Genomic DNA, 56,004 nt, shown 5'->3' with positions numbered 1-56,004 from the left:
CGAACGTTCGGCCGGGCGGGGCTGCATGTCGATGCCGACAGCCCGCCAGTAGCGCTGGATCATCTCGAGGGCATCCACCTGGATCGGGCTTCCAGTCAAGGCGTCGATCGCGAAGGTGATCCGCTTGCCGTCCTGACCGAGGCGATAGCCTTCGGCGTCATGTTTGGTAAGGCCGGCCTTGTCGAGATACTGATTGGCGAGATCGACATTATATTCCAGATACTGCGTCGCCATCTTCTCGTCGTAGAGCGCGGTGCCTTCACGCGGTGCCGCCTGATAAGGCTTGGCCTGTCCGGCATAGATCAGCTGGTTGAGCTCTTCGCGGTTGATGGCGTAGCTGAGGCCGATGCGGAAATCCTTGTTGGAAAAGACAGCACGCAAGGCCGGATTCTTGTGGGTCTGATTGAGGGTGATCAGCAGGGCGTTCGACCACGCCGGCCGGGCGATAAACAGGCCGTAGCCTCCTTTCTCCTGGTTCTGCACGATCACCGTACGGGCGTCCGTCGTCTCGATGAAGCGGTTCTGCATGTCGATTTCGCCGCTGATCGCCTTCAGGATGATGGCCTGTGTATCCTGCATCACATCGATGGTGATGCGATCGAAGTAAGGCAGCTGGTTTCCTGCGGTATCCACCTTGGCATAATATGGATTGCGTTCTCCAACGACCTGGGTGGTGCCGTTATAGGGCGCGGTCAACACCCAGGCATCGAGCGTTGGACGGCCGAGATCGCGCCAGCGGCCGGGAAACCCGATCTTGTTGTTGAAGAGCTGGACCCAGTCGGTTGCACCGGCTGCCTTCACCAGGGCATCGACGCCGTCGGGATTGAAATCCTTGTGGAATTGCTTGAGGTAATGGGCCGGTGCGGCTGCCAGAATATCGGAGCCGCGCACGGTGGCCATGTTCATCAGGAACAGGCCGTTCGGCGCGGCAAATTTGAAGACGACCTTGTCGGCGGCGAGCTTTTCGACCTTGACGGTCTCTCCGCCTGCGGTCAGCCAGTCGGGTGCCGCAGGCGTGATCTTGGTGTTGCGCAGCACGTTCTCGTTCCACCACACAAGATCGTCCGCGGTAAAGGGCTCGCCGTCCGACCAGCGTGTGCCTTCACGCAAGGTGAAGGTATATTCGGTGGCATTGGCATTGACCTCGACGCTCTTGGCGAGATCGGGGATCACTTCGGTCCATTCCGGATTCCAGCGGACCAGTCTCGTGTAGCCGATTGAACGTTCGATCTCGCTGTCGCCACCGCCAAAGGTGGCCGTGCGCCAGGTGCCGCCATAGGTCCCGACCGATTCAAGCGGAGTGAGTACCAGCGGCTCCTTGGGCAGCCGCTTTTCGACCGGCGGCAGCTTGCCGGCATCGACCAGCGCCTTCAGTTCCGGCGACTCCTCAAAGCCGAATGCGACACCGGCCCAGCCGGCACCCATGAGGATCGCCGCGGCAACGGTCGAGACAACCTGCCGTCTTAAGATTCTGACGTGTTGCATTCTTTCCTCCCAATATTTTGCTCTAGGTTATCGTTAACGTATTCTCCTCTTTCTCTAACGTTATCGTTACCGTTAAATCTTGTCAAAAAGATTCTCATGGCCTTATGCTTGGCTTGAGCAGACTTGGCTTTCCTGGAAATCATGCTAGTTATCGTTATCGTAGTTTCCTGCCCCTTCTGACGAGACAGTCCAATTGAGCCGCCCCAAAGAGCCAGAATCCAAAATAACCATCGCCGATGTCGCTCGCGCCGCAGGGGTATCGCCGATGACGGTATCGCGCGTGCTCAATGATCGGGGCGGAGCCAGCGCGGAGACCAGTCAGCGCATTATTTTAGCGGCGAGCGAACTCAATTACCGGCCCAATCCCTTTGCCCGCGGATTGCGGTCCGATCGATCGAGGGCCATCGGCCTTCTGGTTCCCGACATCACCAATCCGTTCTTTCCCGAAGTCATCAGGGGAGCCGAAGATGCCGCGAGCGCTGCCGGCTACAATCTGCTTCTGTCGAATGTCGTCGAAAACAGCAAGCGGGAGGAAGAACTCATCGAAACGCTGCTGCGGCATCGGGTCGACGGGATCATCGTCTGCAGCCCGCGGCTGCCCGATGCCGCGCTGCACAAGGCGCTTGCGCCCCACCGCGCCGTGGTGCTCATCAACCGCGAGGCGCCCAACGAAGTCGCCGGGACGATTGTCACCGACTACGAGACGGGAGCGTCGCGTGCCATCGACCATCTGGTCGAGCGCGGGCGCCGCAGGATCGCGATCATCGCCGGGCCGCGCAGTTCGTTTGGCGGCAAGAGCCGTCTTGTCGGCTTTCGCAAGACGCTGGCCGCCCACGGGCTCAAAGCGCAAGGCATCGTTTATTGCGATCCGACCGCGGCAGGCGGGCAAACAGCGGCCGCGCAATTGCTGGCGGAGACGCCCGGCATCGATGCCCTTGTCTGCTACAACGACCTCAATGCGATCGGCGCCATGAAGGCCTGCCGGGCAGCCGGCGTATCTATCCCCGGGGAAATCGCCCTGATCGGTTTCGACGACATTCCGACTGCCGAACTGCTGTCTCCGGCGCTCACCACCTTGCGGGTGCAAAAACGCGAAATGGGGGAGGAAGCCGTGCGTCTGCTGCTCAGCCGCATTGCCACCAGAAACCGCCAGCACGGCATCGTCATCGTGCCCGAACTCATCGTCCGCGAAACGACCTGAACGCCCCGGAGCATGATGCCGAAAAGTGTGAGCGGTTTTCGGACGACATCATGCTCCAACTCTTAAAGTTTGGAACAGGAGGAATATCCGATGGATATCAACAATCTGCAGTCATTGGCCCTGCCTGAGGAGAAGAAGGCTTGGTTCGTCCACGACCGGTTCGGCATGTTCGTACACTGGGGGCTTTATGCGCTGCCGGCACGCCATGAATGGGTCAAGAGCCGCGAAGAGCTGAACGACGCCGACTACCAGAAATATTTCGATCATTTCGATCCCGATCTCTACGACCCCCGCGAATGGGCCAGACGCGCGAAAGCGGCCGGTATGAAGTATGTGGTGCTGACCACCAAGCACCATGAAGGCTTCTGCCTCTGGGATACCAAGGCGACCGACTTCAAGGTGACCAACACGCCTTACGGGCGGGATCTGCTGGGTCCATTCGTCGACGCCTTCCGTGCGGAGGGCCTAAGGATCGGGTTCTACTATTCGCTGATCGACTGGCATCATCCGGACTTCACCGTCGATCCACGCCACCCGCAGCGCAATCATCCCGATGCGCTGAAAATCAATAAAGGCCGGGACATGCAGCGTTACGCCGCCTTCATGCGCGCGCAGGTCCGCGAACTGCTGACGGACTTCGGCCAGATCGACATCATGTGGTTCGATTTCAGCTATCCGCAATGGAAGCTCGGGGAGCTGGTAGGAAAGGGCCATCAGGATTGGGAAAGCGAGAAACTCGTGCGTCTGGTGCGCGAGCTTGCCCCCGACATCATCATCAACAATCGGCTCGATCTCGCCGGCTTGCAGCCGGACATCGTCACGCCGGAGCAATATATGCCGCGCGCCCGGCCGCTCCGCGAGGGCAGGCGCGTCGTCTGGGAAGCCTGCCATACACTCAGCGGTTCCTGGGGCTATCACCGCGACGAGGATACCTGGAAAAGCACGGAACAACTGGTGCAGATGCTGGTCGGTACCGTTGCCATGGGCGGCAATCTGCTGATGAATGTCGGGCCGACGGCGCGCGGCACGCTCGACCACCGCGCGATTGCAGCCCTTGTCGCTTATGAGGAGTGGATGGCACTGCACGAGCGCAGCATCGTCGGCTGCACCCAGTCCGACTTCACCGCTCCGGCCGACTGCCGCCTGACCCAGAATGGCGATCGTCTCTATATCCACCTCTTCAACTGGCCCTATCGCCATCTGCATTTCGATGCGCTGGCGGGGAAAGTCGAATATGCGCAATTCCTGCATGATGGCAGCGAGGTCACCTGGCTGCGCCCGTCCGCCAATACCTTGTGGGCGAACACCCAGTTCCCCGTCGGTGATGATCAAATGACATTCGTCCTGCCGGTGCGCCGACCTCAGATCGTCGTCCCGGTCATCGAAGTTAAGCTCAAGGCGGGGAGCACCTCCGGCATTCAGGATTAAAGGGCGGCGGATGATTGCGCAGCTGAGATAGATTGCCTGAGCGGGCGGGGCATATGCCCGCTCTGATAAACCCCGCCATATGCCGACAGTGACTTACGGATTGGCCTCGGTGGTTTCCACGAAGAGCTGGTTGAGTTGTTTCATCTCGAGTGCATGGGCGCGCCTTCTGAGGGCGGCTACCTGTTTGAGCGTTGCAAGATTGTCTGTTGTCTCGATGAGGTGAGCATCGGCGACGAGCACCTCCGCTTCAATCCTTCCCTGCTCTCTCAATTGCCAGACATCCCTGACGCGAAATTGAACCATTATCACGCCGAAAAGTGCCACGAGCGCGGAAGCTGTCATTGGCAGCCAATTGGGGACAACCGGGCCATAGGCGGAAAACAACGATGAGAGACCGCTCAAAACGATGATCCCCAATGTGAGAAAATTCCAGAGATATTGATTGACCTTGGAGGAGCGCGCATAGCCGTTTCGATGTGTTCGAAGGTCACGCAAAGCCTGCCTTTTGATCTCGGCTGCGTCCGACGGAAGCATGCTTTCGGCCGTCTCTTGCTCGATCTCCCGCCTTGCCGCCAAAATCACGTTGATGACGGCGATCGTGATCCCGAAGGTAATCATGAACCAGGCGATGTAGTGCAAAGGGACGTCATCGAGAATGACGTTTGACAAAAACGCAGGTTGAAAAAACTCAATTAAAGCGCCAATCGATATCAAGAATATAGACAGGGCAACCACTGCTATCGAAAGCATCGCCGCTATATTTCTATATCTGCCATTCAGTGTCATTTTCTTCAGTTGAGCGTGGTCATCCCCCTCCCTTCTGAACAAATCCATCATCCTATCCTCGAGACTATGGGGTTAACCATAGTCAACCTTTTACCACGCCAGAAAGCAAGTAACGTTTGTGAAGTAATACTTGACGGATCGAATTTCTGGCACCCCTCGCCAATGTGCGGGCCGGGGCAGCCTCCGCCTCTTCAATCCAGTCGCTTCAGGCTATGCTGATCGCCAGCGGCCGGCCGAGATCGCGGGCAATATAGTCCTGGTTCTGTCGGACGATCTGCGCGGCGTGAGCGATCGTCAGCCGGTTGGCCTGCTCGGCGTCGCCAGCCTTGATCGCGGCGATGATCTCCTCATGCTCGTCCAGCCTGACAGCCACTTGAAAACCGGCGCGGCCTGATCGGGCAGGAGATGGTGACCGCTCAGGAGAATGGCTCGGTCGGTCCCGCCGCCGGATTGGTCAGCCAGCATGGTCCCTCGGCGGTCATGTACATATGGTCTTCCAGCCGGATCCCGAATTTCCCGGGGAAGACGATCATCGGTTCGTTGGAAAAACACATGCCGGCGGCAAGCGGCGCGTCGTTGCTGCGAACGATGTAAGGTTCCTCATGAATCTCGAGCCCGAGGCCATGACCGGCGCGATGCGGCAAACCTGGCAAGCGATAGTCGGGGCCGAGGGAGTGTTTGGCAAGCACCTTTCGGGCCGCATCGTCGAGGCTCGAGCAGGCGGCGCCGATCCGGGCTGCGTCGAAGACGGCCTGTTGCGCCTCGCGCTCGATCCACCAGGCCCGTTCGAACGCGCTTTCGCCGCCCTCCAGCATATAGGTCCTGGTGATATCGGAATGATAACCGTCGATCCGGCAGCCGGTATCGATGAGAATGACGTCGTCGCGACCAAGGACCTGATCGCCGTCGGCGCCATGCGGAAGCGAGGTCGCCGCGCCGAAGGAGACGATGCAGAATGTCGAGCCGGCATCGGCGCCGGCCTGGCGATGCTGCTGGTCGATGAAATCGACCACCTCGGATGACTTGATGCCCGGCTTCAAAAGCCCATGCACTTGCTTGTGAACGTCAAGCGTCAGGTCCATCGCATACTGAATGAGGGCAATCTCCGCGGCCGATTTGATGCAACGCAGGTCGCGGATCAGCCGCCCGCCATCGGCAAGCCTCGCCGCGCCCATCTCCGCGGCCAATGCATGATAGAAGAAAAGCGGCAAACCATCGTCGAGGGCAAGTCTGCCGCCCTGAGCAACAAGGCGGGCGATGAGAGCGGCGCTGCTCTCCTCCTCTTCCCAGACCAGGATTTCCCCCGGCAGATGCGGCAGCGTTTCGACACGGCTGCGCTCGAACCCGGGAACGATGTAGGAAATGGTCGCGGGCGTGACGAGCGCGCCGAGGAACCTCTCGCTCGGATGCCAGACCAGCCCGGTGAAGTAATGCAGGCTTTCGGTCGGCCCAAGAAGCACGGCAGCCAATCCTTCGGCTTCGATCATTTTGCGAAGCCTGGCGAGGCGGTTCTGCCGTTCGTCCTCAGTTATGCGGGGTACCGTATGCTGCCATGACATGTTGTTTTCCTGCTTTTCCTGCGCTTCCAGATCGATGAAGCCCTCGCCTTGCAGCGGGGATCTTGAACCGACACTAATGCCGCTGTAGGCAATATGTCGACATGAAAAATGAGGAGATGGCGATGGCGGTCGAATACACCATACCGGGCATGCTAATACGCGATCATATGGTCGACGCTCCCCTGGATTGGTCGAAGCCGGAGGGGGAGACGATCCGGATTTTTGCACGTGAAGTGTGCGATCCCGCCCGCCGCCGCGAAACACTGCCGTTGCTGGCTTTCCTTCAAGGCGGTCCTGGCGGAAAATCGCCGCGGCCGAGCAACGGCGGGCCGCCATGGCTTGCCGAAGCCCTGAAGACGCACCGCGTTATCCTGATCGACCAGCGCGGCACCGGGCGCAGCAACCGGATCGAAAGTGCGACGATGGCGCGTTTTGCGGACGGCAGGGCCGCAGCCGATTATCTCAGCCTCTTTCGTGCCGACAGCATCGTTGCCGATTGCGAACATCTGAGGAAAACCGTCTTCGGCGGCGGGCGCTGGCAGACGCTGGGCCAGAGCTATGGCGGCTTCCTGACACTCACCTATCTCTCGAAGGCGCCGGAGGGACTTTCCGCCTGTTATGTCACCGGCGGCCTTGCCGGCCTTGGGGCGACGGTCGATGATGTCTATCGGCGCACCTACCCGCGCGTCACCGAAAAGAACGCCGCCTATTACCGCCGCTACCCCGGGGATGCCGAGCGCATCGGCCGGATCGCCGACTATATCGATACCAATGAGGTGCGGCTGCCCGATGGCGATCGCCTCTCCGTTCGCCGCTTTCAGACTATCGGCATCGATTTCGGCATGGCGCCGGGTTACGAGAACATCCATTGGTTGGTCGACGAGGCTTTCGCCGGTCCCAATGAAGACCGTCTCTCCGATCGCTTCCTCGCGTCGGTGATGTCGCTGACCTCCTATGACGACAATCCGCTCTTCGCCGTTCTGCAGGAAAGCATCTATGGCCAGGCCGGGACGCCGACTGCCTGGGCGGCCGAACGCATCCGCGCCGAGCATCCGGCCTTTGCCGGCGACCGGCGGCCGCTGCTGTTGACGGGGGAGATGATGTATCCCTGGATGTTCGAGGAAATTCGCTCGCTCAGGGCCTTCAGGGCGGGTGTCGAGGTATTGGCCACGCATGAGCGCTACGTGCCGCTCTATGCCCCGGCACGTCTCGCCGCAAACGAGGTGCCGGTCGCCGCCGTCATCTATCATGACGATATGTATGTCGATGCCGGGCTTTCGCTCGAAACAGCGCGCCACGTCGCCAACGTGCAGGCATGGGTGACCAACGAATTCGAGCACGACGGTGTTCGCCAATCAGCGGCTGTCCTGCGCAGGCTGATGACCTTGGTCAGGGAGCAGGGCGGCCCCCTCGCCTCCTGAGGCTCGAATGGTTCATTGCTCTCGTCGCATCAGGACATGCTGATCGCCACCGGCCGGTCCAGATCGCGGGCGATATATTCCTGGATCTGGCGAACGATCTGCCCGGCGTGGGCGATCGCCAGACGGTCGGCCCGCTCGACGTCACCGGCCTCGATCGCGGCGATGATCTCCTCGTGTTCGTCGACATACTGGCGCGGCAGACGGTCGTCGAATGTCGAGTAGTAAAGGCGCAGGATCCGGCGGCCCTCGTCGAGCAGCCTGGCGAAGAAGGCCGTGTAATAGGAATTGCCCGCAAGTTCGGCGATCGCGACGTGAAATTCGCGGTTCGCCTCGATCATCGCATAAGCATCGCGCGCGGCAACGGCATCGGCGAAGTCCTTCTGATGCCGGCGGACGGTCTTCATGATCTCGCCGTTGCGCCGTTGCGCCGCGCCGCGGGTCGTCACCCGGTACATCAGCGTCAGCGCTTCGAAATAGGTGGGCAGGCTTGCGAAATCGATGGTCGCGACGATCGTATTCCTGTTCGGCAGCGTCGTGACCAGCCCGTCGGCGGCGAGCCGCAACAGCGCCTCTCGAATGGGAGTCCGCGACATCCGGAAACGCTCCGACAGCCGCACTTCGTCGAGCGGACTGCCGGGTTCCAGCGCCATCGACAGGATTTCCTGCCTGAGCGTCACATAGACGCTCTGCGTGCCAGAGCCGCGCACCCGCACATTTTCCGTGTCGTTCCGCATCCGTCTGCCCTCTTTCGTTAGAGCCTTGTATTTCGTTTCGGCCGATTCTCGCAATGTCGGGTCTTCGGGCCTTCAAATTTGTAAAATCCCATCATTGAATCTTGTCGACAGTTTGTATATAAGGCAATTAATTTCAACGAGGCTCGATCGATGACCACAGGATGGAAGGGCGTATTTCCCGCCGTAACGACACAGTTCAACGATGATCTTTCCGTTGATTTGCCCTCGACCCAGCGAGTCCAGGACGCGCTTGTGAACGATGGCGTCAACGGACTGATCGTCATGGGCACATGTGGCGAGAACAATTCGCTGGACCCCGAGGAGAAGCGCACGATCTTGAAAGCTGCCGTCGAGGTCGTCAACGGCCGCGTTCCCGTGGTGACGGGCGTGTCCGAATTCGATACGCGCCGTGCCGTCGCCTATGCTCGCGACGCCGAAAAACTCGGCGCCGACGGCCTGATGCTGCTGCCGGCCATGGTTTATGTGCCGAAGCCCGAAGAGCTGATTGCACATTTCCGCACCGTCGCCGAAGCGACCTCGCTGCCGATCATGCTCTACAACAACCCGCCGGCCTACCGCGTCAACATCGGCGCCGACGTGCTGAAGGTGCTTGCCGACGTGCCGAACATCAAGGCGGTCAAGGAAAGTGCGCCGGATCCACGCCGCTTCACCGATCTCATCAATGAATTCGGCGATCGTTTCGATATCTTCGCCGGTCTCGACGACGTGGCGCTTGAAGGCCTGATGCTCGGCGCCAAGGGCTGGGTCTCCGGCCTGACCAGCGCCTTCCCGCAGGAATCGGTGCAGCTCGTTGCCGCCGCCGAACGCGGCGACTGGGAAGAAGCCCGCAAGATCTATCGCTGGTTCATGCCGCTTCTGCACCTCGATGCCGAGCACGACCTCGTCCAGTCGATCAAGCTCGCCGAGCAGATCATGGGCCGCGGCTCCGAGCGCGTTCGCATGCCGCGCCTGCCGCTTTCGGGCGCCCGCCGCGCCGAGGTCACCGCGATGGTCGAGAAGGCCGCCGCCACGCGTCCCTCGAAGATCCGCCACGCCGCCTGATACAACGAGGCCGGCGACCCCGCGGTTGCCGGCCTTTCCGTATTTGCTCTTCAGGCGAGCGCCAGCGACCAGCCGCTCGCCGGATCGAACAGATGCATCTGGTTCATGTTGAACGAGAGCGGCATCGTCGACATCGGCCTGGGTCCGCTCTCGGGATCGATGCAGGCGCAAAGGCTTGCCTCGCCGATGCCGAAATAAACCATGGTCTCCGGCCCGAGTGGTTCTACAAGATCGATCTTTGCTTCGATGTCGGCATAACCTGGACGGGCCTGGCGGTCGGTGATCGATTCCGGCCTGATCCCGAACACGACTGATTTGCCGGCATGGCTGGCATAGTCGCCGGCGCGCACCTCCGGCACTGGAAGCTCGCTGCCGTCGGTCAGTTTGACGACGAGGCCCTTGTCTCCTGATAACAGCGTCGCTGACAGGAAATTCATCGACGGTGAGCCGATGAAGCCGGCGACGAACTGGCTGACCGGCCGATGATAGAGCGCCTGCGGCGGCCCCGCCTGTTCGATGATGCCACCATTCATCACCACGACACGATCCGCCATGGTCATCGCCTCGACCTGGTCGTGCGTGACGTAGACGGTCGTCGTCGGCAACAGCTGGTGCAGCCGCTTGATCTCCGTGCGCATCTGCACGCGAAGCTTGGCATCAAGGTTGGACAACGGCTCGTCGAAGAGAAAGACTTTCGGATTCCGCACGATGGCGCGCCCCATCGCGACGCGCTGGCGCTGGCCGCCCGAAAGCTGGCCCGGACGCCGGCCGAGCAGCTCGCTGATATGCAGGGTTTCCGCCGCCCTGATGATACGGGCGTCAATCTCGCTCTTGGCGAGCTTCTGCTGCTCCAGGCAGAACGAAATATTCTCCCGCACCGTCATGTGTGGATAGAGCGCGTAGTTCTGAAAGACCATGGCGATATCGCGTTTGCCCGGGCCGAGCCGGTTGACGACCTGGTCGCCGATCACGATCTCACCTCCGGTAATGTGTTCGAGACCCGCAATCATGCGCAATGTCGTCGATTTTCCGCATCCCGACGGGCCCACGAAAACGACGAATTCATTGTCTTCGATGTCAAGGCTGATGCCGCGCACGGCCTCGTAGATGCCATAGGACTTGACGATGCTCTTGAGTTCCAGCCGTGCCATGGTTTTCTCCTAGACCTCCTGCAACCAGATCGCCATTGCTCCGGGCGCGCGATTGGCCCAGAGGTGATAGGGGATCGCCGTGAAGGGCCGCTCCTTCAGCGAGGGGCGCGCGGTGCGATAGAGCGCATTCTGCCAATCGGATATATCGGCTTCGAGCGCGGTGCCTTCGAGGACGGTCGCTCCGCCGAGAAGCGCGGCATCGTAACGGGCAGAAATTTCCTCAGATGCCGGCAGGCGGAGCCGCTGCGGCTCGCCGCCGAGGTCCGTCTCCTCGATGCAATAGACGACGGGGCCCCGCCGCAACGCGACGCGTCCGCCGTCTTCGGAGACGGCAGGATGCGCGTAGATGCGCTCGACCGGCATCGAGAAGCCGATGCGGACCTCGTCGCCACTGCGCCATTCCCTTGATATTGCGGCATAACCCTTCGTCAGGCATTGATCGAGATCGACGGCAACGCCGTTGACCGAGATCTGCGCCTGCCTGCACCATCCTGGGATGCGAAGACGAAGCTGAAACCGGCTTGGCCGCTCGACGGCGAACCGCAGGCTGATGTCGCCATCCCAGGGATACTGCGTCTCCTGGATCAGGCGCACGAAGCTGTCGCCGACTGTCAGCTCGGCGGAATTGGTGCCGTAGAGATGGACGGCGAGCTCATGATCATCAGTCGAATAGAAATATTGGCCCAGCGACGTGATGAAACGGGCAATGTTGGTCGGGCAGCAGGGGCAGTAGTGCCATTTCCACCGGCGGTGCTGCCCGTGGCTTTCAAGGACGTTCTCATAGAAATAATGCTCGCCGTCGCGCGAGATGCCGGAAAGCGCGCCGTTGTAGAGCACCGTTTCCAGTCTGTCGGTGAACTTGCTATCGAGATCGACCTGCGCCATGCGATGGCTCCAGAAGCCGAGCGCGACGGCTGCGCATGTCTCGGCATAGGCCGTCTCGTTCGGCAGGTCGAATTCCCGGGTGAACCCTTCATTGGATGCCGATGGGCCAAGGCCGCCGGTCACGTAGAGCTGGCGGCTGACCAGATTGTCGAAAAGCCGGTCGCAGGCCTCCTTCAAGGTCGAATCGTCGTTCTCACGGGAGAGATCCGCCATCGCAGAAAACAGGTACATGGCGCGAACCGCATGGCCGACGACCTGGTGCTGGTCGCGCACCGGCATATGGGCCTGGCTATAGGCATATGTCTTGTAGACGTAATCATCAGGGCTCTCGCCGCGTTTGCGGGCCTCTTCATCGTAATATGAAGGCATCCGGCCACGTTCGTCGACGAAGTAGGCCGCAAGCTTCAGATGCCGCGGATCGCGCGTCACGCGATAGAGCTTGACCAGCGCCAGCTCGATTTCCTCATGGGCGTCATAACCTCTGAGCTTTCCGGGCTCGGCGCCGAAGGTGGCGATGATATGGTCGACGGCGCGGATCATCACATCGAGGAACCGACGCTTGCCCGTCGCCTCGTAATAGGCGACGGCCCCTTCCAGTAAGTGGCCCATCGAATACATCTCGTGCAGGTCGCGCAGATTGGTCCAGCGCCTGTCCGGCTCGCGGCGAATGAACCAGCTATTGAGGTAGCCATCCGCCATCTGCCCTTTTTCGAGCTTTTCGACGATAGCATCGATCTTCATTTCGAGCACCGCATTCGGGTGAGCCTTCAGCGTGTAACTTGCGGCCTCGATCCATTTGCCGAAATCGGAATCGAAGAAATGCTGCATCGACAGTCCGCTCGGCTGGATCGGGCGCACCAGCGGCCCGGCCGGCTTGTCAAAATCGAGCACCTCGAGGAAGCCCTCTTCTTCCAACCGCTTGTGCTGCGTCGGGATGGTGACGTTGCGGACCGTCTCCGTCCAGCTCTGCCAGAAACCGCCATGGAAGACGACACTGGAATGGTCGGCGGGCCTGTATCGCTGCCGTCCCGCAGCGCGTGCCGGTTGAAAACGAGGTGAGCTGGTCATGAGGACTCCTGAGCGGAACGAGCGCTGTTACTTCACGGCGCCGGCCGTCAGGCCGCGCACGTAATATCGTTGCAAGAGAAGGAAAAGCAGGATGCAGGGGACCATGGTCACGGCTATGCCGGCCTGCAGCGCACCCCAGTCGATGATGCCATAGATGCCCGACGAAACATTCACCAGCATGATCGGCAGCGTGAACTTGTTCTGGTCGGACAGGAAAATGAGGGCGGCGAGGAATTCGTTCCAGGAATTCAGGAAGGCGAACATGGCAACGGTGGCGACACCGGGAAGCGCGATCGGCAGCATGATCCGGCGCAGGATCGTCGCCTGCGACGCACCATCTATCCGCGCCGCTTCGATCAGCGCCTTCGGCACCGCATCGAAGGCATTGCGCATCATGAAAACGGAAAAAGGAAGCTGGAAGGTCACGTAGATCAGCACCAGGCCGAAAAGATTGTTTTGCAGCCGGAAGACTTTCAGGATCAGGAAAAGCGGCGTTAGGATCGACTGGAACGGGATCATCATCGTCGCCATGATCAGCACGAAGAGCAGCGACTGACCGGGAAAACGGAATTTCGAAAAGCCATATCCCGCCGGCACCGAGACGAGCACCGTCAGGATCACCGTTCCGGCGGCAATCAGCACCGAATTGCCGGCATAGACGTACCAGCCTGCACCGACATGTTCGAGGCGGCGGTAATTTTCAAGCGAGAAGGCTTTCGAGAAAAGTGCTGCCGGATCGGCAAGTGCTGCGGCCGCGGGCTTGAAGGAATTGGCGAAGGACCAGACGATGGGCATCACGAAGAAGACGGCAAAGACGCATGCCGTCAGAACGAAGGCGAGATAACCGAGCCGCTCGCTCGCCGGCTTCGCTGCGAGATTATGGTTGAGCCGCTCCATCAACCCTCCTCCGGCCGCTGGCGCAGCAGGACGAACTGGATCGCGCTGATCGCCACCAGCACGACGAGCAGGGCAAAGGAGATCGCCGAGCCATAACCGAGACGGTAGGATGAGAACGAGGCGAGATAGATCGAGAACACCGCGGAGATCGTGCTGTTCTCAGGGCCGCCCTGGGTGATGATGAAGAACTGGTCGAAGGCCAGCATCGACGAGGTGACGTTGAGGACGAGCGCCAGCACCACCGAGTTCCTCATCAAGGGCAGCGTGATCCGCCGAAACCGGCTCCAGACGCTGGCGCCGTCGATCCTGGCGGCTTCGATGACGTCGTTGGATATGCTCTGCAAGCCGGTCAGAAGGATGATCATCGTGAAGCCTGCTGTCTTCCAGACGACCATCAGGATGACGACGCCGAGTGCCGGCCAGAAACTTTCGAGCGGCCTCGGGGCGCTGTCGATGATGCCTGCTCCGCGCAGCAACTGCGCAAAGACGCCGCTATCGGGATTGAGCAGCCACATCCACAATGTCGAGGCCGCCCCGAAGCCGATGACAACAGGCATGAAATAGATCGTGCGGAAAAAGCCGGCGATGCGCAGCGGCCGGTCGACGAGCAGCGCCAGAGGAAAGGCCACCAGGAAGATCGCAGCCGTGACCAGCACCGTGTAGAGCAGCGTGAAGCCCAGGGAATGCCAGAGCTGGGTATCGCCGATCAGCTCGGCATAGTTGGAGAGGCCGATGAATTTGGTCCGGCCTAGAAGCGGCCAATTGTAGAAACTCATCCAGACCGTCATGACAAGCGGCACGAGGAAAAGCACGACGATGAACAGCAAGCCCGGCAGGATGAAGGCAAGGCCAAGCCAACCCTTTGGCTCCGGTTCTCCGGTCGCGACTGCGCGCCTCCGGCTGCGAAGTGTCGAGGATATCACCGCAACTCCTCCTTCCGCTTGAAAGTCGAGATGTGAAAGGGACGGCAGGGCATCCGCGGATACCCTGCCGAAACGCGTCGGCTTAGTTCGGATTGGTGCGTTCGAGGATACGGGTGAAGTCGGCCTGCGTCTTGGCGATCGTTCCGTCGACATCGTCGCCGAAGATCGTGCCCTGGATCAGATTGAGGAAGGGTCCGGTGCGGCTGACGAAGAGTTCGTCGGACGAAAATGTGTAGGGCGTACGGGCCTTCGCGAGGATATTGTAGGCGACGAGATTGCGCTGGTCGAATTTCGCATAGGCTTCGGCGGCGAGGTCGGTGCGCGACGGCATCCCCGATTCCTGGGTGATGTAGACCTGCTGCTCGGGCTGCATGTAGAAATTGACGAAGTCGAGCGCGACTTTCTTCTTCTCTTCGCTGATACCCTTGATGAGGGAAAGCGTATCGCCGCCGGCAAAGCTCGATTCACCGCCCTTCGGCCCCGGGATCGGTGCGACGGCGAATTTCACGTCGGGATATTTGCTGGTCAGCAGATTGACGATGTAGGAGCCGGTCATCAGGATGCCGACCTTGCCCGAGGCGAAGGCCTCGACGGCATTGTTGCCGTTGCCGGAACGCGAGGTCGGATGGATCGCACCGGCCTTCCACATATCGCGATAGGCTGCGATGGTCTCACGCAGCGCCGGCGTATCGACCGTGGCGCTGCGGCCGTCATCGCTCAGCACATCGGCATTGGCGGCCCAGAGATGCGGCAGGAAATCGTAGATCAGCCAGCTTCCCGAATTAGCCACGAAATAGAAGCCATAGGTCTCGTTGCCGAGCGCGGCGATCTTCTTGGCGTCGGCGGCAATCTCCTCCATCGACGCCGGCGCCTTGTTGGGGTCGAGGCCGGCCTTGGTGAAGAGATCGGTGTTATAAGCGATGATCGAGGCATCCGGCAGGGCCGGCACGCCATAGATCTTGCCGTCATAGGTGGCAAGGCGGATGTGAGACGGGCTCATCGCCGTGGAATAAGGCAAGCCCTTCACGAAGTCGGAGATATCCTCGAGACCGTCCGCGGCGGCAAAGGTCGGGAGATAGATCAGGTCGAGCACGGCGCCATCAGGAGCCGCGCTGCCGGCAATCGCCGCGCCCAGCTTCGGCACCATCTGCTCCGCCGTGATCTGGGTGACATTGACCTTGTCGGAGTGCGAGGCGTTGTATTTGTCGGCCAGGCCCTGAAGGACGGCGCCGGACGACGTGCGCACCCATAGGGTGATTTCTTCGGCGCTGGCGAGAGAAGAGCTTGCCAACAGCGCGAGAGCGGTGATTGTCGTTTTCAGTCGAAGCATGCTTGTTCCCCTTTTTCTCGTTCAGGCCTAAGGCCATCGGACGAAATGGACGTTAGATCAGAAATTTTTTGGTGTCGACAGTCTGTGTGCAAAATTCTGATGCGCGTTTGATAAAACCTTTTAACAGCACATTTTTTTCTGCTAAAAGCTTTTATCATGAATCGACTACGAGGCGGCACTTGAAGAATACGGGCGATCGAAGACGGACGATTTATGACGTGGCGAAGGCTGCAGGCGTCAGCATTTCGACGGCGTCGAACGCACTGAACGACACCGGCCGGACGAATGCCGAAACACGCGAGCGGGTCCGGCGCGTGGCGGAGGAGATCGGATTTCGGCCCAATGCACTCGCCCGTGGGTTGCTAAGCAAGCGAAGCCATGCGATCGGCATGCTGACGAACGACACCTATGGCAGACTGACGCTGCCGATGGCGGCCGGGGTATCGGAGGTGCTGGTCGATCACGGCGTTTCCGTCTTCCTCTGTGCCACGAACAATGATCCAAGGCTCGCCCAGCTTCATCTGGAGGCGCTTCTTGACCGGCAGGTCGACGGCATCATATTCACCGCGACCCGCCTCGATCTCACGCCGCCGGTCCAGCTGTCTCGCTTGCCGATACCCGTCGTCTACGTCTTTGCCGAGGGACCGGCCGACAGCGTCACTTTCTTTCCGGATGACGAACAGGGCGCCCGCCTCGCCGTCGATCACCTGAAAGAGCTCGGTCGATCGCGGATCCTCCACATCACCGGGCCGCGGGATTATCTCGCCGCTCGCATCCGTGCCCAATCCTATCTCGACGCCTGCGGCGACGGTGCCGAAGCGATGTTCGGCGACTGGTCGGAGGAATGGGGTCACGAAGCAGTTCAGACGGTGTTTGCCCGGCCCGGCGCAAAGCCCGACGCCATCTTCTGCGGCAGCGACGAGATCGCCCGCGGGGTCATCGACGCGCTACGCGACCTTAATGTGGAGATTCCCACGGATGTCGCCGTGGTCGGCTTCGACAATTGGGAGGTCGTCGCACGGCAAACGCGCCCGCCGCTGACCACCATCGACATGGAGTTGAAGGAACTGGGCCATCGCGCCGGCCTGGCAATCCTCAGCCTCTCCAAGGGTGAACCGGTACCTGCCGGCATCACCAGATTGCCGTGTCGCCTGGTCGTGCGGCAGTCGTGCGGCAGCCTCCTTCGATCCGACTGAAAACGACGGCAACGAACATAGACAAGGCGGCGCCGTCGCTATTATCTGTCCGTGCCATTGCCGGAACGGATCAGGCTGTCGCGGCTGACCAGCGACGGTATCTGGAAAATATGCTCGGCGCTGGCGCGGCCTTCTATTCTGGAAATGAGGGCCCGGGTTGCGACCTGACCGAGTTCCCTGCCCGACTGATCGATGCTTGCGAGATTGACGAGGCCGAGTGCTGCGGTCGGCGAATTGTCGTATCCGATGACGGCGAGATCTTCGGGGACGCGCACGCCCATCTCCATAGCCAGGCTGAGAAGGGTGATCGCGTCGAGATCGCTCCAGCAGAATACGGCGCGCGGCCTGTCCTTCCTCGATAGGAATTTTCGCATCGCCTCCTCCCGCTTTGGCGAGGCTATCGGAATTTTGCCGATCGCTGGCGAGGAGCCGAGCCCGCCGCGCTGCATCGCCCGGCGAAACCCGATCTCACGCTGGCGGACGACGGAGACCGCGTGCCCCTGGCGCTCGCCAAGGCTGAGCATTTCGATATCGCGATAGCCGCAGGCAAGAAGCGCTTCGACGGCGATCTCGGCGCCGCGCTGATCATCTGCGTTGACGGTATCGAAGGCCGTAGCGCTGGCATCGTGGTAGCCGACCGCGACGATCGGTATCTGGACTGCGAACTTTGCGAGGATCTCCGAAGGCAAGCGCGGCGCAACGAGGACAAGGCCGTCCATCTTGTAGTCGATCATCGACTCGATCAACGACGTCTCCAGTTGCACGCGCGCATCGCTGACGCCGATCATCGCCTGATAGTGCGAGGGCGCCAGTACCCCGTTTACGCCGGCAATCACCTCCGGAAGGAAAGGATTGCGGATATCGATCAGGAGCACACCGATGGTGAAACTCCGGCCACGCAGCCCTCTAGCTGCCCGCGAGGGGCGATATGCGAGTGCGTCGATGGCATCCGTCACCCTTGCGCGCAGCGCATCACTGACGCCATAGGCATTTCGCATCACCTTGGAAACCGCTGCGACCGATACGCCTGCGTGAGTTGCCACGGTCCGGATCGTCACGCGATCGTTTCGTTGCGGCTTTTGTTTTTCTTCGATTGACATGAAATCTCTGGCTTGCTGCGGATCGTCAACATCGCCCGCAGAACCACCATGGCAGACTGACAACGAAAATTCTATTGCGCTTCCGAAGAAAATGTAGAACGTTATATGGAGAACGTTCTACAACTCGTCGGGAGGACTTGATGAACTTTCAGCCGGCAGCCATCAGCGGCAACCTCGTTTCGCGCGTCTGGTCTGGGGACATGATCGCGCCGCTATCGGATGGCGGTCAGGGAACGGCCGCAAGCTTCGTCTCCAAGACTTTCGAACATGATGGCGCCAAGCTTCCCGTCGAGCTCTTTATCTCCGCACTTGGCCTCTACCGCTGCTTCATCAACGGCGTTCGCGTCGGCAGCGACCTGTTGACCCCAGGTTGGACGAACTACGACGATCGCCTTGCCTATCAGCGATACGACATCTCGAACCTGCTCAAGCCGGGCCAGAACCGCATCGAGATCTGGCTTGCCGACGGATGGTACCGATCGCCTTTGATGTGGGGCGCCCAGGCGATCCCGAATTGCTGGGGCGACAGGATCGGCGCCATTGCGGATCTGATCGGAGCTGATGGCACCGTTCTTTCCACCGACACCACATGGCGAAGCGGTGTTCTGCCGATCCTGAAGTCAGGGATCTATTTCGGCGAAGTCTACGACGCCCGCCAGGAAAACTACGTCGAGACCCACGGCACCGAGAGATTGCCCTTCGACAGAGAGCTGCTCGTCGCGCATGAAACTGCTGCGGTGCGCGAGATGCGGCCACTCGCCGCGGTCGAAAACTGGACCGACGATGAGGGCAGGAAGATCTATGATTTCGGCCAGAATGCCGGCGGCTACATCAGATATACGGTCCGGGGCACTGCCGGTGCCGAAGTCCGGGTGGAGCATTCGGAAGTTCTCGGTCCCAACCGTCATTTCGACAATCGCAACTATCGCACGGCCGCCGCACATACCGTCTACACGCTGCGGGGAGACGGCGACGAGACCTACGCGCCGCATTTCACCTTCCACGGCTTCCGTTATGCCAGGGTGACGATCAAGGGCGATGCGAAGATTCTTGTAATCGCGTCCATCCCGATCTCGTCGGTGCCCGAGCCTGCCGGCGGTTTCACCTCTGGCAATGCACTGGTCAATCGCCTCGTCGAAAATACCATCTGGTCGCAGCGCGCCAATTTCATCGAAGTGCCGACCGATTGTCCGCAGCGCGACGAACGCCTGGGCTGGACGGGCGACGCCCAAGTGTTTGCCGCAACCGCATGCTGGCTGAGCGACAGCCAATCCTTCCTAAGGAAGTATCTGCGCGATGTGATGGCCGATCAGCGCGAGGATGGCGCCGTCTCACATTTTTCGCCGGATCCGACGCGCTTGCATCCGGCCAATTTCCCGGGCTATGCCGGCTCGACCGGCTGGGGCGACGCGATCGTCGTCATCCCCTGGGTACTCTATACCCATTACGGCGACCGGGCCGTTCTGTCGGAGTGCCTGGATTCGATGGTGCGCTGGGTCGATTTCGTCTGGTCGATCTCGGATGGCCCGCTCGTGCGTCCGCCGTCGCGTTGGGGCGACCGCGGCTTCACCTTCGGCGACTGGCTGCAGCCGGTCGGCGACAATCGAAAACCTCGCCCGACGATCGCCGACGACTGCGCGGCGACGCTCTACCACTTCATCTCGACCGACCTTCTGGCAAGGATCGCAGCCACTCTCGGCGAGCATGCGCTTGAAGAGAAGATGAAACAGCGCGCAAACGAGATCCGGCTGACATTTTCCAACGAGTTCATCACGCCCGCGGGACGGCTTGCCCACAACGACCAGACATCCTACGCCCTGGCCTTCCTTCACAACCTGATACCGGCAGAGCACAGGCAAGCCGCACAGCAGCATTTCCGGCAAGTGATCATCGATGCCGACTACAAGATCGGCACCGGCTTCATCGGCACGCCAGCCCTGCTGCCGGCCCTGACAAAGCTCGGCATGGACGATCTTGCCGAAAAAGTCTTCCTGCAGGAGGATGTGCCGGGCTGGCTCTACCAGGTGTCGAAGGGGGCGACGACGATCTGGGAGCGCTGGGATTCCATGGCGCCTGACGGCACCATCTACGAACCCGACATGAACAGCTATAACCACTATGCCTATGGCGCGGTCTGCCAATGGCTGTTCGAAAGCGTCGCCGGAATTTCGCCGAGCCCGAGCGCACCCGGATTTGCCGAGGTCATTGTCGATCCGGCGCCGATTCCGTCCCTTTCGCCGGTTTCGGCCCATCATGATATCAGCCAGGGGCGCATCGAGGCCGGCTGGCAGTGCGACGGCAACAAAGTCACCTATGTATTGACACTTCCGGAAGGCTGCATCGGCCGCTTCCGACCAGGAAAACGGCATCAAAACCCGTCGCTCAACGGAGAGCTCGTCGTCGAGGAAGCCGTTCTTGCCCCGGGAACGCACCGACTGGTCTTTTCTCTACCCAGTTCTTGAGGAGCATACACGTCACACCGTTCAGAGGAGGAACGTCATGACACATCGGATAAAGCTCATTCTTGCGGGCGCGTCCGCGCTTTTGGCGCTGGTCGCGGCCGGTCCGTCGCATGCAGAAACCACGCTGTCATTCCTGATCGACAATAACCCGGACACGGTCGCGGCGGCCGAGGCACTGGTTGCCGCCTATCAGACAAAGGCGCCTGACGTGACGATCGAAATCGAGCCGCGGGCAGGAGGTGGCGAGGGTGACAACATCATCAAGACGCGCCTGGCGACGGGCGAGATGTCCGACGTGTTTCTCTATAATTCCGGCTCGCTGCTCCAGGCGCTGAAACCCGCGCAGACGCTTGTCGATCTGAGCGGTCTTGCGTCGCAGGCGAAGGTGGACGAAGGCTTCAAGTCGGTCGTCCGCGCCGACGGCAAGCTCTACGGTGTTCCCTTCGGCACGGCGATGGCGGGGGGCATCCTCTACAACAGGAAAATCTACCAGGACCTCGGCCTGTCAGTCCCGAAGACATGGGCGGACTTCATGGCGAACAACGCAAAGGTCAAGGCATCAGGCAAGGTCGCCGTGGCGCAGACCTATCGCGATACCTGGACCTCGCAGTTATTCGTTCTGGCGGACTATTACAACCTCCATGCCGCCGTGCCGAACTTCGCCGCCGACTACACTGCCAACAAGGCGAAATACGCAGAGACGCCGGCGGCCATGAAAGGCTTCGAACGGCTGAAGGACGTTCACGACGCTGGCCTGATGAACGAGGATTTCGGCGCGGCAAGCTATGACGATGGCCTCAGAATGGTGGCAACGGGCGAGGCAGCGCATTATCCAATGCTGAGCTTCGCAATCGGCGCGCTCAAGCAGAATTATCCCGAGAACCTCGCAGATGTCGGTTTCTTCGCGCAGCCGAGCGACGACGCGGCGACGAATGGCCTGACGATCTGGATGCCGCCCGCCCTCTACATTCCCCTTACCAGTCAGCACGCAGAGGAAGCGAAGAAATTCGTGGATTTCGCAGGAAGCGTCGAAGGCTGCAAGATCATGGTGGAAACCAACACCGTGCAAGGGCCTCCCTTGATCGACGGCTGCGGTTTGCCTGCCGACGTACCGCCTGCGGTGAAGGACATGCTTCCCTATTTCGAGGCCAAGGACAATACGACCCCGGCGCTGGAATTTGTTTCGCCGGTCAAGGGGCCGGCTCTCGAGCAGATCACCGTCGAAGTTGGCTCCGGTATTCGCCAGCCTGCCGACGCGGCAAAACTCTATGACGACGATGTGCGCAAACAGGCCAAGCAACTCGGCCTGCCCAACTGGTAGCGGTCTATCGGGCTAGTTGACCTCGCTCCGAGGGGCGAGGTTCCACCCGATCGAAGAGGTAGTCATGACAGAGACACGCCCCCGCTCGCGCAAATCGCCCTACCCGCTGTGGTTTTTCATTCCGGCCGCAATCATCTACGGCGTGCTGTTTCTGGTTCCCACGGTCTCGTCACTCTGGTTCAGCCTGACGCGATGGGACCTTTCGACGGCTGAATTCATCGGACTCGAGAACTTCCGGCAATTCTTTTCCGAACCCTTCCTAGTCAAGGGGCTCGTCAACACACTGATCTACGCGGTGACGACCTCCGGCCTGAAGACGGTCTGCGGGCTGCTGCTTGCCGTGCTGCTGACCAGCAATATCTTCGCCCGCGGCTTCCTGCGCACGCTGGTCTTCTTTCCCGTCCTGGTCTCGACGATCGGCATCGGCATCACCTTCACGGTGATGATGCATCCGACCAGGGGCATCATCAATGTCACGCTCGAGACGATCGGCATTCCGGGACCTGGATGGCTGACCAATCCGGCGCTGGCGCTTTTTTCAGTGGCCTTGGTCGATGTCTGGAAGGGTGTCGGGCTCGCCACGCTGATCTTCATCGCCGGCCTTGCCGCGATCAGCCCCGATTATTATGAGGCGTCGAGAATTGACGGCGCCACGCGCCTTCAGCAATTTTTCCGGATCACCCTGCCGCTTGTGCGTCCCGCCACCGTCATCGTCGTGACGTTGTCGCTGATCGGTGGGCTTCGGTCATTCGACCTGATATGGGCAATGACCCGCGGCGGGCCTGGCTTCTCCTCCGATGTGATCGCTTCGGTCATCTACAAACAGTACCAGGCGGGTTTCTACGGTCTGTCGACGGCCGGAAACGTCATTCTGTTCGCGCTGATCGCCGTAATCATCCTACCATTCACCCTTTGGTTCAACCGGCGCGGGGTCGAAGAATGAGAAGCAGCCGCCCTTATGTGACCGGCGCGATAGCGCTTGCAGTGGCGGCCGTCATCTTCGTCATGCCTTTCGTTTTCGTCGCTCTCCAGGCGGTCAAATCGAAATCCGAAGCCTCTCGCCTTGATTTCGAATTGCCCGAGCAGTGGCTGTTCTGGGATAATCTGATCGCCGTCTTCAAGGCGCGCGACTACCAGCTCGCGCTCGCCTATTTCAACTCTACGCTGATCACTGTGGTCTCCGTCACGATCCTGATCCTGCTGTCGGCAATGGTCGGATATGTGATGCAGCGCCGCAAGACCGTCTGGAACAGGGTAGCCTCCATTGCCCTGTTCATGGGTCTGATGATGCCTCCAGCCGTCGTGCCCACCATCGGCCTCTTGCAGGAGATCGGTCTCTTCAAGACCATGACCGGGATGATCCTGATCCAGGTCGCCTATAATCTCTCTTTCTCGACATTGCTCTACCGGTCGTTCATTTCGACCATACCACGCGACCTCGACGAGGCGGCGCTGATCGACGGCGCCAAGCCGCGGCAGATTTTCTTCAGGGTGATCCTGCCGCTTTTGAAGCCGGTGACCGTCACCAACATCGTCGTCCAGTCGATCGCGATCTTCAACGATTTCACCAACCCGCTCTACTATCTTCCAGGCAAGGAGAACGTGACGGTGCAGCTGACGCTCTATAACTTCCAGAGCATGTACACGAGCCAGTACAATCTCCTGTTCATGAACATCCTCCTCGTGACGATCCCGCCGCTGATCGTCTTCATCTTCTTCAACCGGCAGATCGTCGCGGGCATGACGGCCGGCGCAGTCAAAGGGTAGCAGAATGGCTGAGCTCACTCTCAAACAGGTTCGCAAGAGCTTTGGCGCCCTCGAAGTCATCAAGGGGATCGATCTGGAGGTTGCCTCCGGCGAGTTCGTCGTTTTCGTCGGCCCGTCTGGATGCGGAAAGTCGACGCTGCTGCGGATCATCGCCGGCCTGGAGGAAACGACGTCAGGCGCGCTGACCATCGGCGGCAAGGACGTGACCTATGCCGAACCCTCGGAGCGCGGCATTGCCATGGTATTCCAGAGCTACGCGCTTTACCCACACATGACCGTGGCAGAGAATATCGGCTTCGGCCTTTCACTCGCCCGCCGCCCAAAGGCGGAAATCGCCGCCAAGGTTGCGGCGACGGCTGAAACCCTGCAGCTCACCCAGTTGCTGGAGAGAAAGCCGAAAGCACTCTCCGGCGGCCAGAGGCAGCGCGTCGCCATCGGCCGCGCGATCATCCGCGATCCCAAGGTCTTCCTGTTCGACGAGCCACTATCCAATCTCGACGCTTCGCTCAGAGCCCAGATGCGCCTTGAGATCGCCGATCTGCACGCCCGCCTGAAATCGACGATGATCTATGTCACCCACGACCAAGTCGAAGCCATGACGATGGCGGATAAGATCGTTGTCCTGAAGGGCGGCGCGGTCGAACAGATCGGCAGTCCAATGGAACTCTACCGCAATCCCGCGACACCATTCGTCGCCGGCTTCATCGGCAGCCCGAAGATGAACCTCTATGGCGGCGAGATAGCGCGGCGATTGAACTGCACGACCTATGGCATCCGCCCTGAGCATATCAGGCTTTCGGAAAGTGCCGGGCAATGGCAGGGCAAGATTCGGCATCTCGAGCGGCTTGGCGCTGACGCGATCCTCTACCTCGACGTTCCCGAACTCGGCGAGATGGTGGTGCGCGCCGAAGGCGAGACGCCGTTTGCGCCTGGAATGACGGTCTGGGCAAATCCGGTCGAAGGAGCGGAACATCGATTCTGAAGCTAACGCCCGCCCGCCGTCTCGCTCATGAGCCTGCGGAATTTCAGGCGAGAAGACGCGCGGGTTGGCCTTGGCGGATTACCAGTTCGACCGCCTGCTTGTCGAAAGATACGAAGCTCTCGCCGCCAAGCCATGCGCCTTCATGGGCAATCACGCCATCTGCGAAATCACCACCCGCCTCCAGCATGGCCAGTCCTGCTTCGACAGCAGGACGGTTCATCGCCACATTGCCCGCGTTGAGCAGGTCGTGGATCGTCTGTGAAACATCTTCCTTTGAGAGCCTGGCCCCTCGACGCAGTATCCAGACCAGTTCACATAAGCTCGGCAGAGAAACGGCGATCAGCGATGCTTCCTTGAGGAGCTTTGCCGCTGCCCTGCCCTGCTCAGCATCATCCTGCAGGACGGCTCGAGCAAGAATGTTGGTATCGACTGAAACTTTCATTCCTCGCCGGCCCAGCCCGAAGCCACGATTTCGTTCATCTCTTCGATGGTCAACGGCTTATTCAGTTTGCCAGCATGCCGACCGATAAAATCGTCGATTGTCCCCGTTGGACGAGCGGCCTTTACCCGCAGCTCGCCCCCAGGCAGCTTGTCGAATTCGATCCGCTCCCCCGGTTTGACCCCAAGGTGCGTCAGCAAGTCCCGTCTCAGCGTGATTTGCCCTTTCATTGTGACGGCAAGGGAAGCCATGGAAAATCTCCTACTTTAAACCAATACAAAAGTAATGGAATTTTTCCTTACATTCAAGGTTCGAGTGATAGGGACTTTGCCTTCACATGCCTGTTCGTGTGTGGCTCAGTCCAACCGAAGAAAAGAGCGCCGACGCATGAGCGCCTTCTATGCACCCGGTTTAGAACCGGTCGGGACGCAGGGGCGTCAGATCGACAGCCGGGGTCTGTCCCGCGACCAGCTGGGAAACGAGATAGCCGGTCAGAGCCGACAGCGTCAGGCCGAGATGGCCGTGGCCGAAGGCGTAGGTGACGCGGGGCAAGTGCCGGGATCTGCCGATCACCGGAAGTGAATCCGGCATGGACGGGCGAAAACCCAACCACTCGTCGCTGCCCTGTCCGGCCGCCGGCAGGAGCATTTTCACGCCGTCACGGATCATCGCGGTCCGTTTGGGGTTCAACGGAGCGGCAAACCCGCCGAGTTCGACGGTTCCGGCCGCGCGCAATCCATCTGCCATCGGCACCATGTAGAAGCCGTGTTCGGGATAGCAGACCGGGCGCGACAGCAGATGGCCCGCTTGCGGGAACAAGACGTGATAACCGCGCTCGGTGTCGAGCAGGACACGATCGCCTGTCGATGCGGTCAGCTTGCGCGAATGGGCGCCGGCGGCCACGACGGCGTGGTCCGTCAGCATTTGCTTGTCCGCGATCCGCAGGCAGATGCCATTGTCACACGGCTCAATGGCCGAGACCTCGCCGCGGACGATCTCCCCGCCGCCGCTTATAACAGCCTGGGCGAGCGCGAAAGCGAGTTGCCTGGGGCTGGAAAACACATAGGCGTCACGGAACAGCACGCCCTTGTGGTAGAGCGGCGCAAGATTGGGCTCCATACCCTGGATATCGGCTCGGTCCAGCCGGTCCATGGCGACGCCATGGCGTTCACGCAGCCCGTTCTCGGCGTCAGCCGCCCGGAATTGCGCTTCGCTCTTGTAGAGATACAGGCAGCCGTCATGCCGCTTCAGCCGTTCGGCGCCTGCCTGCGTCACAAGCGGTTGCCAGGCAGCATCGGCGTGGGAAAGCAGCACCGCCAGGGTGCCGGCGATCCGCTCGACCTCGGCTTTCGTGCTCGATGCCAAGAAGGCGCGCAGCCACGGGACCAGTTGCGGCAGGTATCTCCAGACGATCGCCAGCGGACCGAGGGGATTGAGTAGCATGACGGGCACTCGCCAGATGACGCCTGACGTCGCGACGGGAACGACGCCGTGCGGGGCAAAGGTGCAGGCATTCCCGTAGGAGCAGGCCTGCCGGTAGGATGCATCCCCCAAGGGCGCCGCCGGATCGACAATCGTGACCCGATGCCCCATTCTTTGCAGCCAAAGGGCCGAGCAGAGGCCGACCAGCCCCGCACCGACGACAGCCACATGCCGGCGCTCGGCGTCGGGCAAGGGCTGAAGGTCGGGAAGCGGCGTGTTCATCGGCTAGACCAGGCCTGCTAAGGCGCGGGGACGATCGTTCAGCGTGGCAGCGATGATGCGTAGTGCCGTTGCAAGTTCATCCCGCGACGATGCGCAGCCGACATTGACGCGAACGGCATGCTCGACCGGCTGACGGTCACAGGCAAAGGCGGTGGCGGCCATGACGGCAACGCCATGGGCGCGCAGATTGGCGGCAAAATCCTCGCATCGCCAAGGGGCCGGCAACCTCAGCCATAAAAACATGCAGCGCGGATCGGCGGAGAAGGAATGGCCGGCAAGGATCGTCGTGACGATCGCATGGCGCGCGCGCAGCTCGGCAAGCTGGGCCTTCAGGATCGCTTCAGCCGTGCCGTCTTCGAGCCAGCGGGTCGCAAGCAGCAGCGGCAGCGGAGAGGGCATCCAGGCGGTTGTGCGGACCGCCTCGGCAGACAGCAGCGCCCGGCCGGGCGGGCACAAGAGATAGCCGACCCGCAGGCCCGGCGCCAGCGCCTTGGAGAGTGCCGATATATGGTAGGTTCTGGTTGGAGCAAGCGTGATCAGGGCGCTTGCGCGGGTCCCGAGCATCGGTCCATAGACATCGTCCTCGATGATGACGAGATCGTGCTTCTCCGCGACGTCGACCAGGTCGCGCCGGCGAGCCTCGCTCATGGTAACGACGGTCGGATTGTGCATCGAGGGAACGGTGAAGACGGCGCGCACCGTCTCCCGGCGGCAGATATCGTCCAGCTCCGCCGCCGACATCCCCTGATCGTCACTTCCGATACCGATGATGCGGAAGCGGAACATTTGGGCAAGCGCGATCAGGCCGTAGTAGGTCAGCCTATCGCAGACGATGGTGTCGCCGGGCTCTACGAGGCTGCTGATCACCGCCAGCAAAGCATGCTGGGCGCCACTGGTGACCACGATATCGTCTTCGGACGGATCGAAGCCGTTGAGCGATATCCACTTTCTCGCGGCGTGGCGCGCCCAGGCCGGGCCTTCCGGCGGCTGATATTCCTGCATCTGGCTGAAGCGCCGATCCGACGAAAGATCCGGCAGGGATTGGGCGAGGCGCTGCTGGAAATCATCGACGGCAGGCCGGTTGACCGTCAGGTCTATGATACCGCTCGGGTTCGCCGCCCGGTCGACCCGCGGCATGGCGCCGTCGCCCATGACGATCGTGCCGCGCCGGGTGCTGCCCATCACAAGGTTGAGGTTCTGCAATTCGCGGTAGGCGCGCGTGACGGTGGAGACGTTGAGCGACCGCTCTCGCGCCAGGTCGCGCTGCGGCGGGAGCTGACTGCCGGGAGGCAAGGCGCCCGAGCGGATCTTCGCCTCGAGCTCGCTTGCGAGCTCCAGATAGGCGGGTATCCGCATTTCCCGCTCCTGATTTGTCCGGGTCACTTCCGATCTTTCAGACATACAATTCCCGTAACAGCGGCGTAAATTCCATAAGCCGGACGCACACATCAATCCCCGAGGCGCTGCGATTCAGCTCGCTTTCGTGCGACATACCACGCTTTCCCAATGTTTTCGAGAGCCTGCCGCCACCACCACACAAAATTATTTGTGTGGCTTGACAAGCCGAAGTAGGCCGAGACAATATGGCCTGGCATCGAGACAAAGAGGCAGGGACCCGGCCGATGCAAAACAGGAGGACTTCATGAGCGAGCGCTTCATTGCTTTCGAGGGCGTGCGTAAATCCTATGACGGCGTCAGCTTTGTCGTGCGCGGCCTGGACCTCAACGTCGCCAAAGGCGAGTTTCTGACCCTTCTCGGCCCCTCCGGATCCGGCAAGACCACGACGCTGATGATGCTGGCCGGTTTCGAAGCGCCGACCGACGGGACGATCACCCTTGCCGACAACAGGATCGACAGTGTCCCGCCGCACCGCCGCAATATCGGTGTCGTCTTCCAGAATTACGCGCTGTTCCCGCATATGACCGTCGGCGAAAACGTCGCCTTCCCACTGAAAATGCGCCGGCTGGGCAAGGCTGAAATCACCGAACGGGTGCGCCGCGCCCTCGACATGGTGCGCATGGCGAGCTTCGAAACGCGGCGACCCAACCAGCTTTCCGGCGGACAGCAGCAGCGCATCGCGCTCGCCCGGGCTCTCGTCTTCGAGCCGCAGCTCGTGCTGATGGACGAGCCACTCGGTGCGCTCGACAAGCAGCTTCGCGAACATATGCAGCTCGAAATCAAGCACCTGCATGCCCGCCTCGGCATCAATGTCGTCTACGTCACCCACGACCAGAGCGAGGCGCTGACCATGTCGGATCGGGTCGGCGTGTTCAATGACGGCATCCTGCAGCAGATCGCGCCGCCGCATGAGCTTTACGAGACGCCGGCAAACCCCTTCGTAGCAACCTTCATCGGCGAGAACAATGCGATATCGGGCGAAGTCGTCGTGATCGAAAATGCCGTCTGCCGGATTCGCGCCCCCGATGGTTCGATCATCACCGGCCATGCCGGAGAGGGGTTGAAGGAAGGCGCGCGGGCAACGCTGGTCTTGCGGCCCGAGCGGATTCAGCTGGCGCCCGCAGCGGAGATTCCCAACCGGTTCACCGCGACGCTCAAGGAAATCATCTATCACGGCGACCATGTCAGGTTGCGCGTCTCGGCCTGCGGCTGTGACGACATCTTCATCAAAGTCGCCGCGGCTCAGGACATTCCGGTTCAATCGCTAGACTCCACTGCCGTCATCGGCTGGGCGCCGGAGGATTGCCGCGCGCTCGCGCTCTCCTGACCGGGCGCTCATTCTTTCGCAAACGCAGCAACAAAAAGGGGAACCACCATGATGCGTTTAAACTGCATGCTTCTCAGTTCCGTCATGACTCTTGCCATCGCAGGAGCGGCATTTGCCGAGGATACGCTGACCGTCACATCCTGGGGCGGCGCCTATACGAAGAGCCAGGAGGAGGCCTTTTTCAAGCCCTTCGCCAAGGAAACCGGCACCAAGATTCTCCAGGATGAATGGGACGGCTCGACCGCCAAGCTGAAGGGCATGGTCGAAACCGGCCAGGTGACTTGGGATGTCGTCGATGTCGAACCCAGCCATGCGCTGCAAGGCTGCGACGAAGGCTGGCTTGAGCCGATCGACTATTCGAAGCTTGGCGGCAAGGACGCCTTCATCGACGGCGCCGCGATGGATTGTGCGGTCGCGACGATCGTCTTCGGCACCATCTATGCCTATGATGCCGCCAAGTTCCCGAATGGCGGGCCGACCACCATGGCCGATCTGTTCGATACGACCAAGTTCCCCGGGCCGCGCGCCTTGCGCAAGTCGCCGAAGACCACGCTGGAATTCGCGCTGATTGCCGACGGCGTCAAACCCGCCGAGGTCTACGACGTGCTCGGGACGCCGGAGGGCGTCGACCGCGCCTTCAAGAAGCTCGACACGATCAAGAAGGATGTGAAGGTCTGGTGGACGGCCGGTGCACAGCCGCCGCAGCTTCTCGCCGACGGCGAAGTCGTGATGACCACGGCATGGAACGGCCGTATCTACGATGCCGTCAAGAACAGCGGCAAGAACTTCAAGATCGTCTGGGACGGCCAGGGAATGGACTTCAATCTCTGGGCCGAGCCGAAAGGCTCGAAGAACAAGGAACTGGCGGACAAATTCGTCGCCTTCACCGTCAATCCCGACGTGATGGCGCAGCAGTCCAAATATATTTCCTATGGCCCGACCCTGAAAGCGGCCATCGCCAAGGTTCCGGCGGATATTCTTGTCGATCTGCCGACCGCGCCTGAGAACACGAAGACCGCCTTTGTCGTCTCCTCCGAGTTCTGGGCCGACCATGATGAAGAGTTGACCGAACGCTTCAACAAGTGGCTCGCACAGTAACCTCTTCGGGCGGGCGAGTGTATCCCTGGCTCCGTCCGCCCCCTTCTCTACCGCAGGAAGGCATGAGCGATGGTGATCGCGACAATGAATGAAAGCGACGGCTCTATGATTGCCGCCCGCACGCGGGTGAAAAGCCTCGGCAGTGCGAAAAGCAAGGCGCAGCTGAGAGCGCTGCTCCTGGTCGCGCCTCTGTTGATCTTCCTGCTGCTCGTTTTCGTCCTGCCCATTGCTCTGTTGTTGACACGCGCGGTCGACAACAGGGCGGCTTCCGCCGCCCTGCCCTACACGATGTCGGCCCTTTCCGGCTGGGATGAAAAATCCCCGCCCGACGAAGCGCTGTTTGCTGCCTTTGCCACCGATCTGAAGCAATCGCCGCGCGACCAGATCGCCGAAGTGGCCAAGCGTCTCAACTATTACGAGACGGGCATGCGCTCGATGCTGCTGAAAACTGCGCGCACGATCCGCAACGCGAAGCCGCCCTACAAGGCCGCTTTTGTCGCCATCGATTCCAAGTGGGAGACGCCGCACTACTGGACGCTCATCAAGAATGCGTCGCCGCCCTTCACCGACTATTACCTGCTCGCCTCGCTCGACCTGGAGCGCGACGCCTCAGGCGCCATCGGCAGGGTCTCGGCGGAGAATGCAGTGCATGTCGATGTGCTGATCCGCACATTCGTCGTCAGCGCTTCGGTCACGGTGATCTGCCTGTTCCTCGGCTATCCCCTCGCCGCGCTGATCGCCCGGTCGAAAGGGGCGGTTGCCAATACGCTGCTGATCCTGGTGCTCCTGCCGTTCTGGACCTCTCTCCTGGTCCGCACCAGCGCCTGGGTCGTCCTGCTGCAGGGACGCGGCGTCATCAACTCGGCGCTCATCTGGCTGGGCTTGATCGACCCCGCACATCCCCTCGACCTGATCTACAATCGCATCGGTGTGCTGATCGCCATGACCCATATTCTGCTGCCCTTCATGCTGCTGCCGATCTACAGCGTCATGAAGAGTATACCTCCGGTCTATCTGCGTGCCGCCTCGTCGCTTGGCGCACCGCCGATGTCGGCCTTCTTCCGCATATACCTGCCGATGAGCATGCCTGGTGTTAGCGCCGGCGGGCTGCTCGTCTTCATCCTGGCGCTTGGCTACTACATCACGCCGGCTCTGGTCGGCGGGCCGGGAGACCAGATGGTGAGCTATTTCATCGCCTATTACTCCAACCAGGTCACGAACTGGGGCATGGCGGCGGCTTTGAGCACGATTCTGCTGGTGGCGGTGCTGATCCTCTATGCCGTCTACAATCGCATTGTCGGCATCGACAGGCTGAGGATCGGCTGATGACGAATTTCCTTTCTTTCCCGCGTCTGTTTTCGATCCTGCTGTGGCTGGCTGGCGGCCTCGTGATCCTCTTTCTGATCGCGCCGATCGTGGCGATCGTGCCGCTCTCCTTCAATGCCGAGCCGTTCTTCACCTATCCCATGCCCGGCCTGTCGCTCCGCTGGTATCGCGAATTCTTCGATTCCAACGTCTGGCAGCTGGCGCTGAAGAACAGCATCATCGTCGCCGTCTTCGCCACGCTTCTGTCGACCTTTCTCGGCACGCTGGCCGCGATCGGCCTCAGCCGGCCCTCCTGCCCGGCGCGGGCAACGCTGACCGCCATTCTGATTTCGCCGATGATCGTGCCGGTCATCGTTTCGGCGGTCGGTATCTATTATGCCTTCGCGGCGGTCGGGCTGCTCAACAGCCTGACCGGGCTGGTGCTGGCGCATACGGCGATCGGCGCCCCTTTCGTGGTGATCACCGTGACCGCGACACTCGCAAGCTTCGATCACAATCTGATGCGGGCGGCATCCAGTCTCGGCGCCGCCCCGGTCGAAGCGACATTGCGCATCATGCTGCCCGTCATCGCGCCGGGGGTGGCGTCGGGCGCGCTCTTTGCCTTCGTGACGTCGTTCGACGAAGTGGTGATTGCGCTCTTCATCGCCGGCTCAGAGGAGCGCACGCTGCCGCGCCAGATGTGGAGCGGCGTGCGCGAAACGCTGAGCCCGACGATCGCCGCCGTCGCCACGCTCCTCATCCTGTTTTCGACGCTGTTCCTTGCCACGATTCAATGGCTGCAGCGGCGTGCCGAACGTCAGAAGATTGCGCATAGAGATTAATTCAGGGGGTTGAGCATGCAGATCGAACGCTACGAAACCGGAAAGCGGATGAGCCAGGCCGTGACCTATGGCGGCTTTGTCTTTCTCGCAGGCCAGGTCGCCATCGATGTGCCGGGCGCCTCCGTCCGCGAACAGACGACCAACATCCTGGCGCGGATCACCCGGCTTCTGGAAGGCGCAGGCAGCAATCCGACACGGATCCTCAGCGCGACGATCTGGCTTAGCGATATGTCTAGGTTCGAAGACATGAATGCCGTCTGGGACGAATGGGTGCCTTCAGGTCATGCGCCGGCGCGCGCCACGGTCGAAGCAAGGCTCGCCGCATCGGAATTCGCCGTCGAAATCGGCATCATCGCAGCGGTCGGGAACTGACGGTCCGCGCCTGTCGTCATCTCGCCAGCGCGGATAAACCGCAAGCATCGACCAAGTCAGGCAATGCCGCCGAGGCATACATATTTAAGCTCGGTATATTCGTCCAATCCGTGCCGCGACCCTTCGCGACCGAGGCCCGACATTTTCACGCCGCCGAACGGAGCCTCAGCCGTCGAGACGAGACCGGTATTGACGCCGACCATCCCATATTCGAGCGCTTCGGCCACGCGAAATACCCGCGACAGATCGCGGGCATAAAAATATGAAGCGAGCCCGAACTCGGTGTCGTTTGCCTGTTCGATGACGTCCTCTTCGTCGCGGAAGCGAAAAAGCGGTGCAAGCGGCCCGAAGGTTTCCTCGCGGGCGACCTGCATGCCGGCAGCGACATCGCGCAGGATCGTCGGCTCGAAGAAATGGCCGCCCAGCGCGTGGCGCTTGCCGCCTGAAACGATCCCGGCACCCTTTGCGACGGCGTCGCGGATATGGCTTTCGACCTTGGCGACGGCGTTGTCGTCGATGAGCGGGCCAAGCACGACGTCACTATCGAGACCGTTGCCGACCTTCAAGCCCGAAACCGCCGCGGCGAGCTTGGCGGCAAACGCCTCGTAGACGCCGTCCTGGACATAAAGCCGATTGGCGCAGACGCAGGTCTGGCCGTTGTTGCGGAACTTGGCGATGAGCGCGCCTTCGACCGCAGCGTCGAGATCAGCGTCGTCGAAGACGATAAAGGGTGCATTGCCGCCAAGCTCGAGGCCGAGCTTTTTGATCGTCGGCGCGCATTGCCGGTAAAGCAGCTCGCCCGTCCGGGTGGAACCGGTGAATGTCAGGACCCGAACGTCACGGCTTGCCGTCAGCGCCCCGCCAATTGCCGCTGCGTCACCCGTGACGATGTTGAGAAGCCCCGGCGGCAGGCCGGCACGCTCACCGAGAACGGCGATCGCTATGGCGGAGAATGGCGTCTGCAGCGCCGGCTTGAGAACCACGGCACAGCCGGCGGCAAGCGCGGGGCCGATCTTGCGGGTGATCATCGCGTTCGGAAAGTTCCAGGGCGTGATCGCCGCCACCACGCCTGCAGGCTGGCGCAGGACGAGGATCCGCTTGTCCGGCTGATGTCCCGGTACGACCTCGCCGTTGATGCGTCTCGCCTCTTCGGCGAACCATTCGATGAAGCTCGCGCCATAGGTGATCTCCCCCTTGGCCTCGGCGAGCGGCTTTCCCTGCTCCAGCGTCAGGATCATCGCCAGATCATCGCGGTTTTCGATCATCAGGCGGTGCCATGCCTTGAGAATGGCGGCGCGCTCCCCGGCGGTCTTCTTCGCCCAAAGCTTCTGGGCGATGACGGCGGCGCGGATGGCATCTTCCGTTTCCGCGGCGCCGAGGTCAGGGACCACCCCCAGCACCTCACCTGTCGCCGGATTGCGGACCGTCGCCGCCTTGCGGCCTTCCGCTTCGATCCAGCGATCGGCGATGGGGCATGCCTGACGGAACAGCGAGGGATCATTGAGCTTCATAGGACAACTTTCAGCAGAATACGTGAGCGGCGCCGGGATCGAAATCCAGATGGACTATATCTCCACGATTGAGCCCGGCAATAGCCTCATGACCGAATGGCAAGCGGACCGAAAGCGCCTCGCCGGCCGCCGTCTCCGTCGAGACGTGGATATTGTTGCCGAGAAAGGTAATGTCGCTGACCGTCGCGGCAAGACCCACGCCGGCCGCCCGGACGCGCGACAGGCGAATGCGCTCAGGCCGCAGCATCAGAGCTGCCCTGGCGCCGGAGGTCCCTTTTCCATGCACCGGAATTTGATTGAAGATGGTCCCGCCTCCGAGCGCAATGGTGGCTTGTCCGTCGGAGGATGACACCAGGTCGCACGAAATGAAGTCGCTGTCGCCGATGAATTCGGCAACGAAGCGGGTCTTGGGATTGGCATAGAGTTCGGGGCCCGTTCCGATCTGGTCGATGACGCCCTTGGAAAAGACGGCGATGCGGTCGGAGAGCCGCAGCGCCTCCTCCTGGTCGTGCGTGACATAGAGGATCGTCACTTCGGTCTGCTGATGGATCCGGCGTATCTCATGCTGGATTTCCTCGCGCAGCTTCTTGTCGAGCGCCGACAGCGGCTCGTCCATCAGAAGCACCGGCGGATCATAGGCAAGGGCTCTGGCAAGGGCGACACGCTGCTGCTGGCCGCCGGACATTTGTGCGGGCTTGCGATCCTCGAAGCCTTCGAGCCTGACGAGGCGCAGCATCTCCTTCACCTTGCTGTCGACCTCGGCCTTGGACTTGCGCCGGACCTTCAGCGGGAAGGCGATGTTTTCGCCCACCGTCAAATGCGGAAACAAGGTGTAGCGCTGGAACACCATGCCGATGTTGCGTTTGTGCGACGGCGTGTCGAGCAAGGTCTTGCCCTCCAGCGTGATGTCGCCTTTCGTCGGAGTTTCAAAACCGGCCAGGATGTAGAGGGTCGTGCTTTTCCCGGATCCGGACGGTCCGAGAAAGGTCAGGAACTCCCCGCGTCGAACGTCGAGATTGACGTCGTGGACGGCGACGACAGGGCCGTATTCCTTGCGTATTCCGCTGATCTGAAGGAATGGTTCTTTCATTGTTTCAGTACCTTACGCACGACGGCAACCAGCGCCATCAAGATGATCGTCAAAAGGATGAGAAGGGTCGATGCCGCAGCGACAACGGGCGTCAGGTCCTGCCGCAACGTCGCCCAGACCTTGACGGGCAGCGTCTGCAGGGTCGGGCTTGACATGAAGATCGCCACCACCACCTCGTCCCAGGATGTCAGGAACGAGAAGACGGCAGCCGAAAACAGCCCATGGCTGATCGCCGGCAGGGTGACCCTGATCTTTGCTTCCAGAGGCGAGGCACCGCACAGAACCGCCGCATCTTCGATCGATTTGTCGAAGCCCTCCAGCGCACTGGATATCGACAGGATCGAGAAAGGCAGCGCGAGAACGAGGTGCGAAATGACGAAACCCGCCAACGTGCCGCCCAGGCCGATTCTTAAGAAAAAGGCATAAAGGGCAACCGCAAGAACCACGACGGGAAGGATCATCGGCGTCAGGAACAGCGCTTTCAGCGCATCGCGGAACAGGAACGAACCGCGCACCAGCCCGAAGGAAGTCACAAGCCCGAGCAGCACCGACAGGATCGTCACGATGACCGCGATCTTGAAGCTCGTCCAGGCCGATTCCAGCCAGCGCGGATCGGCAAAGAGCTCGCTGTACCATTGAAGCGTCCATCCGGGCGGCGGAAAGATCAGCCACTGCGAGGAGCCGAAGGACAGTGCGGCGATAAAGACGATCGGCAGCAGCAGAAAGGCCGCAGTCAGAAGCGTGATCGTCAGCAGGATATATTTCCACCAGCCGAGGCGGTCGAAATTGAGCAACATGTCAACGCCCTCCCGGGTTCTGGTTGCCGACGAAGCGCAACTGCACGGCGTAGAGCGACAGGGTCACCACGAGGAGCACCAGCGCCGCGGCACCGCCCATTCCCCAATTGACCAGCGACTGCACGAATTGCGCGATCAGCTCTGCGAGCATCATGTTCGCAGTGCCGCCGAGCAGCGACGGCGTGACGAAATAACCAAGGGACATGACGAAGACCATGAGGGCGCCAGCCGCCATGCCGGGCATGGCCAAGGGCAGCAGGACACGGGTCAGGCACTGCCACCGGTTGGCGCCGCAAAGTGCTGCCGCCTGCAGGGTCGACGGGTCGATCTTCCTGATCACGCCGTAGAGCGGCAGGATGATGAAGGGCAACATGATATAGGTCATGCCGATCGTGACCCCGGTCAGGTTGTTGACCAGTGCCAAAGGTTTGTCGATCAGCCCCATTCCGATCAGCATCTTGTTGATCAGTCCCGTCCGCTGCAAAAGCACCATCCAAGCATAGGTGCGGGCAAGCAGGTTGGTCCACATCGACAGGAGCAGGATGGCAAAGATCACCGAGGTCAGCCGCCCGGGCATGATTGCCAGTGCCCAGGCAACGGGAAATCCGCTCAGCAGCGAAATCGCCGTGACGAGACCCGAGACGATGAAGGTGTTGGCGAAAATCTTGAGATAGGTCGCGGACCCGATCAGCTGCGCATAGTTTCCAAAGCCCGGCACCGGTTCCAGCACGCTGCGCAGCAAGAGTACCGCCACCGGCGCGATGAAAAAGATCGCCACGAAGGCGAGCGCCGGAAGGACCCCGCCAAACCCTGTTGCCCTGCGCGCCTTTGGCAGGGGCGCAATTGCAGCGGAGGCATCGCTATATGTCGACATGACAGTCCTTCCCACCCGTCAAATTCCGCAGGCGCCGAGGTCCGACAAATCGGCTCCGACGCTGCGGGAGGCACGGCGCACATTCGCCGTGCCCATCCGTCTCAAGTTTCAGACTATTTCGCCTGCCAGGCGTACCACTTCTCGCCGATGGCATCGCGATTGTCCGCCCAGTAGTTCATGTCGGCATTCACCTGGCTGGCCGTCTGCTGATCCGGCAGGGTCTTGGCCGTTTCCGGATCCATCAGCTTGGCCGAGTCAACGTTGATTGGCGCATATCCGGTGGCTTTTGCAAGGGCGGCCTGCGGTTCGGCCGAGGTCGCCATCGCAATGAACTTCATAGCGGCTTCCACGTTCGGCGAACCCTTCGGCACGACGAGCGAATCCGCAGCGGTGATGTTCTGTTCCCACGAGGTCTCGGTCTTGATGCCGCTCGCCGCAAGCGCGGTCATGCGGCCATTCCAGACACTGCCGAAAGGAGCCTCGGCGGATGCCAGAAGCTGCTGCGACTGTGCGCCGCCCGACCACCAGACGATATCCGATTTGATCGTATCGAGCTTCTTGAAGGCGCGGTCGAGATCAAGCGGATAGAGCTTGTCGGCGGCCACGCCGTCGGCAAGCAGCGCCGCTTCGATCACGCCGGGAGCCGACCACTTGTAGAATGTGCGCTTTCCCGGAAATTTTGCCGTGTCGAACAGGTCAGCCCATGTCTTCGGGCAGGCGCTGACGGCATCGGCATTGCAGCCGATCACGAAGGAATAATAGAAGCTGCCGACCGAATAATCGGTCACGAAGCGCGGATCGAGCTTGGATTTGTCGATGACGGAGAAATCGAGTTTCTCGAGCTGGCCATTCTTGCCGGCCTGGGCGGCATAGTCGCCTTCGACGTCGACAACGTCCCAGGTAACCTGGCCAGCCTCGACCATCGCCTTGAGCTTGCCGTAGTCCGTCGGTCCGTCCTGTACGACGGTGATCCCGGTCTTCTCCGTGAACGGGCTAGCCCATGCGGCCTTCTGCGCGTCCTGGGTCGTTCCTCCCCAGCTCGAAAAGACCATGTTGTCGGCGTGCGCCGGTACGGACACAGCCACAAATGCGGCAACCGCCGCGAAAGCAAATGTTGTTTTCATGTTCCCTTATCCTTGTTCTGGTTTGTCCTGTATGCCTTATGCCGTCAGTGCGCCTCGCTCCTGGGAGAAAAGTTAGCTGGCTTCATAATCTTGTTTTCCGCCACCTCGATGAGATCGCGGATCTTGGGCAGGAAGGCCTGCCACCGGGGATCGGCCAAAAGCCTCTGGCGCCTCGCCTCCCGGTCGTCCAGGCTCGCAAAGGCCCAGATGTGAACGATCTCGTTGATCGTCCCGATCTCCGAAAAGAAGTAACCGACGAGCGTACCGAGATGGCTCTTCTGGATCTCGATCCCCTCCTCCTCGACGACCTTGAGATATTGCGGGATCGTGCCGTTCTTCAGCCGATAGGTCCGGATCTCGTAAAACATCGGCGCTACCTCATCACGAAGGGATCGGGGATCGGATCGTCCGATGTCCTGAGCCAGATCGTCTTGGTACGGGTATAATCGAGCGCCGCGGCCATGCCGCCCTCCCTGCCATGGCCTGACAGGCCGAAACCGCCGAACGGCGCGATCGGCGAGACGGCGCGGTAGGTGTTGACCCAGACGATCCCGGCACGCAGCCCCTTCATCAGCCGGTGCGCCCGGGTGAGGTTCTGGGTGAAGACGCCGGAAGCCAGGCCATAACGGGTATCGTTGGCGAGCCGCAGCGCCTCGGCCTCCGTCTCGAATGACACGACGGACAGGACCGGTCCGAAGAATTCCTCGATCAGGGAGGGCGAGGCGACATCGTCGCAGTCGAGAATCGTCGGCGGGAAATAATAGCCTTCGCCGTCGATCTTGCGTCCTCCCGTCACGAGCCGGGCGCCGCTTTCAATCGACTTGGCGACGAGGGCGCCGATATTGTCCTGCTGGCGCCTGGTGGCAAGCGGGCCGACTTCTGTCGCCATATCGAGCGGAGCACCGATCCGGATCGCCTCCGCCTTCTCGCGTAGCAGGGCGACGAATCTATCCTTGACGCTGCGTTCGACGATGAGGCGCGATCCGGCAACGCAGCTCTGCCCTGTCGCGGCGAAGATGCCTGCGACCTGGGCATTGGCCGCACTTTCGAGGTCCGCATCGGCAAAGACGATGAATGGCGACTTGCCGCCAAGTTCAAGCGAGGTGGAGGCGAGGTTTTCGGCCGAGTTGCGAACGACGTGCCGGGCGGTTTCGGGTCCGCCGGTGAAGGCGACGTGCGCGACCTTCGGATGGCGGCCGAGGGCGGCGCCACAGGAGGCGCCGAAACCCGTGATGATGTTGACCACGCCGGCGGGAAAGCCTGCCTCGTGCACGAGCCGTGCAAATTCGAGAAGCGGCGCCGGCCCGTCTTCCGAGGCCTTGACCACCATCGTGCAGCCGGCCGCGAGCGCCGGGCCGATCTTCACCGCGGACAGGAAGAGCTGGCTGTTCCATGGCACGACCATCGCAACGACGCCGATCGGCTCGCGACGAAGCCAGACATCCATGTCGGGCTTGTCGATCGGCAGATAGGCACCTTCGATCTTGTCGGCGATGCCGGCATAGTAGCGATAGTATTCGGCGACATAAGCGATCTGCGCCGAGGTTTCGCGGATGATCTTGCCGGTGTCGCGTGTCTCCAGTTCAGCGAGCACGTGCGCGTTGGCAGCAACGAGGTCGGCCAGCTTGTAAAGCAGCTTGCCGCGTTGGGTGGCCGTCAGTTTCGGCCATGGGCCGTCGTAAAGCGCCCTGTCGGCCGCGTTTACGGCCCGATCGACATCGGCCTCACGCGCTTCGGGCATATCAGCCCAGACCGCGCCGGAGGCTGGATCGATGCTCGGATAGCTGGCCTCGCCATCTGAAAATTCGCCATCGATATAGTGCTGGAAACGTCGCATGGTCTTACTCCTGAAATGCCGGCATGACCTCGGTGATGAAGCGCTCGAGCGACGCCTTCTTGCGCTCGAAGCTCATGCCGGTGTCGATCCAGAAGGAATATTCGTCGTAGCCGAGCGCTTCATACGCCTTGAGCCGGGCGATGACGGTCTCAGCGTCGCCAACGACATTGTTGGTGCGCATGACCTGGTCCGACAGCATCGCGTTTGCTCTGATCTGTTCGTCCGGGATCCGTTCGATCAGACCCTGGGTAACCGGCTTCTCATTTTTGAACCAGGCGAAGAAATAATTGTAGTAGACGCTGAGTTCATGGGCGGCCTGGGCGACATCGTCCTCCGACGAGCCGACATAGGTATGGCGCAGCAACATGATCTTGGGCCGCTCGATCTCAGGGTTCTTGGCGCATGCATCGTTGAAGCGCTCCATCAACGACTGAACCTCGTCGTCGCCCTGCCAGAGGGGCGTCACCTGAACGTTGCAGCCGTTGGCGACGGCAAATTCGTGCGAGTTCGGATCGCGCGCCGCCACCCATATGGGCGGGTTCGGCTGCTGCATCGGTTTCGGCGCCGACGTGGTCGACGGGAACTTGAAGAATTCCCCGTCATGCGCGTAGTCGCCAGCCCATATGCCCTTGACCGCCGGGATGAGCTCGCGCATGCGCTGGCCAGCACCCCAGGCATCGAGACCGGGCAGCAGACGCTCGTATTCGAAAGAATAGGCCCCGCGCGCGATACCGATGTCGAGTCGTCCATCGCAGATGATGTCGGCCATGGCCGCCTCGCCGGCGAGTTTGATCGGATGCCAGAAGGGGGCAATCACCGTCCCCGTCCCAAGCCGTGCCCGCGATGTGCGGCGCGCCAGATCGGCAATGGTCACAAACGGGTTAGGCGCAATGGTGAAATCCATGCCATGGTGTTCGCCCGTCCAGATCGCGTGCATGCCGCCCTTGTCGGCGATCTCACAGAGCGCGACGAATTCCTCGTAGAGACTCTTATGGCTTTGATTGGCGTCGAGCCGTTCCATATGGACGAAGAGGGAGAACTTCATGCTTTTGCGTCCTTGGCTGGAATGGGGTGAACAGTGCCGCCGGTCTCGTCGCCGAAATAGACGCCGAAATTGCCGATCGAGCTTTCCATCGCAAAACGGTTGACGATATCGGCTGTCGAACTGGTCTTGAACTTTGCCGCAACCAATGCGTCAGGCTTCAGGAACCTGCCGACGGCAGGCTCGCCATCTCCGGCAACGGCGTGATAGACGATGTGCTGCTTGCCGTCGCTCTTGCCCTCATAAACCGAATAGAGAAAGCCGATGCTGACCTTCAGCCCGGTTGATGTCTCCAGGTATTTTTGCAGTGCCTCGGTCGGGCTGCCGTCATGGGCGTCGACACTTGGCAGGGAGAGCACATCCTCGCCGAGCAGCAGAACCTCCCCGCGGCGCTCGACAACGGCCGCAAGTTCCATATTGCCTTCGCTTGCCGCGGACACTGCCTTGCTTGCGAGCGTCGGCGTGAAATAACCGCCACGCGCATAGCCGAGACCGTTGCGGCCGCTATTGTCGAAAGCTTCGATGCGCCCCATCAAGATGACGTGGTCGCCAGCCTCGATGACCTCTTCCATGGCACATTCGAACCAGGCCGCCACGCTTGAGAATATCGGGCAGCCTGCCGATCCCCTCGCCCACTCGACCGCCGCGAATCTATCCTCGACCGGTCGCGCAAAGGTGTTCGACACGTCTTTCTGCGTTTCCGAAAGCACGTTGATTGCAAAATGCTGCGCTCCGGTCATGATGGCGAAATTGCGCGATGTCTTGGCAAGGCAGACGAGGAGAAGCGGTGGATTGAGCGAGACCGAGGTGAAGGAGTTCGCCGTGAAGCCGATCGGATTTCCATCCCCGTCACAGGCGGTGACGACAGTCACCCCGGTCGGAAAGGCCCCGAATGCATCTCGCAGTGCTCTTGGGTCGACAGTCTGGATTGTCATCGTTCATCCTCCCCGAACGACAGCCACTCAGCGAGCAGCGAATTGACGATATCAGGCGCGGTCAGGTTCACCATATGACGATGACCTTCGACGATGCGAGCGTAGCCCCGCGGCGCAAGCTCTGCCATTTGCGTTGCCATCAAGGGCGTCGAGTTCGGATCATCGGACCCCGTCAGAAACAGGGCCGGACCAGCCACGTCTTTCCAGCCGTCAGCGTAGGTCTCGTCTCCTCCCGCGAAGGCGGCGTAAGCGACGGCATATCCCTGGGGATCGACGAGGTTCAACCATTTTCGCGTCAATTCACGCGCAGTGATGCTGTCCGCGTCATCGCCGAACCAGCGGGCCAGAGGACCTTCCTTGTCGACGCCCGATACCGGAATGGCCGCGGCGCGCGAAAGCACGGCGGCCTTTGCTTCAGGGTCACGCTTGTAGACACCGTTGAGGTAGGCGACACGGCTGATACGCTCGCCAAAGGTCGCGGCCGCCCCTCCTGAAACCAGTGCGCCCATCGAGTGCCCGGCAACATTTGCCGTGTCGATTGCCATCTCGTCGAGAAAGCGTCCGAACCAGGTGACGAACTCCTCGAGCCGACTGCCCGCCGGCAGCTTTGCGCTCTCGCCATGTCCCGGCATATCGACAGCGATGACGCGATGGCCTGCAGACAGGAATGCGATCTGCGGAGCCCAGGCTTCGAGCCGCATGCCGACGCCGTGAATAAGAACCAGCGGCTCACCGCTGCCGGCCTCGTGATAGGCCGTTCCACTTGTCGTCTTCTTTCGGGGCAAGGCACCAGCGGCGTTTGTTGCTGCAGCGGTGCGTGTGGTCGATCCGGCTGTCAGCATCTCAGAGCCGCTCCCTCAAACGCCCGCAGGATTGGCAACGTCCTGCCCCAAGTCTTTCAGATCCTGGTAGCGGTCGCCGATGCGGTGATGCGGGCGCCCGCCTATCGAAGCACCGAGAGCCACGACGATCTCGTCGGCAGCAGGCGCGTCGGGGATCGACGTCTGGATGGTCAGGTAGTGCGAACGGCGGCCTTCATCGTTCTTGTCCATCAGCGGGATCATGATCGGCGCGTTGGCAGGACCGCGTGTGTTACAGAAGGCGAGATAGGACTTGGCGCCGACGGCCTGGCGATAAAAATTGCCGAAGCGCAGCGTGTGGATGAGCGCGGACCCGTGTTCGATCTCGCCGTCCAGGCCGACGACAGCGGATTTTCCATATCCTTCGACAGCATCGCCGGACCCGACCGCATCGATGATCATCTTGGTCAGCAACTCGCCGAGCACCGGAGCGCCTGCGTGAATTTCGGGCTTGAGGTCGTCGACAAAGCCGCGGCCCGCCCAGGGATTCTTCACGACCGCGAAGGCGGTAAACAGCTTCAGCGGAACCGCCGCGGCCTTGCCGCCTTCGATCAGCGTCGTTTCGATCTGCAGTCCCGTCTTGCGAATTTGAATGGCCATCAAGCACCTCATTTCTCAATATCGTATTATGGTATACCATAATATATGAGTGTCAAGTTGGTTCCTGCGAGAACGCGGTTCAGGCCGAGGCGGAGATCTTCAGTTTGGGCGTGCGCTCTCGACCCTTCGGAAAGCGCTTCTGGTCAGCGTGTTGTCAGCTGACAAACGACATGGCGGCGCCCCGCGGAGGCAGGCCGAGTCCAGAAGTCACGGTCGTCCCAGTTCATGGTACCGCCTTATATATTATTTAATATGGCATACCATCACATTGGACAAAGTTAGGTGTCAAGCGCGGAGTATGGATTGCGCTGAATTGCGCGGAACATCATCGCAAATGGAGTGACTTCGACAGCCGAGGTGAGCGCATTGCCAGGGCCTGCGGAGAAGCGGCAGGGGCCTGCTCGTGCCTAGTCGGCAGGCTTCTTGGCGGACAGCACCGCTTCGGCAATCGCGCTTGCCGCGGCGACGTGATCCATCGCGGCCCGGTAAGCCCCCTCGCCGTCACCAAGGCGGATGGCGTCGACGATCTTCGACATCTGCAGAGGCCCTTCGATGCCGCGCCTCTCCGTCTTGATTGTCATCGAGCGCAGGTGGTTTATGCGCACGGTGAGGAGATTGACGACACCCCAGGCAACGTTCCTGTCAACCATCGTAAACAGCGTATGATAGAAGGAAGAGGTGTTCGTCAGCACAGCTGACATGTCGTTGTCGCGGTAACTGTTGCGGATCCCAGCCAGCGATTCCTCCAGCGCGGCGACGATCTCGGGGCTGCGGCGCTCCGCGCACAGCCGCGCCGCCATGCCTTCCAGCGCGCCGCGGATCTCATAGATCTGTTTGGCTTCGTCGATGTCGAGCTGCGCGACGATCGGCCCCTTGTTCGGCAGATTGGCGACAAGCCCTTCCGATTCAAGATGTCTCAGAACCTCGCGCACGACTGTTCGGCTGACGCCGAGCTGGGCGCAGAGGTCACGCTCGACAAGGCGATCTCCGGGACGGAAATATCCGTTGACGATGGCTTCGCGGACCTTGTCGAGCGCCAATTCCCGCAAGGTCTTTGCAGGACGCTCGACTCTAATGGCGTCCTTCAGAGCACCGCTCATTCTGTACCTCAGTGTTGGACTTTGCACGCTCAACTTCCGCCGCGGCAGCCGAATGCAAGAATCGTATTATGGCGTACCAGATACTGTAGCTGGCGGCGCCCGGCAATTCAACAAGCGCTGTGCCGAGCTATAGCAGCGGGCGTCTTTTCAGACGCGCAAAAGAGGCTCTGCTGCCTACATGTCGCGAGCTAGCCTCTTGAAACGATCTCCTCGGCCACGGCCTTGGCCTGCACCCGGATATCCGGAACGGCGGTGATCTCCCAGAACTGCCCCGCCGTCAGGGCGCCGACCGCAAACAGTCGGGCAGGCGAGGACGGGGCTATCACCTTGGAAGCGGCATCCACCTGGATCCCGAGGCCGAGAGGATCGGGGGCGATCAACTCAAAGCGGCTCATCTCCTTCAAAAGCGGTGAATGGCTGATCCCGGCCCGCTCCATTCCTGTGCAGTTGACGAGCCAGTCCGCCCTGATCTCGGCGATCTCGCGCGTCGCTCTGACCCTGTAGCCGGCAGCGAGCCGCCCCTCCTCGGCCCCAAGCGATTTCAGGAAGCCCGCGTGGAAACGAACGGTTCCGTCTAAAACCAGCTTCTCAAACCTGTCGAACACGTCAGGCGCGACCCGGTGACGATGGATGTTCCACCAGGGAAGCGCATGCCTGAGGAAGCGTGCGCGCCCCTCGCTCGAAAGCCGTTGCCAGAGAGCCTGCGTTGCAGGCCTCAGACCGTCCATCACGGCTCGCCAGTCGGCAACCGTCCTGCTCTTCGCCCGCAGGGTCTTCAATATGCCGCTGATCGTCTCGGGAAGCCTCTCGACGTCGATCGGCAGAGGCGCCGGCGGCTTCCACGCGTGTCCGAGCGGTGCGAGCCCGCGCCGCGAAAGCACATCGATCTTGCCGCTGTGGCCATGGGCGCGAAGCGCGATGACCTGATCAATCATCGTCAGGCCGGATCCGAGGATGCACACCGCATCGGACGGTGCGACGCGCCTCAGCCAAGAAAGCCGCCACGGGTTCTCGATGATCCGCGATCGCAGCGATGGTGGGACGCCATCCGGAGCGACCGGCAGGGTCGCGTTCCCGACGCCGAGGCAGAGCACGACGTTCTTCCCGGCAATCTCGTCACCATTGCCGAGATGGAAGGCCAGCGTGCTGCTATAACGTTCAACGCATCCCGCCGCCTTGGCCTTGATGAAATCGACCCTGCAACGGCCCTCCCGCTTTCGAAGCAGCCGCGCAAGCGTATCGCGGACATAAAGACCGTAATCGCTGCGCGAGGCGAAATCGCCTGCCTGCAACCGGCGACCATGGCCTTTCAGCCAGTCGACAAAGTCGTCGGGTTGATGCGGCAGCAGGCTCATGCGGCCGGCGGGAACATTGAGGCGATGGAGATAGAGCTCCGTCCGGTACGCCGTCCCGCGGCCGAAACCAGGATCGTCGCCGACGACGGCGACCTTCGCCGAAGCGGGAAGCTGCTCGATGAGATTGCAGGTAACCGCTATCGCTGAAAAACCGGAACCGACCACGATAACATCATATGTCAAATGCATTCTCCCTGAAGCTCAGAACGTCATCGAGACATTTCGCCATTCAAGCCTCGTGTCGCTCGCCGGTCCTTGCGGATCGCACGAGCGGCAGAATCACGAAAACAATTATCTCTATAGTCTATAAATATAGTTTGTTATTTCTCCCGCTAGCCCCTCCCCAACGATTACGCTTTTGAGGGTGAGATCAAGGGCCGTGCGGCCCTGAACAAAGGGGCTCAAGATGAATTTCAAGAATTTGGTTACCGCAATCGCCGTCGGCGTCGGCACTCTAACAGCGGCGGTTGTCGCTGAAGCGGCGGACAAGAAAGTCGTCGTCGCCTATCAAACCGATGCTTTGCCGTCTTCCGTGGCGATCGCCAATGGCGAATTCGCCAAGGAGACGGGATATGACGTCGACTTCCGCAGGTTCAATTCGGGCGCCGAAATCTTTGCGGCGATTGCATCCGGCGATGTCCAGGTGGGCTATGTCGGCTCCAGCCCGTTTGCGGCTGCAGTATCACGCGGGCTCGAGGTCAAGGCCTTTTACCTCGCCTCCATCTCGGGCATCGACGAGGCTCTCGTCGTCCGTAACGGCTCCGGCATCGAAAGCCTGAATGATCTGAAGGGCAAGAAGCTTGCCGCTGCGCCGGTGTCCACGGACCACTATCAGCTGCTGGCGCTGATCAAATCGCTGGGCCTGACCGAAAAGGACGTTCAGGTCTTCGCAATCCCTCAGCCTGAGATCGTCGCAAGCTATAATCGCGGCGACATCGACGGCGGCTTCGTCTGGGATCCGGCACTCACCGAACTGAAGAAAAACGGGAAGGTCCTGGTGACCTCCAAAGAGGTGGCAGACAAGGGTGCGCCGACATTCTCCGCCTGGGTCGCGACCTCGACGTTTGCCGCCGACAACCCGGAATTTCTGAAGGGTTTCGCCTCGGTCATCAACAAATACTACGCATCCTTCGCATCGGACAAATCCGCCTGGGGTCCCGACAGCGACAACGCCAAGTCGCTTGCCAAGCTTCTCGGCGGAACAGCTGAACAGCAGGCCTCGGCCCTGAAGAACCTCACGCTTCTGACACCTGAGGTCCAGGCATCGGATGCATGGCTCGGCGGCGGCGAAAAGGCGGGTGCCGGCAAGATCCTCAAGGACACGGCATCGTTTCTGAAGGAACAGGGCAAGGTTTCCGATGTGCTGGCGAATTATGGCGCCTTCGTCACCGCAGATGCCCTCACCGGCGCCAGCAACTGATCCTCCCCGACACCGGCGCGGCTTGCCGCGCCGGTGTCAAACCTGCGAGCGGCAACATGCTTAAAGTCGATCACGCCAGCGTTTTCTTCGCAGCCCGCGACGGGCGGACCGTTCACGCGCTCGATCGCGTTTCCTTCGATATTCCCGAACGGGGCTTCGTCGTCGCACTCGGCGCGTCGGGATGCGGCAAATCAACCCTTCTCAACGCGATTGCCGGTTTCCTTCCGCTTTCGGATGGCCGCATCACGCTCGATGGCCGCGCGGTCGAACAACCCGGCGCAGATCGCGGCGTCGTTTTTCAGAAAGACTCGCTGCTGCCCTGGAAATCCGTTGTCGACAATGTCGCGCTCGGTTTGAAATTCGCCGGGGTCAAGCGCAAGGAGCGCGAAGCGCGCGCGCTGGAGCTGCTCCGGCTCGTCGGCCTCGACGAATTCGCCGGCGCTTTTCCCTACGAGCTGTCGGGCGGCATGCGGCAGCGTGTCGGCATCGCGCGTGCTCTGGCGACAAATCCCGACATCCTGCTGATGGACGAGCCGTTCGGCGCGCTCGACAGCCTGACGCGCGAGCAGATGCAGGAACTGCTGGTTTCCATCTGGGATAAAACGGCAAAAAAGGTCTTCTTCATCACGCACTCGATCGAAGAGGCCTTGTTCCTGGGCACGCAGGTCCTGGTCATGTCACCTCGACCGGGACGCGTCGTGGCACGCTTCGATCTGGATTTCGTTCGCCGCTTCGCCGAAACCGGCGACGCCCGATCGATCAAGGCGTCGCCGCAATTTGCCGAGCTGCGCGAGGAGATCCGCGCCATTCTGCACAGCACCGAAGACCTCAGGAGCGCCGCATGAGCGATATAGTGCAGGCCCCGCCGATTGCAGCGGGTAGAGAGGACCGCCAGGTCAAGCTGGTAAAAATGGCAAGCTTCGGAGCCGGTGAGAAATCGACGGTGGCCATCAGCATTGCCACGGCGCTGGCCATACTGCTGCTGTGGTGGCTCGTATCCGCGCTCGGTGTCGTTCCACACCTGTTCCTGCCGCGCCCGGACGAGGTGCTGACACAAATCGGCGCCATCTATCGCGACGGTTACGCCGGCGCGTCGCTCTCCGAGCATGTTTTTGCGAGCCTGTTCCGCATCGTGGTCGCAGCCCTCATCGCCGTCTCCGCCGGCATTCCGCTCGGCTTGCTCATGGGGCTGAACCGCTGGGCGAAAGGCGTGCTCGACGCGCCGATCGAGTTCTACTGGCCGCTTCCACCGCTCTCCTACCTGCCGCTGATGGTCATCTGGCTCGGCATCGGCGAGACATCGAAAATCACGCTGCTGGTGCTTGCGATGTTCGCACCGATCTGCCTTTCAGCCCAGGCCGGCGTTCGTTCGCTGCCGATCGAGCGCGTCAATGCCGCCCGTTCGCTGGGCGCGAGCCGGCTGCAGCTCTTTCTTGATATCGTCCTGCCATCCGCCCTGCCCGAGATCCTTACCGGCATTCGGATTGCGCTCGGTGTCGGCTGGGGTACGCTGGTTGCGGCTGAATTGATCGCGTCCACGCGCGGGATCGGTTTCATGATCATGTCGGCTTCACAGTTCCTGGCAACCGACGTCGTCTTCGTCGGCATCGGCATCATCGCGATCTGCGCGTTCACCTTCTCGGCCGCCATTCGTTTTCTGGAGGCGTTCCTCGTGCCCTGGAAGGGCAAGCTCTGACCAAACGGCGGCAGCGACGCCTGTTTCAATGGCCTCCTGCCGCCGCGTTCAGCCCGTGTATGGCAACAAGCTCGGCTGCGACCAGTTTCTGAAGCCGCCATAAATTGCGGTCCCGGATGCCGCGTTCCTCCAGATGTTTCACCGTCAGATACAGATATTCGGCGCAGGAGCCCATATGTCCGCAGGCTCTTGCGAGCACCTGCGCCACCGTCTCCAGCGGCAATTTGCGCGAAACACGCTCGCCCTTGGGACCAGCCCAAAAGACCAGCGCGCGCACCAGCCCATGCGCGGTCGCGACCGGGATCCAGCGAACCGACGCAGCATCGTCGATCGTGCCGACTTCACGACGGATCAACCGCCGAATCTGGCCAAGGCGATCATCATCGGCAAGCCTGAAGACGATGCCGTTACAACGTCCACCGCGGTCAAGTGCCATCATCAGACCCGGCTGGGCCCGCGTCCCCCGCCAGCGAGTCATCTGCAGGCAGAAGGAGCGATGCCACCCTCTTGTTGCGCCATGTTGCGATTCGACGGCATCGAAGTCCGGCTTCCATATCAATGACCCATAGGCGAAGATCCAAAGCGGAGCACCGGTAGACTCGTGGAGAAGCCGGTTGGCGAGCATCTCCACCTCCGCTTCGGTCAGCGGCTTTCGATGTGGCTCGGGGCCGACATCGATCGCGGGGCGAAGGCTCAGCGATACGAGCTCGTCCGTCAGCGCCATTCTTGATCCGGTCATCAAAAGTTTGCTTCCCCGGACGTCACCAGCTTATGCTCCCGGATATCCGTCATGTGTCAATGCACCGTAAATCTGGCCGCATCGGCTTGGCGCCGCTGCAGGCTGCGTATCAGCATCGCGGCCTCCCTGACGATTGCCGAAAACGTCACATCATCGGCCTCTGCAATCCTTTCCGTCATCTCGCGGATGATCGTCGTCAGATGGAGGATCGAATGGCGATGCTGCGCATCTCCCGGTCCGATTTCGGCATCGGCCACGGCAAGCAGCGTCTGTACCAGCCGCTCCATGGTTTGCCGGCGCCTGGTCCTCGGGTCAGCATTCGGATCTTCGCTAAGGCGCAACAGGTCGGCGACAATATCGGACATTCCACTCTGTCTCACATAGCAAAAGCCGGCGGCATCGAAACGACATGCCTTCGACCGCGCGTTTGCGTCTTCAAGCCCTCCAGCAATCGGTAACCGCTGCGCCAGCGACCAAAGCCGCTGGCGACATTGATGTGCCCGGCAAGGCCGATATTCCTGGTCTCGGCGTTCCACAAGCGGCCAAACAAGGTCAACCGATCGACCGTCATGTAGGCATCGTTCATGCTGCCGACGACGATACTTGGAAAAGGCAAAGGCGCCGTCGGCATGGCGCCAAACGAGATATGCCCCGGATGCAGGTTTTCCGTGACCGGCAGATCGCATGGAGCAACGAGCAATGCCCCTTTGACGCAACGTGCGGCACTTCGCCCGGCCAAGCGGGCGGCAAGCAGGCATCCGAGACTATGGGCAACCAGATAGGCCTCGCCGGCCTCTTCAAGCGCGCCTTCCAATCGCAGCAGCCAGTTGTCAAGGTTCGGATGATCCCAGTCATCTTGAGCGACGCAACGACTGCCCGGCTGATCCTGCAGCCAGTGCTGTTGCCAATGCCCTTCTCCCGAGCCGAAAAGCCCTGGAAGAATAAGTACATCGATCATCTGACGGCATCCTCTCTGAAGCTGCGCGCCGGTCTTTTTCCCGGTCGGGGCAAACATCGGACATCACTCATCAGATCCACCCGATCACCAGGGCGAACAGGAAAGTGAAGGAGCTGACGATCGTGCAGATTCCGGCCGCATGCCTGAAATACGACATGACGCTGCCTTCCGCTCTTCTCGCACCGTGCCGACGCAGGTCGGTCTCAACGACAATCGCCATCACGCCGTCCTCCTCAATACCAAAGGCCGGGCATGGTGCCCCAATAATGGAGTTCGTATTCGCGCGCGGACCGGTCGCGCTCGTCGTCCCGCGCGGACAATCCGTTTACAGGCTCCCGTGCAGCGGGCGGCTTCAGGCCGAGGAACCGGCCGATTGCGCGCTTCAGCCAGAAGTGAAAATCAAGCTTCATGCGAACCTCCTGTCAGGACCTGCTATTCTTCAGCTAAGAAATCAGCGAATGACGTTGTGCATTGGCGAGAAGAACGTGAAGCGATGCCGTTGGTCCGTAGAGCATCAGCAGGCGGTTCTCCTCGCGTTTGGCGAGACGATATCGTCGGGCGAATTCGAAGACGCTCCACAATTGATCGCCTGGCCCTGGCCTTTCCGCATCGGTGATCGTCGCTTCCTGAGATCGAACCATCGCGGCGACTCCTACTCGGCGGCCGCCAGGGCCGGGTTTGCGCCCGGAAAGAAGGCCGCCAATTCGCCGATCACGTCGTTGATGCGGGCCAAAAGCGCGTCGGATGAAACCGCATAGTCTGTGAAATCGCGATCGGACGCATAGACGGCAGTCGGTAGGGTGTGGGCCATGAAAAAACCAAACAGCGGCCGAAGCTGATGCTCGACCATCAAAGCATGCCGGTCACCGCCTCCGGTCGCCGTGATGATGATCGGCTTGCCCCGAAGTTCGTGGGGGTCGATCAGGTCGATGAGGTGTTTGAAATGGCCGGGATAAGAGCCCTTGTAGGTCGGCGAGCCGATGATCAGGGCATCGGCCTGCACGATCTCGTCGATGACATGCCTGGCCTGCGCGTCGAGATTCTTGCGCCACAAGGCGCTGCCCAGCGACGGACCGACATCATGCAGATCATAGGTCCTGCTGGTAAATCCATAGCGAATGCTCGCACGTTCGGCGACGTGCCGGACGAGTGTCAATGTCTTCGATGGACGGTTGAAGCTGCCAGCGATGCCGACGAGTTTGAAACCTGACATGGTTTTTCCTCTCTTTGCGTTGCCCAACTATTGTCTACAAAATTGATAGATTAAAGGAACGTGCGTCTCTCCTTCTTCGCCTGGTTGAAAAAAACGTTCGCTGCCGCTCCAGCACGCATAGGCTGCATGGCGATCGCCGTCGACATCTGCGACCTCCGGACGCTGCAATTCCAAGCCTAAGGCTTGTCGCCATGAAGATGACGTTCAAGGAAGGGCAAATTGTCCTGTCCCCAATAGATCTCGCCATCATAGACATAGGTGGGAAAGCCGAAGACGCCGCTGTCGCGGGCATGCACGCGGTCCGCCGACCATTTGTTCTGGACATCGTCATCGGCTTGTCGTCTGAGGAGTGCTGCGCCATCGAAACCTGCTGATGTCACGATCGCCTCGCGCACATCGGGCTTGCCGATATCCTTCGCCTCGCTCCAGAAGGCGTGCTGCAGGGCGCGGGCAACGCCGATCCAATCCTGTCCGTCGAGGTAAGCCGCAATCACGAAGAGGGACGCCGGCGTCGGATCGCTCAAATCCGGGCGATGTTCGAGCCGCAGTTCCTTGCCGCGCACGCGCGCCCAGCGCTTAAGATCCCGCGTCCAGTAGGCGCGCCGGATCTCCGGGCGATTGCGCGAAAAGATACCGCCATTTTCCTCGACCACCGTCGTCAGATAAGGCGTGATGACGACGTCGTTCTTCGCCGCAAGTTCGGCGAAGGCATCGAAGCCGATGTAGGACCAGGGCGAGCCGATCGAAAAGAAATATTCTACCGATTTGGTCACTGATGAATGTTCCCTGTGAGGTGATTGTTCTGGCGTCGAATGGACGACGGCATTTTCAGGAAGCGGCGCGGATGTGGGATGGCGCTTTCCATCCCAGTTCCGGTGCGATCAGCGTCGCGAAGTCGTGGAGAATCTGGCAATACTGCTCGTGCTCGAACTCGTAAGGAAGCTCCAGCCTCAACTCGCTGACCTCGGGCAGGATCGGATCGGCAAAAAGCTGCGCCAATATCTCGTCCGATGTGCCGACGACATCTCGGGCAAACAGGGTGCGCCGCTCGCCCTGCGGCGAAAGCGTCCGCTCATGGCGGCCGTCGGCATAATCTCGATATCGGCGGCGCGTTGCCGCATCGGCGCTGTCGAAAGGCACGATGACACGACCCAGCGCGACGCGGCGCTGCGACCCGGCGGCGCGATAGGTTTCGATCAGCCGCGATTGAGCGATGAAGAAATCATCGGTCCCCTCCCCTGTTATCACATTGCCGGTCAACAGGTTGAAGCCATTGCGGCCGGCCCATTCGGCCGAGCGCTGTGACCCGCCGCCATACCAGATCCGGTCGATCAGGCCCTTGGCATAAGGCTGCAGCCGTGGCCGCTGCGGGCCGAAGGGCGTCTTGATCAAGGTCTGCTCGTCGCCGAGATAGCTGCCACGCAGATTGTCGGCAAAGCGCAGCACGCGGTCATGCGAGAAATCGTAACCCGTCCAATCGCCGTCGAAGACGAGCGGGGCGATCAGCTCGGCGTGCAGCGGTCGGCCGGCGCTGACGCCGATGTTCAGCCGTCCGCGCGACAGAACATCGACGGTTGCGAGGTCTTCGGCCAGCCGATAGGGGCTTTCATAACCGATCGGGATGACCGCGGTTCCAAGCTCGATCCGACTGGTTCGCTGCGTCGCCGCCGCCAGGAAGGCGCTCGCCGAAGAGATTCCAGGCTCAAGGTGCCGCTGCCGGACCCAGGCGCTGTCGAAGCCCAGATCTTCGCCATATTGCAGCTGCTCAAGCGTCTGCTCCAATCCCGACAACGGATCTTCGTCGGGATAATTGCCGGGGGTGAGGAAGCCGATATGGCTGATGGATATGTTGAACACTCGTGCCATCCGATGATCAGTATTTCGGCAGGCCGGGCGGGTTGGTCTCGGATACCGGCAAGGCTTCCTCGGAGAGATGCCAGTGATCGAGGATTTTTGCGTAGGTGTCCTCTTTGATCAGGCCGTTGGTGGCGGCAGTCAGCGCATCGGCCAACCCACTTCCCTTGCGAGTGGTGATCGCCACATCCGAGCGATCCGGCCAGCCGGCGCTCAGCGTGCCGACGCGCTTGATGTTCTTGTCGCGCGCGGCGATGAAGACGAGCTGCGCATGCGGCTGGACGATGACATCGGCCCGGCCGGATCGCAGCGCGAGAAGGCTTGCCGCCTCGTCGTCGTAATATTGCAGCTCTATCGGCTTCAGGCCCGCGGCGACATCTTCCTCACTCCACTTCACCAGGATGCGCTCCTGGTTGGTGCCGGCCCCGACGATGATCCTGAGGCCTGCCGCATCCTTGGGCTCCTTGATCGAGGTGATAGGATTGTCGGATTTTACGAAGAAACCGTGCAGGCCCTGGCGGTAGGTGGAGAAATCGAATTTTTCCTTGCGCTGCTCGGTGACCCCGACATTGGAGATGACGGCATCATACTTGCCCGAGGCGAGGCCGAGCGGCCAGTCGATCCAGGCGACCGGCACGATCTCCAGCGTTAGCCCGAGGCTGTCGGCGATGGCATAGGCATAATCGGGATCTGCCCCGACCACGGTCTTGGCGTCGGTGGCATAGGTGGCAAGCGGCGGGCCGCCGGGGCTGACGGCGATGGTGAACTTACCAGGTGTGACGAACTTGAAATCCTTCGGGATTGCGCCAATGGCCGCATCGTTCCTGGCGGCGTGAAGCCGGCCCGGCTGCTCTGGGCTGAGGTCGAAATCCTCGGCTGCTTGAGCTGCGCCGAAGGAAAGGGCCGACGCCATGGCGGCGATCAGCAGGGTCCGGAATGCCGGAAAGGCAATCATCGTCTTCAATCTCCAAATTGTCAGGCAGGAATGGCCGGCAGCATTGCCGCCGGCCCAATAGGGATCGATCAGGAGCCGCTCTTCGGCAGGCCGGGCGGGTTGGTCTGGGCCTTGTCGATCGCCTCAGGACCGAGGTTCCACGTATCGAGAATCTTCCGATAAGCGCCGCTGGCGATCAGGTCGTTGACGACATCGGTCAAGGGAGCAGCCAGACCGCTGCCCTTGCGTGTGGTGACGGCAATTTCTGCCGTGATCGGCCAACCGCCGCTGACGGTGCCGACAAGCTTGGTCTTGCCGTTAATCCCCGCCGAATAGGCCTGCGTCGCGTTCACGCTGAAGACGGTGTCGGCTCTGCCGGACTGGACGGCAAGATCCTTGACCGCGTCGTCGTCATAATATTGCACCTCGATCGGCTTCAGGCCGGCGGCGACATTCTGTCGGTCCCATTCCAGCAGGATCTTCTCCTGGTTGGTGCCGGCATCGGTGATGACCTTCAGGCCGGCAATATCCTTAGGCTGCTTGATCGAGGTGATCGGACTATCGGCCTTGACGTAGAAGCCAAGCTCATCCTTGCGGTAGGTCGAGAAATCGAATTTCTCCTTGCGCTCTTCCGTGACGGTCACGTTGGAGATTACCGCGTCGAACTTTCCGGAGGTCAGCCCCAACGGCCAATCGGCCCAGGCAACAGAAACCAATTCGAGCTTCAGCCCCAGGCTATCGGCAATCGCCTGCGCCAGATCGACGTCGTAACCGATGACGGTCTTGGAATCGGAGGCATAATCATGCAGCGGCAGATTGCCG

Annotated in this window: 55 protein-coding genes and 2 pseudogenes (2 of these 57 cut by a window edge); 18 read left to right on the top strand and 39 right to left on the bottom strand. The window is 61.0% G+C overall.

Annotated features, from left to right (window positions below; genetic code table 11):
- A protein-coding gene (locus HX899_RS03860; RefSeq protein ID WP_180195874.1) for an ABC transporter substrate-binding protein crosses the window boundary here: on the bottom strand, positions 1 to 1,485 show its 5' portion. It extends 441 nt beyond the left edge of the window; the window shows 1,485 of its 1,926 coding nt (coding positions 1–1,485); the start codon lies at positions 1,483 to 1,485; its stop codon lies beyond the left edge, outside the window.
- A gap of 193 nt (positions 1,486 to 1,678) precedes the next feature.
- Here HX899_RS03860 and HX899_RS03855 point away from each other — a divergent pair, with 193 nt between their 5' ends.
- Positions 1,679 to 2,686 carry a LacI family DNA-binding transcriptional regulator gene (locus HX899_RS03855; RefSeq protein ID WP_138334607.1) on the top strand — a complete coding sequence of 336 codons (1,008 nt, stop codon included), beginning with the start codon at positions 1,679 to 1,681 and terminating at the stop codon, positions 2,684 to 2,686.
- Between the two features lie 90 nt (positions 2,687 to 2,776).
- Positions 2,777 to 4,114 (top strand): alpha-L-fucosidase, encoded by a 1,338-nt coding sequence (locus tag HX899_RS03850; RefSeq protein WP_181291657.1) that lies wholly within the window; start codon positions 2,777 to 2,779, stop codon positions 4,112 to 4,114.
- A gap of 93 nt (positions 4,115 to 4,207) precedes the next feature.
- On the opposite strand, the gene HX899_RS03845 is transcribed toward HX899_RS03850, so the two are convergent.
- From HX899_RS03845 to HX899_RS03835, 3 genes and pseudogenes are all read right to left on the bottom strand, one after another.
- Positions 4,208 to 4,948, bottom strand: coding sequence for a hypothetical protein (locus tag HX899_RS03845; RefSeq protein ID WP_173863111.1), 741 nt, complete (start codon positions 4,946 to 4,948; stop codon positions 4,208 to 4,210).
- Positions 4,949 to 5,105: 157 nt separating this feature from the next.
- Positions 5,106 to 5,261 (bottom strand): annotated as a pseudogene (locus HX899_RS03840) (hypothetical protein); the annotation flags it as partial.
- A gap of 55 nt (positions 5,262 to 5,316) precedes the next feature.
- Entirely contained in the window at positions 5,317 to 6,459 is a 1,143-nt protein-coding gene (locus tag HX899_RS03835; protein WP_181291656.1) for a Xaa-Pro peptidase family protein, read from the bottom strand.
- 122 nt (positions 6,460 to 6,581) lie between these two features.
- Between HX899_RS03835 and HX899_RS03830 the strand changes: the two genes are divergently transcribed.
- Positions 6,582 to 7,880 (top strand): alpha/beta fold hydrolase, encoded by a 1,299-nt coding sequence (locus tag HX899_RS03830; protein ID WP_181291655.1) that lies wholly within the window; start codon positions 6,582 to 6,584, stop codon positions 7,878 to 7,880.
- 29 nt (positions 7,881 to 7,909) lie between these two features.
- Here HX899_RS03830 and HX899_RS03825 read toward each other — a convergent pair whose 3' ends face one another.
- The gene (locus HX899_RS03825; RefSeq protein WP_181291654.1) at positions 7,910 to 8,614 is read right to left on the bottom strand and encodes a GntR family transcriptional regulator; all 705 of its coding nucleotides are present in this window, start codon (positions 8,612 to 8,614) and stop codon (positions 7,910 to 7,912) included.
- Positions 8,615 to 8,764: 150 nt separating this feature from the next.
- Here HX899_RS03825 and HX899_RS03820 point away from each other — a divergent pair, with 150 nt between their 5' ends.
- On the top strand, positions 8,765 to 9,676 hold the full coding sequence (locus HX899_RS03820; RefSeq protein ID WP_181291653.1) for a dihydrodipicolinate synthase family protein: 912 nt from the start codon (positions 8,765 to 8,767) through the stop codon (positions 9,674 to 9,676).
- A 50-nt stretch (positions 9,677 to 9,726) separates the two neighbouring features.
- On the opposite strand, the gene HX899_RS03815 is transcribed toward HX899_RS03820, so the two are convergent.
- The 5 genes from HX899_RS03815 to HX899_RS03795 form a co-directional block, all read right to left on the bottom strand.
- Positions 9,727 to 10,827: an ABC transporter ATP-binding protein gene (locus tag HX899_RS03815; protein ID WP_181291652.1), complete on the bottom strand. Its 1,101-nt coding sequence runs from the start codon at positions 10,825 to 10,827 to the stop codon at positions 9,727 to 9,729.
- Between the two features lie 9 nt (positions 10,828 to 10,836).
- Positions 10,837 to 12,780 carry a glycoside hydrolase family 127 protein gene (locus tag HX899_RS03810; protein ID WP_181291651.1) on the bottom strand — a complete coding sequence of 648 codons (1,944 nt, stop codon included), beginning with the start codon at positions 12,778 to 12,780 and terminating at the stop codon, positions 10,837 to 10,839.
- 27 nt (positions 12,781 to 12,807) lie between these two features.
- The gene (locus tag HX899_RS03805; RefSeq protein ID WP_131665702.1) at positions 12,808 to 13,677 is read right to left on the bottom strand and encodes a carbohydrate ABC transporter permease; all 870 of its coding nucleotides are present in this window, start codon (positions 13,675 to 13,677) and stop codon (positions 12,808 to 12,810) included.
- A complete protein-coding gene (locus HX899_RS03800) occupies positions 13,677 to 14,600 on the bottom strand; it encodes a carbohydrate ABC transporter permease (RefSeq protein WP_064654374.1) in 924 nt (307 codons plus the stop codon). The genes HX899_RS03805 and HX899_RS03800 overlap by 1 nt, the downstream gene beginning before the upstream one ends.
- A gap of 82 nt (positions 14,601 to 14,682) precedes the next feature.
- Entirely contained in the window at positions 14,683 to 15,930 is a 1,248-nt protein-coding gene (locus HX899_RS03795) for a sugar ABC transporter substrate-binding protein (RefSeq protein ID WP_181291650.1), read from the bottom strand.
- A gap of 179 nt (positions 15,931 to 16,109) precedes the next feature.
- Here HX899_RS03795 and HX899_RS03790 point away from each other — a divergent pair, with 179 nt between their 5' ends.
- Positions 16,110 to 17,126 (top strand): LacI family DNA-binding transcriptional regulator, encoded by a 1,017-nt coding sequence (locus HX899_RS03790; protein WP_181291649.1) that lies wholly within the window; start codon positions 16,110 to 16,112, stop codon positions 17,124 to 17,126.
- A 41-nt stretch (positions 17,127 to 17,167) separates the two neighbouring features.
- Here HX899_RS03790 and HX899_RS03785 read toward each other — a convergent pair whose 3' ends face one another.
- Positions 17,168 to 18,226, bottom strand: coding sequence for a LacI family DNA-binding transcriptional regulator (locus HX899_RS03785; protein WP_138390239.1), 1,059 nt, complete (start codon positions 18,224 to 18,226; stop codon positions 17,168 to 17,170).
- 140 nt (positions 18,227 to 18,366) lie between these two features.
- Here HX899_RS03785 and HX899_RS03780 point away from each other — a divergent pair, with 140 nt between their 5' ends.
- The 5 genes from HX899_RS03780 (at position 18,367) to HX899_RS03760 (ending at position 24,758) form a co-directional block, all read left to right on the top strand.
- Entirely contained in the window at positions 18,367 to 20,688 is a 2,322-nt protein-coding gene (locus HX899_RS03780) for an alpha-L-rhamnosidase (protein WP_181291648.1), read from the top strand.
- A gap of 37 nt (positions 20,689 to 20,725) precedes the next feature.
- Positions 20,726 to 22,009: an ABC transporter substrate-binding protein gene (locus HX899_RS03775; protein ID WP_138334593.1), complete on the top strand. Its 1,284-nt coding sequence runs from the start codon at positions 20,726 to 20,728 to the stop codon at positions 22,007 to 22,009.
- Positions 22,010 to 22,073: 64 nt separating this feature from the next.
- Complete coding sequence (locus tag HX899_RS03770) at positions 22,074 to 22,952, top strand: carbohydrate ABC transporter permease (RefSeq protein ID WP_138334592.1); 879 nt, start codon at positions 22,074 to 22,076, stop codon at positions 22,950 to 22,952.
- Complete coding sequence (locus HX899_RS03765; protein WP_138334591.1) at positions 22,949 to 23,776, top strand: carbohydrate ABC transporter permease; 828 nt, start codon at positions 22,949 to 22,951, stop codon at positions 23,774 to 23,776. The genes HX899_RS03770 and HX899_RS03765 overlap by 4 nt, the downstream gene beginning before the upstream one ends.
- A 4-nt stretch (positions 23,777 to 23,780) precedes the next feature.
- Positions 23,781 to 24,758 carry an ABC transporter ATP-binding protein gene (locus HX899_RS03760; protein WP_138334590.1) on the top strand — a complete coding sequence of 326 codons (978 nt, stop codon included), beginning with the start codon at positions 23,781 to 23,783 and terminating at the stop codon, positions 24,756 to 24,758.
- A gap of 43 nt (positions 24,759 to 24,801) precedes the next feature.
- Here the strand turns inward: HX899_RS03760 and HX899_RS03755 are convergent, their stop codons facing one another.
- The 4 genes from HX899_RS03755 to HX899_RS03740 all read right to left on the bottom strand — a co-directional run bounded on the left by HX899_RS03755 (position 24,802) and on the right by HX899_RS03740 (position 28,302).
- On the bottom strand, positions 24,802 to 25,200 hold the full coding sequence (locus HX899_RS03755) for a type II toxin-antitoxin system VapC family toxin (RefSeq protein ID WP_029873484.1): 399 nt from the start codon (positions 25,198 to 25,200) through the stop codon (positions 24,802 to 24,804).
- The gene (locus HX899_RS03750; protein ID WP_138334589.1) at positions 25,197 to 25,448 is read right to left on the bottom strand and encodes an AbrB/MazE/SpoVT family DNA-binding domain-containing protein; all 252 of its coding nucleotides are present in this window, start codon (positions 25,446 to 25,448) and stop codon (positions 25,197 to 25,199) included. Before HX899_RS03750 ends, HX899_RS03755 begins: the two co-directional genes overlap by 4 nt.
- Positions 25,449 to 25,608: 160 nt before the next feature.
- Positions 25,609 to 26,901 (bottom strand): FAD-binding oxidoreductase, encoded by a 1,293-nt coding sequence (locus HX899_RS03745; protein ID WP_181291647.1) that lies wholly within the window; start codon positions 26,899 to 26,901, stop codon positions 25,609 to 25,611.
- Between the two features lie 3 nt (positions 26,902 to 26,904).
- Positions 26,905 to 28,302, bottom strand: coding sequence for a PLP-dependent aminotransferase family protein (locus HX899_RS03740; protein WP_181291646.1), 1,398 nt, complete (start codon positions 28,300 to 28,302; stop codon positions 26,905 to 26,907).
- A gap of 241 nt (positions 28,303 to 28,543) precedes the next feature.
- Between HX899_RS03740 and HX899_RS03735 the strand changes: the two genes are divergently transcribed.
- The 5 genes from HX899_RS03735 (at position 28,544) to HX899_RS03715 (ending at position 33,243) form a co-directional block, all read left to right on the top strand.
- On the top strand, positions 28,544 to 29,626 hold the full coding sequence (locus tag HX899_RS03735) for an ABC transporter ATP-binding protein (protein ID WP_138334586.1): 1,083 nt from the start codon (positions 28,544 to 28,546) through the stop codon (positions 29,624 to 29,626).
- Between the two features lie 48 nt (positions 29,627 to 29,674).
- Positions 29,675 to 30,724, top strand: coding sequence for an ABC transporter substrate-binding protein (locus HX899_RS03730; protein ID WP_138390220.1), 1,050 nt, complete (start codon positions 29,675 to 29,677; stop codon positions 30,722 to 30,724).
- Between the two features lie 69 nt (positions 30,725 to 30,793).
- Positions 30,794 to 32,050 carry an ABC transporter permease gene (locus HX899_RS03725; protein ID WP_181291645.1) on the top strand — a complete coding sequence of 419 codons (1,257 nt, stop codon included), beginning with the start codon at positions 30,794 to 30,796 and terminating at the stop codon, positions 32,048 to 32,050.
- A complete protein-coding gene (locus tag HX899_RS03720) occupies positions 32,050 to 32,871 on the top strand; it encodes an ABC transporter permease (protein ID WP_017958323.1) in 822 nt (273 codons plus the stop codon). The genes HX899_RS03725 and HX899_RS03720 overlap by 1 nt, the downstream gene beginning before the upstream one ends.
- Before the next feature lie 15 nt (positions 32,872 to 32,886).
- Entirely contained in the window at positions 32,887 to 33,243 is a 357-nt protein-coding gene (locus HX899_RS03715; protein ID WP_181291644.1) for a RidA family protein, read from the top strand.
- Positions 33,244 to 33,299: 56 nt separating this feature from the next.
- Here HX899_RS03715 and HX899_RS03710 read toward each other — a convergent pair whose 3' ends face one another.
- The 13 genes from HX899_RS03710 to HX899_RS03650 all read right to left on the bottom strand — a co-directional run bounded on the left by HX899_RS03710 (position 33,300) and on the right by HX899_RS03650 (position 46,557).
- Entirely contained in the window at positions 33,300 to 34,754 is a 1,455-nt protein-coding gene (locus HX899_RS03710) for an NAD-dependent succinate-semialdehyde dehydrogenase (RefSeq protein WP_180195894.1), read from the bottom strand.
- A 10-nt stretch (positions 34,755 to 34,764) separates the two neighbouring features.
- The gene (locus HX899_RS03705) at positions 34,765 to 35,844 is read right to left on the bottom strand and encodes an ABC transporter ATP-binding protein (RefSeq protein WP_138390207.1); all 1,080 of its coding nucleotides are present in this window, start codon (positions 35,842 to 35,844) and stop codon (positions 34,765 to 34,767) included.
- The gene (locus tag HX899_RS03700; RefSeq protein ID WP_170281443.1) at positions 35,841 to 36,641 is read right to left on the bottom strand and encodes an ABC transporter permease; all 801 of its coding nucleotides are present in this window, start codon (positions 36,639 to 36,641) and stop codon (positions 35,841 to 35,843) included. The genes HX899_RS03705 and HX899_RS03700 overlap by 4 nt, the downstream gene beginning before the upstream one ends.
- A gap of 1 nt (position 36,642) precedes the next feature.
- Positions 36,643 to 37,515, bottom strand: coding sequence for an ABC transporter permease (locus HX899_RS03695; RefSeq protein WP_181291643.1), 873 nt, complete (start codon positions 37,513 to 37,515; stop codon positions 36,643 to 36,645).
- A 113-nt stretch (positions 37,516 to 37,628) separates the two neighbouring features.
- A complete protein-coding gene (locus tag HX899_RS03690) occupies positions 37,629 to 38,639 on the bottom strand; it encodes an ABC transporter substrate-binding protein (RefSeq protein WP_138390204.1) in 1,011 nt (336 codons plus the stop codon).
- Positions 38,640 to 38,683: 44 nt separating this feature from the next.
- The gene (locus HX899_RS03685) at positions 38,684 to 39,007 is read right to left on the bottom strand and encodes an NIPSNAP family protein (protein ID WP_003538302.1); all 324 of its coding nucleotides are present in this window, start codon (positions 39,005 to 39,007) and stop codon (positions 38,684 to 38,686) included.
- A gap of 5 nt (positions 39,008 to 39,012) precedes the next feature.
- The gene (locus HX899_RS03680) at positions 39,013 to 40,476 is read right to left on the bottom strand and encodes an aldehyde dehydrogenase (protein ID WP_138390203.1); all 1,464 of its coding nucleotides are present in this window, start codon (positions 40,474 to 40,476) and stop codon (positions 39,013 to 39,015) included.
- 4 nt (positions 40,477 to 40,480) lie between these two features.
- Positions 40,481 to 41,521 (bottom strand): LLM class flavin-dependent oxidoreductase, encoded by a 1,041-nt coding sequence (locus tag HX899_RS03675; protein ID WP_138390202.1) that lies wholly within the window; start codon positions 41,519 to 41,521, stop codon positions 40,481 to 40,483.
- Positions 41,518 to 42,453, bottom strand: coding sequence for a flavin reductase family protein (locus HX899_RS03670; protein WP_138334579.1), 936 nt, complete (start codon positions 42,451 to 42,453; stop codon positions 41,518 to 41,520). Before HX899_RS03670 ends, HX899_RS03675 begins: the two co-directional genes overlap by 4 nt.
- Positions 42,450 to 43,295: an alpha/beta fold hydrolase gene (locus tag HX899_RS03665; RefSeq protein ID WP_138334578.1), complete on the bottom strand. Its 846-nt coding sequence runs from the start codon at positions 43,293 to 43,295 to the stop codon at positions 42,450 to 42,452. Before HX899_RS03665 ends, HX899_RS03670 begins: the two co-directional genes overlap by 4 nt.
- Before the next feature lie 15 nt (positions 43,296 to 43,310).
- Complete coding sequence (locus HX899_RS03660) at positions 43,311 to 43,913, bottom strand: amino acid synthesis family protein (protein WP_011654276.1); 603 nt, start codon at positions 43,911 to 43,913, stop codon at positions 43,311 to 43,313.
- 407 nt (positions 43,914 to 44,320) lie between these two features.
- Positions 44,321 to 45,013 (bottom strand): GntR family transcriptional regulator, encoded by a 693-nt coding sequence (locus HX899_RS03655; RefSeq protein WP_138334577.1) that lies wholly within the window; start codon positions 45,011 to 45,013, stop codon positions 44,321 to 44,323.
- Positions 45,014 to 45,201: 188 nt separating this feature from the next.
- Positions 45,202 to 46,557 carry an FAD/NAD(P)-binding protein gene (locus HX899_RS03650; RefSeq protein WP_181291642.1) on the bottom strand — a complete coding sequence of 452 codons (1,356 nt, stop codon included), beginning with the start codon at positions 46,555 to 46,557 and terminating at the stop codon, positions 45,202 to 45,204.
- A 217-nt stretch (positions 46,558 to 46,774) separates the two neighbouring features.
- On the opposite strand from HX899_RS03650, the gene tauA reads away from it, so the two are divergent.
- From tauA to HX899_RS03635, 3 genes are read left to right on the top strand one after another with little or no spacing between them, the layout of a single operon-like run.
- Complete coding sequence (gene tauA / locus HX899_RS03645) at positions 46,775 to 47,788, top strand: taurine ABC transporter substrate-binding protein (protein WP_181291641.1); 1,014 nt, start codon at positions 46,775 to 46,777, stop codon at positions 47,786 to 47,788.
- A 56-nt stretch (positions 47,789 to 47,844) separates the two neighbouring features.
- Positions 47,845 to 48,633 (top strand): taurine ABC transporter ATP-binding protein, encoded by a 789-nt coding sequence (locus tag HX899_RS03640; RefSeq protein WP_027682951.1) that lies wholly within the window; start codon positions 47,845 to 47,847, stop codon positions 48,631 to 48,633.
- On the top strand, positions 48,630 to 49,484 hold the full coding sequence (locus tag HX899_RS03635; RefSeq protein ID WP_181291640.1) for an ABC transporter permease subunit: 855 nt from the start codon (positions 48,630 to 48,632) through the stop codon (positions 49,482 to 49,484). Before HX899_RS03640 ends, HX899_RS03635 begins: the two co-directional genes overlap by 4 nt.
- A 25-nt stretch (positions 49,485 to 49,509) precedes the next feature.
- Here the strand turns inward: HX899_RS03635 and HX899_RS03630 are convergent.
- From HX899_RS03630 to HX899_RS03580, 11 genes and pseudogenes are all read right to left on the bottom strand, one after another.
- Positions 49,510 to 50,276: pseudogene (locus tag HX899_RS03630) on the bottom strand (gamma-glutamylcyclotransferase).
- A 3-nt stretch (positions 50,277 to 50,279) separates the two neighbouring features.
- Positions 50,280 to 50,588 carry a hypothetical protein gene (locus HX899_RS03625; protein ID WP_181291638.1) on the bottom strand — a complete coding sequence of 103 codons (309 nt, stop codon included), beginning with the start codon at positions 50,586 to 50,588 and terminating at the stop codon, positions 50,280 to 50,282.
- Positions 50,589 to 50,599: 11 nt separating this feature from the next.
- Positions 50,600 to 51,181 (bottom strand): alpha/beta hydrolase, encoded by a 582-nt coding sequence (locus tag HX899_RS03620; RefSeq protein ID WP_138390195.1) that lies wholly within the window; start codon positions 51,179 to 51,181, stop codon positions 50,600 to 50,602.
- Between the two features lie 70 nt (positions 51,182 to 51,251).
- The gene (locus tag HX899_RS03615; RefSeq protein WP_165422306.1) at positions 51,252 to 51,401 is read right to left on the bottom strand and encodes a hypothetical protein; all 150 of its coding nucleotides are present in this window, start codon (positions 51,399 to 51,401) and stop codon (positions 51,252 to 51,254) included.
- Between the two features lie 13 nt (positions 51,402 to 51,414).
- On the bottom strand, positions 51,415 to 51,591 hold the full coding sequence (locus HX899_RS03610) for a hypothetical protein (protein WP_171599997.1): 177 nt from the start codon (positions 51,589 to 51,591) through the stop codon (positions 51,415 to 51,417).
- Between the two features lie 33 nt (positions 51,592 to 51,624).
- Positions 51,625 to 51,822, bottom strand: a complete 198-nt coding sequence (locus tag HX899_RS03605) for a hypothetical protein (RefSeq protein WP_138334570.1) — start codon at positions 51,820 to 51,822, stop codon at positions 51,625 to 51,627.
- A gap of 11 nt (positions 51,823 to 51,833) precedes the next feature.
- On the bottom strand, positions 51,834 to 52,394 hold the full coding sequence (gene msuE, locus HX899_RS03600; RefSeq protein WP_181291637.1) for an FMN reductase: 561 nt from the start codon (positions 52,392 to 52,394) through the stop codon (positions 51,834 to 51,836).
- 176 nt (positions 52,395 to 52,570) lie between these two features.
- Positions 52,571 to 53,167: a 2-hydroxychromene-2-carboxylate isomerase gene (locus HX899_RS03595; protein ID WP_130704656.1), complete on the bottom strand. Its 597-nt coding sequence runs from the start codon at positions 53,165 to 53,167 to the stop codon at positions 52,571 to 52,573.
- 55 nt (positions 53,168 to 53,222) lie between these two features.
- Entirely contained in the window at positions 53,223 to 54,260 is a 1,038-nt protein-coding gene (locus HX899_RS03590) for an LLM class flavin-dependent oxidoreductase (RefSeq protein ID WP_181291636.1), read from the bottom strand.
- Between the two features lie 7 nt (positions 54,261 to 54,267).
- Positions 54,268 to 55,203: an ABC transporter substrate-binding protein gene (locus tag HX899_RS03585; protein ID WP_181291635.1), complete on the bottom strand. Its 936-nt coding sequence runs from the start codon at positions 55,201 to 55,203 to the stop codon at positions 54,268 to 54,270.
- A 68-nt stretch (positions 55,204 to 55,271) separates the two neighbouring features.
- A protein-coding gene (locus tag HX899_RS03580) for an ABC transporter substrate-binding protein (RefSeq protein ID WP_181291634.1) crosses the window boundary here: on the bottom strand, positions 55,272 to 56,004 show its 3' portion. Its footprint extends 212 nt past the window's final position; only the last 733 of its 945 coding nucleotides appear in the window; the start codon falls outside the window, past its right edge; the stop codon is at positions 55,272 to 55,274.

The organism is Rhizobium sp. WYCCWR 11146, assembly GCF_013591995.1.
GTDB classification, from domain to species: Bacteria; Pseudomonadota; Alphaproteobacteria; order Rhizobiales; family Rhizobiaceae; genus Rhizobium; species Rhizobium indicum.
The sequence above is the reverse complement of the archived record's forward strand: the minus strand, read 5'-3'. Positions and strand labels throughout refer to the sequence as shown.

Coding starts and splice junctions, on each gene's coding strand:
- HX899_RS03850 (WP_181291657.1), top strand. CDS start 2,777: ATGGATATCAACAATCTGCAGTCATTGGCCCTGCCTGAGGAGAAGAAG.
- HX899_RS03845 (WP_173863111.1), bottom strand. CDS start 4,948: ATGGATTTGTTCAGAAGGGAGGGGGATGACCACGCTCAACTGAAGAAA.
- HX899_RS03835 (WP_181291656.1), bottom strand. CDS start 6,459: ATGTCATGGCAGCATACGGTACCCCGCATAACTGAGGACGAACGGCAG.
- HX899_RS03830 (WP_181291655.1), top strand. CDS start 6,582: ATGGCGGTCGAATACACCATACCGGGCATGCTAATACGCGATCATATG.
- HX899_RS03825 (WP_181291654.1), bottom strand. CDS start 8,614: ATGCGGAACGACACGGAAAATGTGCGGGTGCGCGGCTCTGGCACGCAG.
- HX899_RS03820 (WP_181291653.1), top strand. CDS start 8,765: ATGACCACAGGATGGAAGGGCGTATTTCCCGCCGTAACGACACAGTTC.
- HX899_RS03815 (WP_181291652.1), bottom strand. CDS start 10,827: ATGGCACGGCTGGAACTCAAGAGCATCGTCAAGTCCTATGGCATCTAC.
- HX899_RS03810 (WP_181291651.1), bottom strand. CDS start 12,780: ATGACCAGCTCACCTCGTTTTCAACCGGCACGCGCTGCGGGACGGCAG.
- HX899_RS03805 (WP_131665702.1), bottom strand. CDS start 13,677: ATGGAGCGGCTCAACCATAATCTCGCAGCGAAGCCGGCGAGCGAGCGG.
- HX899_RS03795 (WP_181291650.1), bottom strand. CDS start 15,930: ATGCTTCGACTGAAAACGACAATCACCGCTCTCGCGCTGTTGGCAAGC.
- HX899_RS03785 (WP_138390239.1), bottom strand. CDS start 18,226: ATGTCAATCGAAGAAAAACAAAAGCCGCAACGAAACGATCGCGTGACG.
- HX899_RS03780 (WP_181291648.1), top strand. CDS start 18,367: ATGAACTTTCAGCCGGCAGCCATCAGCGGCAACCTCGTTTCGCGCGTC.
- HX899_RS03775 (WP_138334593.1), top strand. CDS start 20,726: ATGACACATCGGATAAAGCTCATTCTTGCGGGCGCGTCCGCGCTTTTG.
- HX899_RS03770 (WP_138334592.1), top strand. CDS start 22,074: ATGACAGAGACACGCCCCCGCTCGCGCAAATCGCCCTACCCGCTGTGG.
- HX899_RS03765 (WP_138334591.1), top strand. CDS start 22,949: ATGAGAAGCAGCCGCCCTTATGTGACCGGCGCGATAGCGCTTGCAGTG.
- HX899_RS03760 (WP_138334590.1), top strand. CDS start 23,781: ATGGCTGAGCTCACTCTCAAACAGGTTCGCAAGAGCTTTGGCGCCCTC.
- HX899_RS03755 (WP_029873484.1), bottom strand. CDS start 25,200: ATGAAAGTTTCAGTCGATACCAACATTCTTGCTCGAGCCGTCCTGCAG.
- HX899_RS03750 (WP_138334589.1), bottom strand. CDS start 25,448: ATGGCTTCCCTTGCCGTCACAATGAAAGGGCAAATCACGCTGAGACGG.
- HX899_RS03745 (WP_181291647.1), bottom strand. CDS start 26,901: ATGAACACGCCGCTTCCCGACCTTCAGCCCTTGCCCGACGCCGAGCGC.
- HX899_RS03740 (WP_181291646.1), bottom strand. CDS start 28,302: ATGTCTGAAAGATCGGAAGTGACCCGGACAAATCAGGAGCGGGAAATG.
- HX899_RS03735 (WP_138334586.1), top strand. CDS start 28,544: ATGAGCGAGCGCTTCATTGCTTTCGAGGGCGTGCGTAAATCCTATGAC.
- HX899_RS03730 (WP_138390220.1), top strand. CDS start 29,675: ATGATGCGTTTAAACTGCATGCTTCTCAGTTCCGTCATGACTCTTGCC.
- HX899_RS03725 (WP_181291645.1), top strand. CDS start 30,794: ATGGTGATCGCGACAATGAATGAAAGCGACGGCTCTATGATTGCCGCC.
- HX899_RS03720 (WP_017958323.1), top strand. CDS start 32,050: ATGACGAATTTCCTTTCTTTCCCGCGTCTGTTTTCGATCCTGCTGTGG.
- HX899_RS03715 (WP_181291644.1), top strand. CDS start 32,887: ATGCAGATCGAACGCTACGAAACCGGAAAGCGGATGAGCCAGGCCGTG.
- HX899_RS03710 (WP_180195894.1), bottom strand. CDS start 34,754: ATGAAGCTCAATGATCCCTCGCTGTTCCGTCAGGCATGCCCCATCGCC.
- HX899_RS03705 (WP_138390207.1), bottom strand. CDS start 35,844: ATGAAAGAACCATTCCTTCAGATCAGCGGAATACGCAAGGAATACGGC.
- HX899_RS03700 (WP_170281443.1), bottom strand. CDS start 36,641: ATGTTGCTCAATTTCGACCGCCTCGGCTGGTGGAAATATATCCTGCTG.
- HX899_RS03695 (WP_181291643.1), bottom strand. CDS start 37,515: ATGTCGACATATAGCGATGCCTCCGCTGCAATTGCGCCCCTGCCAAAG.
- HX899_RS03690 (WP_138390204.1), bottom strand. CDS start 38,639: ATGAAAACAACATTTGCTTTCGCGGCGGTTGCCGCATTTGTGGCTGTG.
- HX899_RS03685 (WP_003538302.1), bottom strand. CDS start 39,007: ATGTTTTACGAGATCCGGACCTATCGGCTGAAGAACGGCACGATCCCG.
- HX899_RS03680 (WP_138390203.1), bottom strand. CDS start 40,476: ATGCGACGTTTCCAGCACTATATCGATGGCGAATTTTCAGATGGCGAG.
- HX899_RS03675 (WP_138390202.1), bottom strand. CDS start 41,521: ATGAAGTTCTCCCTCTTCGTCCATATGGAACGGCTCGACGCCAATCAA.
- HX899_RS03670 (WP_138334579.1), bottom strand. CDS start 42,453: ATGACAATCCAGACTGTCGACCCAAGAGCACTGCGAGATGCATTCGGG.
- HX899_RS03665 (WP_138334578.1), bottom strand. CDS start 43,295: ATGCTGACAGCCGGATCGACCACACGCACCGCTGCAGCAACAAACGCC.
- HX899_RS03660 (WP_011654276.1), bottom strand. CDS start 43,913: ATGGCCATTCAAATTCGCAAGACGGGACTGCAGATCGAAACGACGCTG.
- HX899_RS03655 (WP_138334577.1), bottom strand. CDS start 45,013: ATGAGCGGTGCTCTGAAGGACGCCATTAGAGTCGAGCGTCCTGCAAAG.
- HX899_RS03650 (WP_181291642.1), bottom strand. CDS start 46,557: ATGCATTTGACATATGATGTTATCGTGGTCGGTTCCGGTTTTTCAGCG.
- tauA (WP_181291641.1), top strand. CDS start 46,775: ATGAATTTCAAGAATTTGGTTACCGCAATCGCCGTCGGCGTCGGCACT.
- HX899_RS03640 (WP_027682951.1), top strand. CDS start 47,845: ATGCTTAAAGTCGATCACGCCAGCGTTTTCTTCGCAGCCCGCGACGGG.
- HX899_RS03635 (WP_181291640.1), top strand. CDS start 48,630: ATGAGCGATATAGTGCAGGCCCCGCCGATTGCAGCGGGTAGAGAGGAC.
- HX899_RS03625 (WP_181291638.1), bottom strand. CDS start 50,588: ATGTCCGATATTGTCGCCGACCTGTTGCGCCTTAGCGAAGATCCGAAT.
- HX899_RS03620 (WP_138390195.1), bottom strand. CDS start 51,181: ATGATCGATGTACTTATTCTTCCAGGGCTTTTCGGCTCGGGAGAAGGG.
- HX899_RS03615 (WP_165422306.1), bottom strand. CDS start 51,401: ATGGCGATTGTCGTTGAGACCGACCTGCGTCGGCACGGTGCGAGAAGA.
- HX899_RS03610 (WP_171599997.1), bottom strand. CDS start 51,591: ATGAAGCTTGATTTTCACTTCTGGCTGAAGCGCGCAATCGGCCGGTTC.
- HX899_RS03605 (WP_138334570.1), bottom strand. CDS start 51,822: ATGGTTCGATCTCAGGAAGCGACGATCACCGATGCGGAAAGGCCAGGG.
- msuE (WP_181291637.1), bottom strand. CDS start 52,394: ATGTCAGGTTTCAAACTCGTCGGCATCGCTGGCAGCTTCAACCGTCCA.
- HX899_RS03590 (WP_181291636.1), bottom strand. CDS start 54,260: ATGGCACGAGTGTTCAACATATCCATCAGCCATATCGGCTTCCTCACC.
- HX899_RS03585 (WP_181291635.1), bottom strand. CDS start 55,203: ATGATTGCCTTTCCGGCATTCCGGACCCTGCTGATCGCCGCCATGGCG.